This is a genomic window from Peribacillus sp. FSL K6-5616, assembly GCF_038008245.1.
In the GTDB taxonomy this organism is placed as follows: Bacteria; Bacillota; Bacilli; order Bacillales; family DSM-1321; genus Peribacillus; species Peribacillus frigoritolerans.
This window is the reverse complement of sequence record NZ_JBBOYT010000001.1, coordinates 3,563,531-3,621,201: the sequence shown is the minus strand read 5'-3', so window position 1 is coordinate 3,621,201 and position 57,671 is coordinate 3,563,531. Positions and strand designations below refer to the sequence as shown.

Here is a 57,671-nt window from a genome sequence, read left to right as displayed (position 1 = left end):
TGCATCAGCAGGTGCTTCCAGTGCTGGTTTTTTCACTTTTTCCGTTTCCTGAGATTCTTTTTCAGAAGCGGTATCCAATGTTTCCGTCAGCGAGCCAATCAGGCTGCTGACTCCAGTACTCAGTTTTTCCAAGGCTGTCGTAACCTCGGGCCCGTTTATAACTGAACGAACATCTGATGCAAAGGCACTAACCCCGGCTTTGAATCCAGACTCCTGAATATCTTTACCATAGCCATACCATAATCCAGAGAGTAGGAGTATGAGGACCACAATATTAAACAATTTACGCAAATCGTTCACTCCTGCTCTATCCAGGATATAGAATCCCGATTAATGAAAGATCATCTGCAGCACACTTAAAACAGGTGGGGCACCTAACAAAAATAGTGAACACATAATGAGTATTTGCGAGACCATTTTTGGAAGCTTTTCTTTCCCTTTTCCCGAATACCAGCCACTGAACTGAAGTTTATTTCTATACCAGACGAATAATAAAAGCAGTATCGCAATCGAGCCTAGCCAGCCATACTGAGTCACTCCTATGTTTATATATATGCCGTTTACAATGCTCGAAATGATTGTTCCGGTTATCCCGAATATTAATATGATGCGTAACAATTCTAATAAGACTTTCATATGTCACTCCTTGGTTAGACCATTATACTTCTTCGATTACAAAATAAAAAATTTAAATGATTTGGCATTACATATTATACCAAAAATAAAGAGGGGAATAAAACAGGTGACCTCTTTCGAAGGTGAAATTTTCATTATTATTTAGGCTGTTTTCACATTGCTATTTACCAGGTAGTGAGTTGTGGTTGATTTCCCCTCCAGATGCTCGCTTTCCGCGGGGCGGGCGGTGAGCCTCCTCGGCGTAAACGCCTGTGGGGTCTCACCTGTCCCGCTGCTCCCACAGGAGTCTCGCACTTCCGCTCCAATCAACCTTAAATAGTTTCGTTTTAAAAACAACAATCTTTACGAAAAGAGCCATTAGTTAAGTCTTTATAAACAAAAAAAGATTAGCCATTGCGCTAATCTTTTTCATTTGGGATTACTTTAATTGATCATTCAAGACACTTTCCTCGAGAACGGAAAACTTATCACCATACACCCTTGTTATGTGGTTTTCCCCCCATGTACATAGTGCGGAAAGAATACTTTCCAGGCTTTGTCCATACTCACTTAATTCATATTCCACTTTTGGGGGGACCTGGTTGTAAACGATCCGGTTGATGACTTCGTCCTTTTCCAACTCCCTCAACTGTTGGGTCAACATTTTTTGGGTGATGTTCGGCATAAGGCGCTTCAATTCACTAGTCCGCTTTTTCCCGTGGGTAAGATGGCAGAGGATAACGCATTTCCATTTTCCGCCCATTACTTCAAGTGTCGCTTCAACGGATATATTGTATTTCTTTTTTTGCATGATTTGCATACTCTCCTTACATTATAGGTACTAAAAGGTTCCTATATCACTTTAAAGTACGTACTGTTTTTTATTTGTATTATATCTCATAATAACATTTGCACACCGAATTCCACTGTACCATTTATAAAAAAAGTTGCTCAGGCAATTTCAATGATAGTACAAAACGACAAGAAGGAGAAGAGGATATGATTTCAAATAAAAATAGAAGTACATGGGCATTGCTGGCTTTAGCGATCAGTGCCTTTGCGATTGGAACAACTGAGTTCATCAGCGTGGGATTATTACCACTCATTTCTAAAGATTTACACATTACAGTGACGACGGCGGGACTGACGGTGTCCTTATACGCTTTGGGGGTCATGTTCGGGGCACCTATCCTGACATCACTGACATCGAATATGTCGCGAAAGACTTTATTGCTTTGGATAATGGTCGTGTTCATTATCGGAAATGCATTAGCGGCTTCTGCGACCACGGTCGGTGTATTATTGATCGCACGTGTCTTTTCAGCGCTTGCACATGGTATCTTCATGTCAATCGGCGCTACGATTGCCGCTGATTTGGTCCCTGAAAACCGCAGGGCGAGTGCCATCGCCATCATGTTTACAGGTCTGACGGTGGCAACGGTGACCGGAGTTCCTTTTGGAACCTTCATCGGTCAGCAATTCGGCTGGAGATTCGCTTTCATCATCATAGTGGCAATCGGATTGATCGCTTTCATTGGAAACGGCATCCTAGTCCCATCGGATTTAAGAAAAGCGGCACGGACCACTTTCCGTGACCAAATCAAATTGGTGACGAATGGGCGTTTGCTGCTAGTATTCATCATTACGGCGTTAGGGTATGGAGGTACATTCGTTGTCTTTACGTACCTGTCGCCTTTACTTCAGGAAGTGACAGGGTTTAAAGAAGGAACTGTAGCCTTGATTTTGTTAATATATGGAGTAGCCATAGCGATAGGAAATACCCTTGGCGGGAAATTCGCCAATCGCAATCCTATTAATGCCCTATTCTATATGTTTCTTATTCAGGCCATTGTTCTTGTGGTGTTGACTTTCACGGCACCGTTCAAGGTGGCTGGTTTAATTACGATCATTTTAATGGGATTGTTTGCATTCATGAATGTTCCGGGGCTTCAAGTGTATGTCGTCATGTTAGCGGAGCGTTTCGTGCCGAGTGCAGTGGACGTGGCGTCAGCCATCAATATTGCCGCCTTCAATGCGGGTATCGCCATTGGTGCCTACTTAGGAGGGGTGATAACGGATTCGATCGGATTGATCCATACAGCGTGGATAGGTGGGGTCATGGTGTTTGCAGCAGTGATTTTAACAGGATGGAGCCGGGCCCTGGAAAGTAAAGACCGTACCAAGGGAACGGACAAAATAGCATAGGATTAAAAAAAGTGATGCATCTTAGAAAAAGCGTGCTATGCGTATAGGGTATCAATGAAAAGTATCATTGCATCCCTTCAGTGAATGATGGAAGGTTCTCTGAAGGGATGTAATGATACTGATACTAAAAGCGCATTACAATCTATAAAAACAATCATTTGGAGGTAGAGTATTATGGTGAAAAACTTACAAGATACAACTACATTGCATAACGGCGTCAAAATGCCTTGGTTCGGATTGGGCGTATTTAAGGTGGAAGAAGGACCGGAGCTGGTAAATGCAGTTAAAGTGGCCATTAAACATGGTTATCGCAGCATCGATACGGCTGCCATTTATGAAAATGAAGAAGGGGTTGGACAAGGGATCCGTGAAGGCTTAAAAGAAGCTGGAATCTCGAGGGAAGACTTATTCGTAACATCCAAAGTCTGGAATGCCGATTTAGGCTATGAATCGACAATTGCAGCTTACGAAAAAAGCTTACAGAAACTTGGTCTGGAGTACCTGGATTTATATCTTATCCATTGGCCAGTGGAAGGAAAATATAAAGAAGCTTGGAGAGCGCTGGAAACTCTATATAAAGAAGGTAAAGTGAAAGCGATCGGTGTGAGCAATTTCCAGATTCACCACCTAAAAGATTTAATGGAAGATGCAGAAGTGAAGCCGATGGTCAATCAAGTGGAATGCCATCCGCGTTTAACTCAAAAAGAAGTTCAGGCATTCTGTAAGGAACAAGGAATACAACTTGAAGCATGGTCTCCTTTGATGCAAGGTGAACTTCTTGATAATGAGGTTTTACAAGCTATTGCAACCAAGCATGGCAAATCTGTTGCACAAGTCATTTTACGCTGGGATTTACAAAATGGGATTGTAACGATTCCGAAATCAACTAAAGAACATCGTATTGTCGAAAACTCAACTGTATTCGATTTCGAATTGACCGAAGAGGAAATGAACCAAATTGATGGATTGAATCAGAATCATCGTGTTGGTCCAGATCCTGATAATTTCGACTTTTAATTAAGTATGAAGGAGAGGGACGGGATATCCGCCTTTCTCTTTTTTTATGGATTTCGCATCGGAATTTACAATGACAGCTTCGGGAATCTGATTAGTTGACACCGTATTACTGGGATGATATAAATGCATGTGCATGCATTATTAAAAAAGGAGATGAAGAATGATGAATGATTTATTTTCACCTTATCGCATAAAAGAACTTGAACTTAAAAATAGGATCGTCATGCCGCCGATGTGCCAATACTCCGTCGAAGCGGAAGATGGTATACCAACGAACTGGCACCAGCAGCATTATGTAAGCAGGGCAGTTGGCGGCACGGGGTTAATTATAGTGGAAATGACCGATGTGGAGCCTGATGGGCGCATTTCGAATCGCGATCTTGGATTATGGTCCGACGATCATATTGGGGCTTTCTCCAACATCGTTAAGGAAGTTCATCAATACGGTGCAAAAATCGGGATACAAATTGCCCATGCAGGCCGTAAAGCGGAGGATGCGGAACCGCCGGTGGCACCCTCAGCCATTGCGTTTGATGAAACGTACAAAACACCAAGAGCTTTAGAAACGGAAGAAGTGAAGGAAATGGTCGATAAATTCCGGGCATCGGCCAGAAGGGCAGTTCAAGCAGGATTTGACGTAATCGAATTACATGGTGCACACGGGTATTTAATCCACCAATTCACATCACCGCTTACGAATAAACGTGATGACGAATATGGAAGAGACCTGACTAAATTCGGAGTGGAAGTCATTAAAGCAGTGAAAAGCGAAATGCCTGCCGACATGCCTTTAATCATGCGCATTTCTGCAAAAGAATACGTTGAAGGCGGATATGGTATTGAAGAAAGCATTGCATTTTCACAAGTCTTTAAAGAAGCAGGCGTCGATATGTTCCATGTAAGCTCTGGAGGAGAAGGCCCGATTGGAGCAGACGGAAGACCTGGTACCCATGCCAGCTATCAAACTCCGTTGGCCAGGGAAATCAAAAAGGCTTTGGATATTCCTGTGATTGCTGTAGGTCGATTAGATGATCCGATTCTTGCAAATTCAATCATTGGTAATGAAGAAGCGGATTTGGTTGCCATCGGCAGAGGAATGCTGCGAAACCCTTATTGGGCACTTGAAGCATCTAAAGCTTTGAATATAAAAACGGAGATCCCTAAACAATATCAACTGGGATTCAAGCATTGATACGGATTTTTAAAACGCCGGCGAATATTATATTCGCTGGCGTTTTTCCATTCAGTGCATGAGGGGATTTGCATACGCGAATCCATTACGTGATGTTTGACTGGAAATTTTGCTATAATGAAAAAGATAAATCAAACGATAATTCGAGGTGCTAATCATGGAAGAAATCAAAATCATTACAACGGAAGAAGTGGAAGCTAAGCTTGAGGCAGGAGAAGCGATGGAGCTTGTCGATGTTCGTGAAGACGAAGAAGTGCAAGAGGGAATGATCGAAGGCGCGAAACATATTCGCATGAATGATATCCCGGCGAACCTTGACTATTTTGATAAAGAAAAAGAATATATCTTTATCTGCCGTTCAGGACGCCGCAGTGAAAATGTATGCCATTATCTTCAGGAACATGGATATAAAGTGGCAAACATGGTTGGCGGAATGCTTGAATGGGACGGCGAAGTCATCGTTAAGTGAAGTTCTTCAAAAAGACCTGTTACTTTTGTAAGCGTAAATCCAAGAATGTGACGGCTTATTTGAATGAAGAAAGAAAAAAGATCATGGTTTGTTCACAATGCCGTGAATATGCGGAAAGACGTGCATATTTGAAGGTGTGAAAACAAAGAGTCCTTTCATCATGAAAGGACTCTTTTTTCTATATGAACCTTACTTACGGGGATTCAAACTTTATATGTTAAAATTAGGGTGCCGAAGTCAGAAAATATAGAAAAAGGAGAGTTGAAGAATGAATGTTCATAAAATAGCGGTCATTGCGGGTGACGGGATTGGCCCTGAAGTGATTAATGAAGGTGTAAAGGTCCTTAAAGAAGTGGCGGCCATTGCCGGTGATTTTTCTTTCCAGTTCACCTATTTTCCATGGGGCTGTGAATATTACCTTGAGCACGGCAAAATGCTGCCCGACGATGGACTGGAACAACTGATGAAGTTTGACGCCGTGTATCTGGGGGCTGTCGGTTATCCTGGTGTCCCGGACCATATTTCCTTACGTGAACTTCTGCTGAAGATCAGAAAGGGATTTGACCAATATGTGAATGTTCGACCCGTTAAATTGCTTCAAGGTGCACCCTGTCCATTAAAAGACGTGACTCGTGACCAAATCGATATGGTTGTCATCCGTGAAAACAGTGAAGGGGAATATTCCGGTGCCGGTGATTGGCTTTTTAAAGGCAAGCCGGAAGAAGTCGTCCTGCAGACGGGGGTCTTTTCACGAAAGGGAACCGAGAGGATCATCCGTTATGCTTATGAACTGGCGCGCAAGACGGGAAGGACGCTAACGAGCATAAGCAAGGCGAACGCATTGAATTATTCAATGGTTTTTTGGGATCAGGTATTTGAAGAGATTGGACAGGAGTATCCGGAAGTAGAAACGAATTCCTATCTGGTCGATGCGGCAAGCATGTATTTTGTCAAACAGCCCGAACGGTTTCAAATCGTTGTCACCTCCAATTTGTTCGGTGACATCATAACGGATTTAGGTGCTGCCATTGCAGGCGGGATGGGACTGGCGGCCGGTGCCAATTTAAACCCGGAACGGATTTATCCTTCGATGTTCGAACCGATTCATGGTTCAGCCCCGGATATAGCACATCAAGGCATCGCCAATCCACTTGCGGCCATATGGTCCGCCAGTCAGATTCTCGATTTCTTTGGACATGAGGTTTGGGGTGCAAAAGTGTTGGACGTGATTGAACAGGCGATGGTCGATAAAAAGATGCTGACTCCTGATATGGGCGGGGCAGCTTCTACAGAGGAAGTCGGGGATGAAGTGGTTAAAATATTATCCGCTTTACAAACAAATCAAGTATAAAAATCAAGTGAAAAGGGCATCCTGCACAATAACTATCATTATAGTAAAAGGGCGGGGAGAGCCGATGATACAAGTGAAATTATTTGATTATGAGCATGAAAAGGACCTAGAGGATGAAATGAACTTTTTCCTGGAAGACATTCGTGATAATCAAATTGTCGATATCAAATACAATGTCGCCACTACAGGTGAAGAGGAAGAGGAACAGATCTACTGTTTCAGTGCGATGATCATCTATAAAAAAAAATAAAGGCCGGCTGGCCCGATAATCAATAATAGACTACCTATTGCTTGCTGACGGGCAATCAAAGGTAGTCTTTTTTCCGTCTGACTTCCTCGGAAGGGGGCATGTTCGTTGTGGAAATTAGGACGATGTCGCTTCCCCGCCGTTGACATGAAGTGTTTGTCCTGTCACAAAACGGGAATCATCAGAGGCGAGATAGACAAAGGTGGGAGCCAGTTCAAATGGCTGGCCTTGACGCTCCATCGGATTATCGACTTGTGTCACTTCGTCTGCCGAGAAACTTGCCGGGATGAGGGGTGTCCAAAACCTTCCGGGCGCAATGGCGTTCACCCGGATGCCTTGATCGACAAGACTGTTTGCCAAGGCACGGGTAAAACCAATGTTGGCCCCTTTAGTCGCCGTATAATCTATTAATTGCTTATTCCCATTGAACGTCACGACAGAAGATGTATTAATGATGGAGGACCCAGCTTTTAAATGGGGAAGGGCAGCACGCGTCGTGTAGAAGTGGGAATAGATATTCACTTTGAAGGTATCATCGAATTGCTCATCCGTAATATCAAGCAAGCTTAATTGCTGAAATTGAATGCCTACGTGGTTACAAAGTATATCGAGCTTTCCAAATGTTTCGATGGTGTCTTCCACGATATTGATGCATTGCTGCTTATCCCTTAAGTCCCCAGGCAGCAGTAAGCAACGTTGCCCAAGCTCTTCAATTCTCGTTTTAGTCCGATTGGCATCCTCATGTTCATCCAAATAAGCGATGGAAACATCTGCCCCTTCTTTAGCAAAAGCGATGGCAGCCGCAGCGCCAATCCCGCTGTCTCCGCCAGTTATCAATGAGACTTTACCTGTTAATTTCCCGCTGCCCCTATAATTGGGATTTTCGATGATGGGCCTGGGCACCATTAATTTTTCTACACCGGGTTGGCGAAATTGGCGTTGCTCCGGAACCGTGATGGGTACGTCTTGATAACGGGTGATCTTCCCATAATTCGGATGCATGGGATAGCTACCGGATGATTTCTTTTTATTATCTTCAGCCATGAGGGGTCCTCCTAAAAAAGAATTTAGTCGGATTACTTTATGATGATCAGGCATATGCCGTGCATGAAGAACATGTATCGGGACGGGCTCGTTGCCGTGCGGCTCGAATATGCTGAAGGGTAGAAAAAAGTTTTTGGAGGCCTCTATATGCCATATTATTATAGCGAAGAAGTGAAGTGGTTATTGGTCGAACAATCTGATGAAAAAGTGGAGTTGTTATATGACTCCAACCCAAATACCTTTGAATTGCCGCTTATTGGACCAAGACCGCCATATTATTATAACCCTCGCTATGTGCCGTATTATCCCGTGATTTAAGGGTGAACATCAAAAGGGAAAATGCATGAAGTACGGAGTCTGCCGGATTGGGCTGCCTAGGTCTTTTTAAGAGTGGACTGAAAGCAGCCACAATTCGACTCAACTAAAATCCAGATCTTAACATGACATTAGGAAAAACTGATTATATTCTTCTATGAATTTTACAAACACGGAGATAATGGGTAAAGTTATACATAATACATAGAGCGGACTGGTGTATTTAAAGGAGAGATCCATTTTGAATAACAATATGAAACAACTAATAGAAAATCTACAGCAATCGGATGGTGGCCATATTTTATACTGTTTTAATGATTTGGAGTCATACATTGAAAATGAGGCAACTTTCATCATTACCGGTGTTCAACAAGGAGACCATATCCTGGTCGTCGAAAACGACCGTATCTTTCCTTTCGTGTACAAGAAATTGCAGCTTCATTTAAATGAGGAGCAATTGGAGCAAGTGCATCTTATGAATAATTTTGATTTTTATTGTTTTCATGGAGACTTCCACCCTTCGACGATGGTTCATTATTTCTTGGAAAATATCGAGATATACACTAAACGCAATCAGCACGTTCGGACTTGGGGCCATGTTGAATGGGGCCATGACGATCAAGTCAGCTTTGCGATAGGCGAATATGAAAAAGGGATCGACAAATTGATCAAGGAAAGAGGACTGATTTCTGTATGTGCATACGATGATTGCAGAGTGCCTGTCGAGCTTAAAACAAACTTGATCAAGCATCACGGGATCCTGATTACCGATGAAGAAATCACGATTTTAGCAAACGGATAGAATAAAAGGGGCGAGTTATTTGGAAAGTTTTACTGAACGCGTCATTCATATCATACAACGAATCCCCTCCGGTAAAGTGATGACATATGGTCAAATAGGACAGCTCGCCGGAAGTCCGCGCGGTGCAAGGCAGGTCGTAAGGATCCTTCATTCTAGCAGCAAAAAACATGGCCTTCCTTGGCACCGGGTGATCAATGCCAAAGGTGAAATCGGGATAAAAGCGGAGGGCGCTGCAGAACACCAGAAGGCGATGCTCGAGAGTGAAGGCATCATGTTCACGGGCCGGAATACCATTGACCTCGAAGCATATCGCCATCATCCAGAAATATTTTAAACGCATAGCCGGATAGTAGAGGCGGGCGCGGGTTCGGTCGAAAAGTACAGTGAAGGCCCAAACAAGAGTACCTACACCAGAATCAAAGCCTAACGAACACGATGTATAGGCTTACGAAATCGCAGTAAAAGAGGCTGGTCCAAGCGGATCAGCCTCTTTTACGGATTATGAACGGGCAGACATGGCAGCATTCATGCCGGCGAGTCTGCCGGTTACTAATGCAGATGTGATATTGTAACCGCCTGTGTATCCGTGTATATCCAGAATTTCACCGCAGAAATACAGTCCGTCCATTAGTTTGGATGCCATTTCCTTTGGGTGTATTTCTTTGACGGATACGCCGCCGCCTGTTACGAAGGCTTTTTCTAGCGGCTGGGTGCCGTGCACCCCGAATTGGAAGTCCTTGCATAATTCTGCAAAGCGGCGGATTTTTTCATTTGATATCGTCGCCCCTTGTTCTTGAAGGTCGATGCCGCTTCGCTCAAGCAGGAAGTGAAGGTATCGCTCAGGAACTAAACCTTTTAAGGTGTTTTTAATGGCTTTTTTCGGTTCGGCTTTTATTTCCTTCATGATGTCTTGAAAAACCTCTTCCTTGTTTCGGTCCGGCAGGGCATCAAGTTTCATGGTCACTTCCGACAGGTTCCATTTTTTCATCGCTTTCACGACAAATTGGCTGCATCTTAGAACAGCTGGACCGGAGACGCCAAAATGGGTGAAGAGCATATCCATTCTATGTGTGATCAGGGCCTTGCCCTTTGGGTTAAGGACACTCAATGAAACATCGCGAAGTGCGAGACCTTGAAGTGTTCGATCTTTAATGAATGTTTCATGGCTAAGTACGGGAACTTCAGTCGGGAACAATTCGGTAATCGTATGCCCCGCCTTTTTAGCCCATGCGTAGCCGTCTCCGGTTGAACCGGTGTGGGGAACTGATTTCCCGCCGACTGCAATCACGACTGCTTCCGTGTCAATGGTCTGGCCATCTTTTAACCGGACACCGCTGGTTTTTCCATGTTCATAGAGAACTTCCGCAACTGGAGAGTTCTTGTAGATCGTTACTTTTAAATTCGACAGGCGCGTCAGAAGGGCATCCACGACACTTTGCGCTTTATCGTTGACAGGGAACATCCGGCCATGGTCCTCTTCTTTTAGAGCCACGCCCAATTTTTCAAAGAATTGAATAATGTCCTCATTATTGAACTCTGAGAAAGCACTGTATAGAAATCGCCCGTTTCCAGGGATATGCTGAATGATTTCATCGATTGAGAGCCTGTTCGTCACGTTGCAGCGTCCGCCGCCCGAGATTGCAAGTTTCCTTCCAAGCTTCTCGCCTTTATCCACTAACAATACATGGGCACCTTTTTCCCCGGCCGCTATTGCTGCCATCAATCCGGAAGGACCGCCGCCAATTACCACTACATCATATTTCAAATTGATCACCACTTTATCATTTTCAGTCCCTTCATTATATAGCAAGAGCCCGTCAGATTGCGAATGTAGAAAAAAAGGAATTATTTGTTTGTGTATTATCTTCGAAAACGATAAACTTGAATGTAGTTTTCTATAGAAAAAATACTTTAATATGATAAGATAAAGAGCGTGTGAAACGTAACTGACAGAGGCAGGAAGGGATTAGATGTCATCTAAGTTTTTAAAAGGGGCTTTTATATTAACGCTGGGAGCGATCATTTCCAAGGTTCTTGGTTTATTTTATGTCATCCCATTTGAACATATGGTTGGGAATAAAGGGGCTACCCTCTATCAATATGGGTACGTTCCATATACCATTTTCATTAGCTTTGCAACGGCCGGCATGCCGCTTGCAGTATCTAAATTCATCTCGAAGTATAATGCGCTCGAGGAATACGCAGTCGGTGAGAAGTTATTTAAATCGAGCCTGAAATTAATGGTAATCACCGGTTTTCTCGCTTTTTTGATTCTCTATACGATGGCCCCGCTGTTTACTGGAGTCTTTGGGGTCAAGCCGGAAGATGCTGCGGATGTCACGGAGATCATTCGGGCAGTCAGCTTCGCCTTGATTTTTGTACCGTTCATGAGCATCATCCGCGGCTTCTTTCAAGGGCATGAAGCGATGGAACCAACGGCCATTTCCCAGGTTGTCGAACAAATTGTCCGCATCGTGTTCCTTCTGGCCGGTGTGTATGTTGTTTTGAATGTCCTTGACGGAGAGTTAGTGAGAGCCATCCAAATAGCTACCTTCGCGGCGACGGTCGGGGCTGTCGGCGGTTTAGTGGTGTTATTTTGGTACTGGAAAAAACAAAAACCATATTTGGACAGCTTGATGAAGAAAGACAGGGGAACGATGGAAATTTCCCTGAAGGAGATTTATAAAGAAATATTCCTTTCGTCGATTCCTTTCATATTCGTCGGAATCGCGATGCCGATGTTTCAGTTGGCTGACTTATTGTCTTTCAATAAGGCGATGTCGTCGATCGGGCTGCAGCATGTTGCTGAGGATGCACTAGGGGTGTTGAATGTGTATGCCCAGAAGCTTGTCTTGATTCCGATGACGCTTGCAACCGGGTTTTCAATGGCGCTTCTTCCTTCGGTGACGAAGGCATATGTAAGCGAAGATTCAAACGAGTTCAACCGCCAGCTGAACCAAGCCTTTCAAATTTTGTTGTTCATTACGATTCCAGCAGTCGTTGGCATGTCTGTGCTGGCCGATCCGATCTATAGTGCCTTTTACAGCCATGATCCACTTGGAATCAGTGTCCTGAAGGCATATGCGCCCGTGTCCATCTTGTTTGCACTTTTTTCCGTTTCGGCCGCTGTATTACAAGGGATCAATCAGCAAAAATATACAGTGCTCAGCCTGCTTGTGGGCTTTTTAATCAAATTGAGCTTGAATATCCCGTTGATCAAGTTGTTTGAAACGGAAGGATCCGTTTATGCTACGGCATTCGGCTACTTGGCTGCCGTGCTGCTGAATTTGTATGTCATTACCTACTTTACTGGATATCGTTACAGCCTTACCATCAGAAGATCTGTTTTGATCACAGTTTTTTCAATAATAATGGGACTGGCTGCCTGGGGCATGAACAGTTTATTATCGCTATGGCTTACAACGGAAGGGCGCTTCCAGGCGATTTTGATCGTGGCCGTTTGTGCAATTTTTGGAGCGCTCGTTTATGCGGCTCTTTCCTTGAAAAGCAAACTTGCCCATCGTTTGTTCGGTGCCCGGATCGATCGGTTAAAAGCTAAATTGGGATTGTAAGCTGGAAGTTTGATGTGTAAAAAAAAGGGTATTGAATGGTGAATCCCCGATTAAAATATATTGGTCTTGCCTGTCATTAAAGTGGGCAAGGCTTTTTACTGAAAAAGGCTTTAGGAGGAAACGATGAGAATAGATAAGATTTTATCCAATATTGGTTATGGAAGCAGGAAAGAAGTGAAAAAGCTCCTGAAATCCGGCGCCGTCAAGGTTAATGAAAGGCTGATTAAGGATCCGAAGGAACAAGTGGACCCTGATGCGGAAAACGTGACGGTTCATGGTGAACGGGTTGAATACAGGGAATTCATTTATTTAATGATGAATAAACCGCCGGGCGTATTGTCGGCAACGGAAGATAACTACCAAGAAACGGTCATCGACATCTTGGAGCCGGAAGATTCGGTATTCGAGCCATTTCCTGTAGGCCGTCTTGATAAGGACACAGAAGGTTTATTGCTGATCACGAATGACGGAAAGCTTGCCCACCAACTGCTTTCCCCAAAGAAACATGTCCCTAAAACATATTTTGCGGTCATTGAAGGCGAAGTGACGGAACGGGATATCGAGGCATTCCGCAACGGGGTGACCTTGGATGATGGATACGAAACAAAACCAGGTGAATTGAACATTCTAAAATCAGGCCTGACATCGGATATCGAGCTGACGATCATGGAAGGAAAGTTCCATCAGGTGAAGCGGATGTTTGAGGCCGTTGGCAAACGTGTCGTCTACCTAAAGCGTCTTTCCATGGGGAGTTTACAGCTTGATGAGGAACTCGAGCTTGGTGAATACCGTGAGTTGACGGCGGAGGAGCTTGAACAGTTAAAGGCGGGCCAACCGGCTGAATGATGGCTGGACACAAAAAATGAGGCGGACAATATTGTCCGCCTCAAAGTATTTTACATATCGATCTTGTTCGGGTGGTCGTTCTTTTTACGATGACATCTTCACCTTTTTACTTGTTGTCGTCCAAAGGCCTCGGCTTGGGCTTTGAACAAGGTCATTGTATGCTAAGACATTTAAATCGCGCTGCACAGTTCGAGGAGTGATGCCAAATTCTTCTACAAGCTCTTGAGTAGAAACCGTACCGTTATTGCTAATGAACATATAAACGGATTTAATACGGGTTAACATGCGATTTGTTGAAGGTTTCAAAAAATCACTCCTTATTCTTTTCATTGTTATTTTGAACAAATGAAAACAACCGATATGTCGGACAGCATTCCAGCTGTCACTATGTACTTGCTATACCCACCCTATAACTCCTCGGAAACATTAGAAAAAATAAGATGTCATTAGCTTCATTCTACCCCTTTGCAAAAGCAAATTCTAGGAAAAGATACTAATTGACTAAATATTACATTTATTATATCAAATTTTAACAAAATTATTCTCATTGCCTATACAAAATTAATAAAGAGCTGTTCCATTTGTTCATGCTCATATTTTGCCAATAAAGAATGCTTACTATGCACACAATACAATCGTTGACTTTTAAAGCATATGCATGTTATTTTACTTAAAACGGTCCTTAAATCGTAATTATTACGCTTTATGTGTTGATGGAGGAATTGCTTGATGGCTTGCCATTACGATGTCATAATGAGGTATCGGGCACTATAGACTTTTTATACATATCCAAGAGGATTTAAATATAAACCAATTCGAGGTAGAGCCATATGAACGATAGATTAATGGAGTTTTTATTGCGCGACGAAGTAACCAGACTTTCTGGCGTCAAAAAGCAAGTGTATGAATTCATCGTGAACGAAGAAGATTATCTTGCATCGAAGGCGGACACGGTCGATCAATTCATGAGATTGCTGGTAAAGCATTCCCCGCCCAGGCTTGCAGCCCGTCATTTCAATATGCCCTATGGGGAAATCATCCGTTTCATGAATGAAATAGAAGATGAACTGAATGAGAGATTAGAGGAAAGATGCAAGAAAGTGAAGTGGATGGACTACACGGAAAAGGACCAGCAGGCATTTGAGGAATATCATAGGAAGTTATATCTTTTCGTAAATTAATCAATTGGATCATGAAAATGCCCCGGAATGAAAGGGCATTTCAGACGTAGACAAACTAGATGAAAATCGAATTTGGCTACAGTATTTTTCCTTGTACAAATTTAGACGTTGATTGGAACGTAGGGCACTCGCTTTCCGCGGGCGGTCCGCCCTCGGCGCACTTGCGCCTGTGGGGTCACCCTTGGACTCGCTTTTCCCGCAGGAGTCTCGCACCTTCCGTTCCAAACACCTTTGTAATAACCTTAGATAGAACCCTTTGTATACAAACTGAAATGCCCTGGTATGAAAGGGCATTTTTTTTATTTGTCCGAAACCGTTAAACGGGTATCCAGCACAAACATTGTTTGAATGGACCATAAGAGCAAGAATAAGGACGATTTGGAGCTGGGTTGATTGTTAAAATGAGGTCAAATAAATTTTAGGAGCAACTATAATGACTAACATTAAGGAATTCAATGAATTACACTTTTCGAAGGACCTGTTGATATTGGGGAACGCCTGGGATCTATTATCGGCCTTGATTCTCGAGAAATCAGGATTCAAGGCGATTGGAACGACAAGCTGGGGAATTGCCAACTCCCTGGGTTATTCTGATGGCGAAGTGATTGATTTTGAAAGACATTTAGGTATCATTAAACTAATTGCGGATAATGTGAAAATTCCCGTCACCGCGGACATTGAAGCAGGCTATGGTGAAACCGCAGAAAAGATTGTCGATAATGTGTTAAGGACAGCAGAGGCCGGTGTAGCCGGGATCAATATTGAGGATTCCCTCAAAAAACAAAAAGGGCTAAGAGATATATATCAACACTGCAGCCTGCTATTAAAAATAAGGGAAGCGTTGGATTATAATGGGTATGAAGGTTTTTACATCAATGCCAGAACAGATACTTATTTTCAAAAAGAAAATCCTTTCCGGGAAACAGTAGAGCGGGCAAAAGCGTATGTGGAGAGTGGTGCCAGCGGAATATTCATCCCTGGATTAACGAACCATGATGAAATAAAGGAAATCACTTTGAATATAGGTGCTCCCCTTAATGTATTATCCTTACCTGGATTGACGAATGGTAAGGAGCTTGAAGAATTAGGCGTAAAACGTCTCAGTTTCGGGAATGCCCTGTTCGATAAAGCCATTGAATTGTTAGAACGAGATACAGCACGAATAGTAGAGCTAAGTGACACCTCACATTTATATGGGAAGTAAAACCTGAAAGGATGCGGAGTATAATGGCTGTTGCTATAAATCTTTCTTTTGAAGAAATGTGGGAGAAAATCATTGCTTGCGACCCTAAATATGACGGATTATTCTTTACCGCAGTAAAGACAACTAAAATATACTGCCGCCCTTCCTGCAGGTCAAGGAAGCCGAAAAAAATAAATGTGAAATTCTATCATGACATCGATGAAGTTGAAAAGGACGGTTTCCGTGCTTGCAAACGATGCCAACCGGAAGTTGATGATTCCCCTCAATTAGGACTTGTAAGAGATATCATCGCTTTCTTGGTCAATCAGTATAATCAAAAAGTTGAATTAAAGGATATTGCCAATCATGTCGGTGTAAGTTCCTATTATCTGGAGCGGCTGTTCAAAAAGGAAACATTAGAAACTCCCCGTTCCTATTTGGAAAAAATAAGAGTGGATAAAGCTTCATACCTTCTAACAAGCACAAGTCTAACGAATCTTGAGATTTGCCTTGAAGTGGGCTTCCAAAGCCCTTCAAACTTTTATAAAGTATTTCGCCGTTTGAAAAATTGTACTCCAAGTGAATATCGCAACATGAATCTTAAGAGTCGAATGTAAGCCACATACAGAAATGGAGGTCCTTATATGAGTGAATTATATAAACTAGATTATGAATCGCCGATTGGAGTTATCGAGATATCAGGAACGAATGATGCCATCAGTTCCATAATGTTCGCAGAAAGGGATATAAAGATAAATATTATGCAAGAGCAAACGCCTCAGGTTTTGGCGGAGTGCTTTAGCCAGCTTGATGAGTATTTCAAAGGTGAACGCAGGGAATTTACATTTCCCTATATACTTGAAGGGACCATCTTCCAAAAAAACGTATGGAACGCATTAACGGGAATCCTGTACGCTAACACGGGTTCCTATAAAGACATCGCCGTTTCAATCGGTAATGAAAAAGCCATTAGGGCAGTAGGGAGCGCTAATGGAAGAAATAAGTTAAGCATCGTGATTCCTTGTCATCGAATAATAGGTTCAAATGGGAAATTAACTGGTTATGCGGGTGGCTTGTGGAGAAAGGAATGGCTCCTTCAGCATGAAAGGAATTTTAATTGAGGTACTAGGCTTTATGGGAATCGCCCGGGCCCGGTCAGAGTCAACACCAGAAATTAGCCTGAGTTTCACTCTCCATTGATGGAGGACACAGTTTTATTATTTCAAGTTGCAGTTGATTTCAGAAATCAGCTCCCTTTCCGCCGACTGTCTGCCAAGCCTCCTCGTCGCAAGCGTCTGTGGTGTCTCGGCTAGCCCGTTATTCGGCAAGTGGTGTCGCAAATTCCTTCCATCCATTAAGGAGAACAGGGAAAAACATGAAGGATAAACTAGTCTTAAAGAGGGTTCGGAATAAGATAAGCCTGCATTTTTTTCATTTAAAACACGTTAGTTGATTGGAACGGAAGGTACGAGACTCCTGCGGGAAAAGCGAGTCCAGGGGAGACCCCACAGGCGCAAGGCGCCGAGGAGGCTCCCGGACCGCCCGCGGAAAGCGAGTGCCTGGAGTGAAAATCAAAATTTTACACCGCCTCAAAAAAACTGTGGACAAAAGGATTTTATCTTTTAACACAAAGTTGATTGGAACGTAAGGTATGAGACTCCCCGGGAAAAGTGAATGCCTTAAGTGGAAATCAACGTTGTGATGAAGGTGATGCTTTGGGCAAATTGGTCCCTGAACATCATGTAGACCTGCAATTATTGATTTCCCGAAGATGATCGCCCAAATTAGACTTGCTAAACGTCCTTTAACCGAATGCACTTGCATTCGCTGAACTTCAAAAACGGGAATTATACTATTGTATAGTTCCCGTTTTTTCTTGCTTTTAAGAAAGAATCAAATGTGTGCCGGTCTCTTTAAACGAAGAGATGAAATCTTTAGGCAGATGATCGTCAGTAATGATGTAATCGATTTTATCAAGTGACGATATCCCGATGGTCACGTCTTTGCCGAACTTGGAGCTGTCAGCGGCAACAAAGACTTCTTGGGATAAATCAATGATTTTTTTTCGTGTGTTCGCTTCTTCTAAATTATAGTCGGATATGCCTTTTTCAACGGTTATGCCGCTCGCACAAATGAATGCTTTTGAAATATTCAATTCACTGAAGTTGAATAAGTAGTCGAATGCAACGATGGATTGTTCATTTCTCCTGACTTTCCCGCCTATGATCAATATCTCGATATCGCTATGAATGAGTTCATTTATAACAGGAATCGAACTGGTTATCACGGTCAGTTTCTTTTTCTGTTTTATATATTTAGCGATTTGATAGGTTGTCGAACCACTATCGATATAAATGCAATCACCATCGTCGATATACTCACTGCATTTTTGGGCGATGGTTTCCTTTTCTTCTAATTGACTGAACATCCTTTCATCTATCGTCGATTCCCCAAATTTCGATTGAACCAGCTTAACGCCTCCATAGATCTTTTCAATTTTTCCTTGCCTTGTAAGAAGGTTTATATCCCTTCTGATGGTTTCGATGGAAACTTGCATTTCTTCAGTAAGCTCGGCAATCTTCATCACTTTTCTAATCGTTAATAACTCGATGATCTTTTTTTGCCTTTCAAGAGGAAGCATAAGTTACACCCGCCTATTCTTCATATCTATCTTCCTGATATTCAGTTTAAGTGTACTGTTTACCGCGAACATATTCAACATATAGATGATAAAAATATCATTAGTTGGTCAACAGTTAGTATCAATTTAGTAAAGAGATGTTCAATATTTACAGAGTATTTACAAAAATCTCAAATTCGGTTTACAAAGGGCTTTTATACTAAGGGTGTATTAAAGGAGGTGAACGGTTTGCTAAAACTACAAAATATTAGCAAGCAATTCGATGGAAAATCAGTTTTGGATCATATAAATCTTGAAATTAAAACGGGGGAGATCGTTTCACTATTAGGACCAAGTGGAAGCGGCAAAACTACTTTATTACATATAATTTTGGGCTTGACGGGTATCAATCATGGAAAAATCATTTTCAATGATACCGATTTGAGTAACGTGCCCATGAAAGACCGGGATTTAATATCGTTTTCCAGGATTACGCTCTTTTCCCGCATTTGAATGCCTATGAAAATATCGTTTATGGATTGAGGAACAGGAAGGGGTCCGTTTCCAAGGAAGAGCTTCAGGAATACATCGATTTCCTGGAATTAACGCCGCATTTGAAAAAAAGGATAAGTGAATTATCAGGGGGTCAGAAACAAAGGGTTTCGATCGCAAGGACTCTTGTAATGAAGCCGAAAATCCTCTTACTTGATGAGCCGCTGAGTGCTTTGGATGGTGTGATCAAGGAATCGATAAAGGAACGCATCAAATCCATTGCCCGCGAATTTAAGCTGACGACCATCATAGTGACTCATGACCCGGAAGAGGCTTTGACGATGTCGGATAAGATTTTGATCATTAATCAAGGTAATATTTCTCAATTTGGGTCGCCGCAAGAAATCATCAATCAGCCAGCCAATGATTTTGTTAAGGAATTCATTCTTAAACAGCTGGAGATAAAGAGAGAAAATATTTATAACTTATTCGGTGAAAAGTATGCCTGATGTAAAACCGGCAATGAGAATCATTTATATACCTATCTTACTGCTATTTGCCGCTTTTCTTTTCTTGCCGCTTGGCATGTTGTTCGTCCGTTCTTTTGAAACGGCAGATGGAATCAATCTCACGAATTATCTAACGGTCCTTTCCAATGCTGAGCTGATGAAGTCATTTGGAAACAGTGTGAAAATCTCGGGACTCACAGCCGTCATTACGACCGTTTTAGCCTTTTTCCTGGCCTATTCCATCCATTGCACCCGATTATATAGGCCATTAAAAAGTGTAATTAAAACCGGGATCCTTATTCCGATGCTGCTTCCGACAATCACATTCGGGTTTGCGATCATCTACTCTTTCGGCAATCAAGGAATCATAACGAAGATTTTTGGAAGGAATCTCTTCGATATATATGGATTTAATGGATTATTGATAGGTTATGTGATCTATACATTGCCATCAGCTTTTCTTCTCATTAATAATTCCTTCAAGTACATGGATAAAAAGTTCATCATCGTCTCAAAATTAATGGGTGACGGAACGATAAGAAGTTTCTTGAATACGATCATACGGCCATTGTCAGGAACTTTAGGTGGAGCTTTTGTACTTTCCTTCATCTTGAGCTTCACCGATTTTGGGATACCGGCTTCGGTCGGCGGGACCTACTCCGTCGTTGCGACGCAATTGTATCAAGTCATGCTGGGTTCCATCCCTGATTTCAATAATGGCGCAGTGATTGCCATTCTCATGCTCATTCCGGTAGTATTCAGTGTTTTCCTATTAAACTATCTGGAAAAACTTAATTTTCATTATGACAAGTTCAGCGATATTGAATTGACGCAGCACAAAGGGAGGGATATCTGTTTTGGCGGTATTTCGGTGCTGGTCTTAATAGGAATGTTTTCTGTATTTGCAGTCATGTTCATTGCACCATTTTTAACTAGTTTCCCTTACGATCTCACCTTCACCTTAAAGCATTTTATCGACACATTCCAATCGAGTGATTTAACGGCAGTCTATAAAAACTCCTTATTCGTTGCCTTGATGACGGCCGTACTGGGAACGTTCATCGCCTTTAGCTCGGCGGTCTTGAATGTCAGGACGCCCCTTAAAGGGAAATCATCAATGGATGTCATTTCGATGCTGACGAATACAGTACCGGGAATGGTGTTGGGCTTATCGTATTTGCTGCTGTTCAACGGCAGCAGCTGGAAGGGGACCTTTGCCATCATCATTCTATGTAACATGGTCCACTTCTTTACGACACCCTATTTAATGGCGAAGAACTCTTTATCCAAAATGAACCCTGCTTGGGAAACCACCGGGAATTTATTGGGGGATAGCTGGATCGGGACAATCTATCGTGTCATTCTGCCTAACTCGGCATCTACGGTAATCGAGATGTTCAGCTACTATTTCATCAATAGTATGGTTACGATCAGCGGAATCATCTTTTTGGTCACGGCCCAAACCACATTAGTGGCCAGTAAAATTAAAGAGCTTCAGCATTTTGCCAAATTCAATGAAATATTCATCCTGTCTCTACTTATCTTTTTTACAAATCTAGTCGTGAAGCTGCTTTGTGATCATTATCAAAAAAGACAATTCAAACATTAATGAGGGGGATATTATGTCTAAAACGATCAAGATAGCCTTACTTTCTTTAGTTGCTCTAAGTTTGGTATTTGTATTGGTGGGCCGTAACAGCGGCAAAGCGGATGAGGAAAAGGTGGTCATTTATACGAATGGCGATGAAGAAGCCACTGCCGCAATGGAGACTTCGCTGAAGGATGCCGGATACGAAGGAAAATATGTCCTTCAATCATTAGGCTCATCTGAATTAGGAGGGAAACTGCTCGCAGAAGGAGATGAAATCGAGGCTGATGTCGTGACGATGAGTTCCTATTTCATTGAAAGCGCACAGGAACAGCACTCCATGTTCAAGGACCTGTCATTCAGTACAAAAGCATTGGAAAAAAAACCAGCCTATTATACACCGATTTTGGCCAATACCGGTTCCATTTTTGTGAATACGGAAGTGCTTAAACAAAAAGGCCTGCCGATGCCTACCTCGATTAAGGATTTAACAAAGCCGGAATATAAAGGGCTCGTTTCAATTCCTAATATCCTGGACTCTTCAACAGGGTGGCTGTTAGTTCAAGCAATAATCAGTCAATACGATGACGCAGAGGGCAAAAAGGTTCTCCATGATTTAATAGCAAATAGCGGTCCGCATCTTGAGAGCTCAGGTTCAGGCCCGATCAATAAAGTTCAAGCAGGGGAAGTGGCTGCCGGTTTTGGTTTACGTTATCAAGCCGTGATGGCTAAAGAGTCGGGCTTACCGATCAAATTCGTCGATCCGGCTGAGGGGAATTTCTCCTACACGGAATCCGTGGCTGTCGTGAATAAAGGTAATGAAGCTAAAACAAATTTAGCGATGAAAATGGCAGAAACGATCAGTAAAGATGCTAGAAAAGAACTGTTGAAACATTACCCGGTCGCACTTTATGAAGGTGAAAAGGTAACGGAAAAGAATAAACCGGCCCACCCTATGAAATTCAAGCAGCCCCTAACGGTCGAATTATTGAAACAGCACCAAGAGTTCTTTAAATCAGCACTATGATGAATACAGTGAGGAGTGAAGGAAAATGAATACCTATAAACTATTGACGCCTGGACCGCTGACCACTACAAGTACGGTGAAACAGGAAATGCTTGTTGACCGCTGCACATGGGAAAATGATTATAAGGAAATCACACAAAAAATCAGATCCCAGCTTCTTGAATTGGCATATGCTGCAAACGGAGAATATACGGCTGTACTTATGCAGGGAAGCGGCTCGTTTGTTGTAGAGTCTGTGCTGACGACTGCACTTTCAAAATCCGATAAAGTGCTGATCATTACGAATGGAGCATATGGAAAACGGATTGTGAAAATGGCGGAGTGCATCGGCCTGAATCATGTTGAATATGGCGTAGAGTACAATGAATATCCAAAGGAAGCTGAAATCCGGAACATTTTACTGGATGATCGCGACATCACACATATAGCGATGGTTCATTGTGAAACGACGACAGGGATTTTAAATCCGATAGAGATGGTTTCGAAGATATCAAACGAACAAGGAAAATCCTTGATCATTGATGCGATGAGCAGCTTTGGCGGAGTGGAGATGAATGTGCCTGAACTCGGAATTGATTATTTGATCAGCAGTGCGAATAAATGCATTCAAGGAATCCCTGGTTTTGGTTTCGTCATTGCAAAGCTTGAGAAATTGTTGGCTTGTGAAGGCAATGCCCGCAGTTTGTCCCTGGATTTATATGACCAGTGGAAAGAGATGGACAAGGATGGGAAATGGCGTTTCACATCTCCAACACATGTAGTGGCCGCGTTTGCTAAAGCGCTGGAAGAATTAACGGAAGAAGGCGGCATCCCAGCCAGATTCACCCGTTATAAAAATAATAATGATAGGCTGAGGGAGCTGATGGGGAAATTGGGCATTCATGCATACATCTCACCTGATAAACAATCGCCTATCATTACAACTTTCCTTTTTCCAACTGAAACCTTTGATTTTGGGGACTTCTACAATTTCATCAAAGAGAGGGGCTACGTAATTTACCCCGGAAAGCTGACTGACATAGATACATTCCGGATCGGCAATATTGGCGAAATCCATGAAGAAGATATCGAGGAACTTGGCAGGATCGTAGATAAATATATGAAAGTGGTGACAGTATGAATAAGGTAGAAGGAATCATTTTGGATTGGGCTGGAACAGCTGTGGATTTTGGATGTTTTGCACCAGTGAATGTTTTTGTGGATATTTTTAAGAATGCTGGACTGGACGTGACGATGGAGGAAGCCAGAGCTCCGATGGGCATGTTGAAAATCGACCATATTCGTGCGATGCTGACCATGCCAAGGATATCCTCGTTATGGGAGGAGCAATACGGAAGGCCATTCAATGAGGAAGACGTTGAAAAACTATATGCTGAATTCGAACCGGCGCTGATGATGTCATTGGCGGATTATACAGATCCCATTCCAGGGGTTATCGAGACGGTGGAAGCATTAAGGAATCGCGGCCTGAAGATTGGGTCGACAACGGGATATACGGATACAATGATGGAGGTCGTCACAGCAAATGCTTTGAGAAAAGGGTATGGGCCGGATTTCCATGTAACTCCGGATGCAACCCATTCGATTGGAAGGCCATATCCTTACATGATCTATCGGAATATGGAAAAATTGAAATTAGCGGCATCATGGAAGGTAGTGAAGGTAGGCGATACCATTTCCGATATGCAAGAGGGAGTGAATGCTGGGGTATGGTCGGTCGGAGTCATTGTCGGAAGCTCTGAGATGGGATTGAGTTTGGATGAGTATACAAGTTTGCCAGAAAGAGATAAACAAGAACTCATCTCTAAAACGGCAGATATCTTTTTCAATAACGGGGCAGACTTTACCATCAAAACGATGGAGGAACTGCCTGAACTCATAGATCATATCAACCTTCTAATAGCGGAAGGGAAAAGACCTCGTTCAAGCTAACATTCATCACAAAAAAAGTGCAGCATCTTTCATCCTTGAGTAGGGATGAAGGATGACTGCACTTTTTTTTCAATCTTATACATACGCGTGCAGGATTTTTTTTTTGAAATTTAACTCGACTGCTTATTGTAAAAAGTGAGAAAAGAGTGTACGATTAACTGAGAATGATAATCAATCACATTTGATTACCGGGGAGTGGACGTTGATGGAACAGCAGGATTTATTTGATGTAACGGTTATTGGGGGAGGTCCAGCAGGCCTTTACTCCACTTTCTATAGCGGACTTAGAGAAATGAAAGTTAAACTGATTGAATACCAGCCACGGCTGGGCGGGAAAATTCATGTCTATCCAGAGAAAATGATTTGGGATGTAGGAGGGCTGACACCGACTACTGGGGAAAAATTAATTGAGCAGCTAGTGGAGCAAGGTTTAACATTCAATCCAACAGTCGTCTTGAATGAGAAAGTGGAATCAATCACACGTAATGAAGAAGGCATCTTCGTTTTACATACGGCTTCAGGTCAGGTGCACTTTTCCAAGACGATCATTGTCGCGGTTGGCGGCGGAATCCTGAATCCGCAAAAGTTGGAAATAGACGGGGCAGAAAGGTTTGAAGTCTCCAATTTAAACTATACTGTCAAGTCTTTCAATCGTTTCAAGGATAAGGCGGTGATCATTTCAGGCGGCGGGAATTCTGCCATAGACTGGGCAAATGAATTAGAGCCCATTGCCAAAAAGGTGTACCTGACATACAGGAAAGATAGTTTAGCAGGACATGAATCACAAGCAAGGCAATTGATGGAAAGCTCTGCTGTTTGTTTCTTGAATACGACGATTACAAAATTGATCGCCTGCGACGATCATGAATCAATTGAGCATGTTGAACTGACGAATCACGCAACGGGAGAGGTATCTTACTTACCGATCGATGAAGTCATCATCAATCATGGTTATGAGCGTGATACATCGCTGCTTCGAAATAGTAAAGTGGACATTGCCATTGCCGACAACTATTATATTGAAGGTACTCCTTCGAGTGAATCCTCGATGGATGGAATATACGCTGCCGGTGATATCCTTAAGCATGAAGGTAAATTGAACCTGATAGCAGGAACTTTTCAAGATGCTGCAAATGCCGTAAACAAGGCAAAGCAATATATCCAGCCTGACGCTCACGGAGTGGGGATGGTTTCTTCCCATAATGAAATCTTTAAAAAGCGCAACAGGGAATTGATCAAGGAAATGATGAAACCGGCTGGGGTACTTTAAAGGGAGCGGATTTCTAAAGCAGTTGGAACTTCATTGAGGGTTTGTATAATCCGATCGGGGATTTTCACTCCAGGCACTCGCTCCGCGGGCGGTCCGGGAGCCTTCTCGGCGCTCTTTGCGCCTGCGGGGTCTCCCTTGGACACGCTTTTCCCGCAGGAGTCTCGAACACCCATCCAATCAACTGGGATGTTTTTTTTAGAAAAATTTTAGGCAAGCTGACTATTCTTCGAATTTTTCTACAGTTTAAAAGCTCCAGGGCCTCATTGGCCCTGGAGCTTTTAGTATCTTCGAAATTATAGAGATTCTTTAATGACCTTCTTGTAATGAAATACGGATAGGATCCCGAAGATCGAATACAGTGCCGTGTATAATGCCATGACGATGACCATCGGTGTCCAAACTTCGGTCCCGAAAAAGAACCATCCTGATTGGACTGCGAAATAACTGTGAAGCAGCCCGACGACTAAAGGAATGCCGAAATTGAAAACTTGTTTTGCTTGGATTCCTCTTAGTAAGTCACCACGCGTGAATCCTAGTTTTCTTAAAATCGTATAATTGGATTTTTCACCTTCACTTTCATCCATTTGCTTGAAATAAAGGATACAGCCGGATGTGATGAGGAAGGTTAATCCCAAGAAGCCGACGATGAACATCATAAGACCCATATTCTTCTTCTGGTTGGTGAAATTTTCTAATTGGGAATCATTTACATGTTCTTCTTTAAAATTCATTTTACTGAATAGATCATTCGCTTTTTCAAGTTCAGCTTCATCCTTCACATCTATGCCGATATTAACGGATGATACTTTTTGGATTTTAGGGTCGACATCCCTTTTCAAACGGTCGAATATCGTTTGGTCTACAATCGCAACGGGCAATCCGCCACTCGTGAAGTAATAGGACAGGAAGGTATCATCATTCAAACCCAAATATGTTTGCGGAATCACTTCATTTTTGCCCTTCAGTTCAATCTTTCCGGAATCCTTCAAGGATATGACCTTCTCCATCATACTACTGTATCCGCTGAAAAGGGTCTCATCTTCAGCAAGGTTGATTCCTTTAACGGATTCATCACTGATGACGGGAACGGTCATGATGTCCGAATCGAAGTTCACTCCTTCGAGGCCCGTTTCCATTATTTCCTTTACGTTGACATCCACTTGAATGACGTCAATCACCTTTGCGTCATAATCAATTTTACTGTCTGATAAAGCTTCTTTGAATGCATCTGCATCTCCCTTATCCGTCATCGAAAAATCGTTAGGGATACTGCTTTGTGCACTCTTCTCCGCAGAGTAGTAGGAGATATAGCTTAATGATAATAACCCGATCGCCAAAGCGGAAACGGTTGTGATGATCGTCAATAATATCGCATTCGATTTCATCCGGAACATGATGGATGAAAGGGACAATACTTCATTGATGTTCAAATAGCCATTTTTCTTTTTACGGATGATATTAAAGATGAAGCTTACGGATCCTTTATAGAATAGGTAAGTACCGATGATGACGGTTGCCAGAATGACGATCATGGCCATGAAAAGCTCGGTCATATCTGAAAAAGCTCCATCGAATAATTTGGATGAAATGACATAGCCAGCAATGATCAGGGCGATCCCGAATATCCCGATGATCATTTCGAACATCGAAACCTTTTTCACTTTTCCTTCCGTCATGGAAGTCACTCTAAATAATGATAGAATGGTTTGCCTTTTAATGAAGGCATAATTCATCAACATGATCAAAAGATAGATGGCACTGAAAACGAGCAAGGTTTGCACTAGCGGCTGAAAAGAAAAGTTAAGAGTCGCGATTGCCTCGACACCCATTATTTTAAATAGGATCATGATGATCAATTTTGAAGCGGCAAACCCTACAAAGATTCCCAGAAATACGGAACAGAAATACAGGATCAGGTTTTCCACACTCAGGATACGGAATATCCTGTTCTTCGTCATGCCTATCAATTGGAATAAGCCAATTTCTTTACTGCGTCTTTTAATGAAAATGCTATTGGCATATAAAAGGAATATGGAAACAATCGCAACAAGCAGGATTGATGCAGCCTTGATGGAGGCGGCACCTTTTACCGTCCCCTCCGCTTTATCCAGCGCTGGGTCATATTGCAAGGTGACAAAGGCAAAGTACAGGGAAGCGCTGAAGATCAGGGCAAACACATACAGATAATAGTTCTTCAGATTCTTTTTCAGATTTCGCAAGATGAGTTGATTAATGCTCATTTTGAACCCCTCCCAATACACCTTGTGTTTTCATGATGTCCTTGAAGAAGGTTTGTCTGGATTCTTCACCTTTATTCAATTGGGTATAGATTTGTCCATCTTTAATGAAAATGACTCGGCTGCAATAACTGGCGGCCACGGGATCATGGGTTACCATGATGATGGTCGCTTTGTGCTTTTTATTCATTTCGCTCAGTTTGTTCAGTAAATCGGAAGCTGATTTGGAGTCAAGCGCCCCAGTCGGTTCATCCGCAAAAATGATGCTTGGATCATGGATGAAAGCCCGTGCTGCAGACGTACGCTGTTTTTGACCACCGGAAATTTCATTTGGGTATTTATCCTTCACTTCATATATGCCCAGTTCCTTCGCCACGCTATCAAACTTTTGTGCCGCTTCATTATTGGGCGTTTTTGTAATGGATAAAGGCAAAAGGATATTTTCTTTGACAGTCAATGTGTCCAATAGGTTATATTCCTGGAAAATGAAGCCCAAGTGGTTCTTACGGAATTCGGCCAAATTCTTTTCTTTCATCCCTGAAATCTCTTTACCATCGATTGTAATGGTGCCGTTGCTGATTTTATCGATCGAGGAAAGGACATTCAGCAAAGTCGTTTTTCCTGAACCGGAAGCACCCATGATACTTACGAATTCGCCTTCTTGTATGCTTATATCAAGACCCTTTAATACTTCTTGTTTATTGAATTTATTACCATAGCTTTTATGGATTTTTTTCGCTTCTAATATATTCATTTGGATACACTCCTTTTTTCTATATCCTCATTATAAAAGGCCATGTATTTCTTTTCCTTCGTTTGGACGAACAAAGAATAAAAGCATGTGACACTTTTGTCACATGCTTGTGATATTCACGAAATCATTTCTTTTTGGGAAGGTCAAGGTAACGGTCGTCCCGGTTCCAAGCACTGATTTCACATCAATGGAGATGAATAGGGACTCGGCCGCATTCTTGGTTAAATATAACCCCATGCCGGTTGCCGCATTGTCACGATGGTTTGTCGTGGATGTAAATCCTTTATCAAATATGCGGGTTAAATCCTTTGGGTCAATTCCCCGTCCGGAATCCTGCACTTCAAGAACCGTTTGTCCGGCTCGCTCATGGCTATAAATTGTGATATCTGAGTTTTCACTGTATTTAATGGAGTTGGTCAAGAGCTGCCTCATGATGAAGGCCAGCCATTTGGCATCACTAAGCACTTCGGTTACGTCCAATTGTATGTCGAAGCCGATTCCTTTTTGAATGCACCATGATCGCAGCGTTTTAATCTCATCAAAGATTATTGTTTCCAAATCGGTTTTCTCTATATACAAATCATTTTCGATGAAAGGCATGCGCCTTTGATGGAGCTGCTGATCAAGAAGAAGATGAATGCGCAGCCACTCATAAGTCAAGTGTGATTTCAGCAATTCATCATCCAAGCGGTCAATCATTAAATGCATCGCCGTCAATGGTGTCTTCACTTCATGAATCCAAGATAATAATTCATCCTTCTCCTGCTCTAAAGTCATTTGACCGATTGCAGCGGACTGCTTCAATAATTCAGTTTGGTTAATGATGCTGTTTTCTATGATTTTTTCGAAAGGGCTCTCTGGTTCGGCTATATTCGTTATATCCAGGTTGTCTTCCCTCACTTTTAAACTTTTATAAAAATACGTTTCTTTTTTATAGCGGAATATCAGAAACATACTGAATATGAGCAATGATAAAAAAACAATATACAGTATGGGCTTTAACGGAATGGCCGAATCAAGATAGGCCACAAAGATAATGAATAGATGAAGAAGGATGTAAAAGGTGATCCAGCTGAACCTTTCCACGAGATATTTTCTGATCATGCATTTGCCTCTTCTACGGCGATATAGCCCTGTCCGACTTTCGTTTCAATATAATGACCTAAACCCAGTTCATCCAACCTCTTTCGTAAACGGTTCACATTAACAGTAAGGGTGTTATCGCTTATAAAACGTTTGTCATCCCATAGGCTGTTGATCAATTCTTCGCGGCTTACGATCTTGTTTTTCTGTTCAATGAGCTTTTTCAAGATGAAAATTTCATTTTTCGTCAATTCGATTGTGCCCGTCTCGGCCGAAACCGTGTTCTTCTCGTAATCCACGGTGGCGCCGCACCAGGTTTTCAATTCGATCTTTTCCGTATTGTAATTATAGACACGGCGAAGGATGGCCTGTATCTTCGCGATGAGTACATCGAAATGAAAAGGCTTCTGGATAAAATCATCAGCTCCAAGCTGCATGGACATCACCATGTCCGTAGGATGATCACGTGATGATAAAAAGATGATGGGAACATTGGAATGGGACCGGATCATTCTGCACCAATGAAATCCATCAAACTTCGGCAACTGTATATCAATGATGACCAAATCAGGTTTTATGTCCGTGAATTCCTGAACCACCTTACTAAAATCGCCGATTCCGTAAATATCATAAGACCATTGCGCCAATCTATCTTTAATTTCATTGAATAACGTCGTATCATCTTCTATCAATAATAGTTTAAACAATGGGTTCACCGCACTTTCCAGCTTTTTCTTAAAAGTATATAGTAAAACCTTTATAGGTTCTAGAGGAGGGGAGGTAATAGACTACTGGTTGTGTGTAAACCATTATTATATTAAAATTGGCATAATGAATGGAGGAAGTGAATTTATGACTGATTTTCCTAATTGCCCTGCATGTGATTCAGAATATACATACGAAGACGGAAGTCTTTTTGTTTGCCCGGAATGCGCCCATGAGTGGACGGTGGAAGCGGAAAACGAAAATGGTGATCAAAAGAAGGTTATCAAAGATGCTAATGGAAACGCCTTGAATGATGGTGATACCGTTACGGTAATCAAGGACCTTAAAGTGAAAGGGAGCTCATCCGTTTTAAAAATGGGCACTAAAGTCAAAAGCATCCGTCTAGTTGATGGAGATCATGACATTGATTGCAAGATTGATGGTTTTGGTGCAATGAAATTAAAATCCCAATTTGTTAAAAAGGTATAATGATAAAAAACGGCCTAATCCATTGATTAGGCCGTTCTTTATTACGTTCCTTCTTAATAAACTTTGTCACCGTTAAAGATTGAATTCTTAACGACCACATAATCCACATTCCGGATGGCTTCCAACTTGGTACCGCCTGCATATGAAATGGATGACTGAAGATCTTGTTCCATTTCCTTCAACGTATCTTCCAAAGATCCTTTGTGCTCGACAAACATCTTTTTGCCTTCAACGTTTTTCTTTTCACCTTTTTGGAATTCAGAAGCTGAACCAAAGTATTCTTTAAAGGCCTTTCCATCTTTCTCGATCGTTTGACCTGGAGATTCTTCATGTCCGGCAAATAGTGAACCGATCATGACCATTGAAGCTCCAAATCTAACCGATTTGGCAATATCACCGTTCGTACGAATGCCGCCGTCGGCGATGATTGGCTTGCTTGCCGCTTTTGCACACCAGCGAAGTGCAGCTAATTGCCAGCCGCCCGTTCCAAATCCAGTCTTGATTTTAGTGATGCATACTTTTCCTGGTCCAATGCCCACCTTTGTAGCATCGGCACCGGCATGTTCCAATTCACGTACCGCTTCAGGAGTTCCCACATTTCCTGCAATGACAAAACTTTCAGGTAAATGTTTTTTAATATGCTGTATCATCTTTATCACGGCATTGGAATGTCCGTGTGCAATATCTATCGTAATGTATTCAGGTACAATGTTGTCATTCGATAATTGTTCGATGAAACCGTATTCTTCATCTTTAACGCCGACACTGATGGAAGCGATCAATTCTCTTGCATGCATGTCTTTAATGAAAGTCAGTCGTTTTTCTGGCTCAAAACGATGCATGACATAAAAGTAACCGTTTTCAGCCAAGTAAATGGCAATCTTTTCATCAATGATCGTTTGCATATTGGCAGGTACTACAGGTAACTTGAATGTATGTTTACCTAAAGTAACGGATGTATCACACTCAGAACGGCTATTTACTATACATTTTGCAGGAATTAATTGAATATCTTCATAATCAAACACGTTTTCCATGTTATGCACCTCTATATACGAATATTTTTGTCTTTTTTAATAAAAATTGTTCGCCCATTAGGTAATGTACATCATTTTTGACAGTAAGTCAAAATTTTTATTGGTTTTATTCTGATTTTATTTCAACTTGAAGGGAAATACGTAACAGGGTAGGGAACTGAAAAGGACGAATGAACATGTTACTTGGGAACGATGATTTCCACTTCAGGCACTCGCTTTCCGCGGGCGGGCGGGAGCCTCCTCGGCGCGCCTGTGGGGTCTCCCATGCCACGCTTTTCCCGCAGGAGTCTCGTGCCTTCCGTTCCAATCACCTTTGTTTTATTTAGATAGAACCTTTTTGTTCACAAACAAGATAATAATTGTTTGCCGACAGCTTTTTTGTGGGTTTGTAAAAGGGGAACGTTGATTTCCACTCCAGGCACTCGCTTTCCGCGGGCGGGCGGGAGCCTCCTCGGCGCGCCTGCGGGGTCTCCCATGCCACGCTTTTCCCGCAGGAGTCTCGTGCCTTCCGTTCCAATCACCTTTGTTTTATTTAGATAGAACCCCTTTGTCTACAAACAAGATAATAATTGTTTGCCGACAGCTTTTTTGTGGGTTTGTAAAAGGGGAACGTTGATTTCCACTTCAGGCACTCGCTTTCCGCGGGCGGGCGGGAGCCTCCTCGGCACGCCTGCGGGGTCTCCCAAGCCACGCTTTTCCCGCAGGAGTCTCGTGCCTTCCGTTCCAATCACCTTTGTGTTTTAAAAGAAAAAACTGTTGGCTCGTCTTATTCCGAACCCATTTAAGACTAGTTTATCCTTCATGTTTTTTTTCCTGTACTCCTTAATGGATGGAAAAATTTGCGACACTCTGCCGAATAACTGGCTGGCCGAGACCCCACAGACGCTTGCGTCGAGGAGGCTTGGCAGACAGTCGGCGGAAAGGGAGCGGGTTTCTGAAATCAACTGGTATTTTTTTGTCTACAGTCTGAAATACTTAAGTATTTTCACCAATCAGGACGACTTTTACACCTTTACGTTTTTTTACATCATCTTAACGTTGACCGACATGGCACTAAGTTAAAATGAAAATGGGTAACGAATAAGAATGGGGGGATTGGCATGAAGGTTGAATTACATTGTCATACGAACGTTTCAGATGGTTCCAGTTCTTTTGAAGAATTATTGGAGGTTGCAAAAAGGGAGAGCATTGGCCATTTAGCGATTACGAATCACGATACAACAATGAGATTGCAAGAGATGGTGGAACGGGGTAAGGAAATAGGAATTGAAATCATCCCTGGTATCGAAGTTTCCGGTTATGACTTTGCAAGAGGAAGGCGTGTACATATTTTGGGCTATTTTGTTGAGCCTGGTCATAAGGCCCTTGAGGATTTATGTAATCCACTGATTGAAAAGAGGAATGCAGCCTCTGAAAAAATGGTGGAACGGCTGATTCATGCAGGATATCGAATAACTTGGGATCAGGTATCTAAATTCAGGGGAGGAACCGGTGTTTATAAACAGCATATTATGCTGGCACTTCGGGAGTCGGGGTATACGGATTCTATCTATGGAGATTTGTATAGGAAAATCTTCAGCCGCGGCCTAAATGGGGAAGAGCCGGGCATTGCCTTTATTCCTATGGAGTATGTGGATGCCATACTGGCTGTGAAGGCGATTCGTGCTGCCGGAGGCGTCCCGGTCCTTGCTCATCCTGGACAATACGGGAGCTTCGAAATTATCCCTGATCTTGTAAAAGCAGGGCTTGAAGGGATTGAAGTTCTTCACCCGCATCATGGTCATGCAGAAGAGGAAAGAGCGATTTCATATGCAGATCAATATAATCTCATTAAAACAGGAGGTTCGGATTTTCATGGGGATTATGGGGAGCAGCCGATTCGGCTTGGCAGTATGAGCCCTGGAACGGAATGTGTGAATGCTTTGAAATTAAGGAAAAAAAGCATGGCCATTAATGATGTGGTATTGAAAAATATCGATCTATGAAACCAGGAATTTTGCTGTGAGAGCGGCATGCTTACATGCTGGATTAGGAATTTGAAAGAATGAACATGCAGGGGATTGTATGGAAAAAGATCGATAAAATAAGTGCTTCCTTTCGTTCTGGTAATTGACCAGGACTTTTTTTTTTACAAGAAAATCATGATAGCTTCATATTTTCTCATTACACTGACAGTAACAAGGAAATTATATGTAAAGGGGGATTTTTGTTGGCGGAAAAAAACTTTTTAGTGGATCATTTGATATCTGAAATTAAGAGTGGGACCTTTCAATTGGATAAAAAGTTACCTTCAGAGCATATACTCGCCGATCAATTTAATGTACCAAGAATGGTTGTCAGGAAAGCATATGAGCAGCTTCAAGATTTAGGCTTTATCTATTCGAAGCAAGGTAAGGGAAGTTATGTCCAGGAAACCAAGAAACAAATTCCGTTAATTCTATCCGGAGATGTCAGTTTCACCGAGAAAATGAAGGAATTCCAGTTTTCCTTTCAAACGAGTACTATTTTTTGCGAAGAAATTTCTTATGATCAGAAGATTTTTCGAAGCCTTGAGGTGGAAAGTGATGATAAGGTCTTTAAAATTGGCAGGCTTAGGTTAATGGACGATTTCCCGATTGCTCTCCATACATCTTTTGTAGCAAAATCAACATTTCCTGAAATAGAAAAGGACGGTCCGGATATAACCTCCATGTTTCAATATTATCGGCAGCGTGGCTTTGTAGAGTTCGGATCCAGCAGGAGCAAACTGAATGTGATTTTTCCCACTCTTTTCGAACGGGATATTTTGCAGTGTTCAAGTTTGATTCCACTTTTGCAAGTGGAATCATTATGCCGGGATAAGCGGAGTAATCAAGTCCTTGAGCACACGGTCATAATCTATCGGAGCGATTGTTTCACATATGTTATATAAAAACTTCCATTCCAGATATCGATCGAATTCACTAGTAAATGCCTTGAATTCACGAGTAAAAGTACGAAACTCACGAGTAAATGCCCCGAATTCACGAGTAAAGGTACGGAACTCACGAGTAAATGCTCCGAATTCACGATTAAAGCACGAAATTTGAATAGTGCAGGCCCGGCTTTAACAAATTTCATACAAAGATTTACTCTTTCTTAACGTACGTTCACTTGGCAACAAGATACATTGAAGATGTTAGCTTGAAACTAAAACATTGGAGGCCAATGGAATGAGAAGAAGGGAAAGAACCGAGATTTTGATTCAAGGCTCTGAGGACATTGCGAAGGAATTTGCCAAGGAAATAGCCATGAAATATAAAGTTACCGTCATTCAAAAGCCAGAGAGTGCCCTTGTGTTGCTAAAGACAAGGGAAACGGCAAAAAAGAGCTTGTTTTATCTAGGGGAAATGCTGGTGACAGAATGCACGGTCCAAATCCAGGATTCAATCGGGATTGGTATCGTTAAGGGACAGCGGGAAGAACTGGCACATAGTTTAGCGATCATTGATGCCGCTTATGAGGCTGATCTTGGCGAAACAAGGTCATGGTCACATGTTTTAGAAAATGAGAAGAAGATTATACAGAAAAATCTTCAAGAGTTTAATCGATCGATCTTAAGAACCAAGGTTAACTTCGAAACAATGGATGTTCAATAAGAGGGGGGAAAGCAATGAATTTGGATGTAGTTCATGATATACAAACTGTTTATAGAAAGCTTGTAACGGCGACTTCAAGACCTGGAACTTTAGTGGTTTTGGATAGGGAGGCCAGGACGTTGGATGTTCAAATGGAATGCTTATCTTCGACCATCCTGCTTGCACGAACGGTACTCGACCCTGAAGTGTCATTTAAGGTCATTTCAAAGGCGGAGGAGGCCGTGTCAAGAATGATCAATCAGCTTACTTATTCAAAGCCTGTTGATTTGCCGGAAGCGGATTTTATCTTTATTTTACATGATGCCTCCGAGGAGCAAATGAAGGAAGCCTTGAATAAAGCAAAGGTAGGAAATCTTTTGAACCCTCATGAATCGGCGATGATCATTCTAGAAGTACCGGATGTTACGAAAGGGGACTCAATGATCCTTTCAGGACCGGGAATTCAAGACGAATCATTCTTAAGTCTCCCGAATGTCTCCGCCTGGCTGGCTGCAAGGAACGAAAAAAACATGGAATTCCCGTTAGGAATCGATATGTATTTTGTTGATCAACAAGATCGTTTAATAGCTTTGCCGAGAACGACTCAAATTAGAGAAAATGGGGGTGGGATTTTATGGGATATGTTGCAGTAAAGGGCGGAACAAAGGCGATTGAGGAATCCATCAAACGCTTAAAGTATGAACGGGTCAAAAAAGGGACGGCCATAGAACTGCATAAGATAGAAGCCGGGATGAGAGGATTGATTGATCAGGTTATGTCAGAAAGCAGTTTGTATGATCAATCACTGGCTGCACTTGCCATTAAACAGGCTGAAGGCAATCCGGAAGAAGCTGTTTTCCTCTTGAGAGCCTATCGATCCACTTTGCCGCGAAAACATGTTTCACGGGTGATCAGTTCTGAAAATATGAAAGTCGAACGGCGGATTTCAGCTAGTTTTAAGGATGTGCCTGGCGGACAGATTTTAGGTGCCACGACCGATTATACACATCGGTTACTAGATTCGGAGCTGGAAAATGAATCGGATATAAGCATTCAAGATTGGTTACGGGCTTTTCAAGAGGAAGATCATTCAACAGAAAATCAAAATGATAGTGCTGATTTAAACTCCCTGCCTAAAGTTTTGGACTACTTAAGAAGAGAAGGCTTATTAGCAAGCTGTGAGAACAATGATTTGCAGCCTGGGGATGTGACAAGGAAAAGTCTGGAGTTTCCTTCAATGCGGAGTGAACGCCTGCAAATTTTAACAAGGGGCCAAACCGGCGCAGTTACATCGCTTGCTTATGCAGTCATCCGTGGATATGGTGCACTGCACCCGACAGTAGGGGAGCTGCGTGTAGGCCAGCTGCCCGTCCATCTCGATCACCCGCTGCTGGACGAAGGGCAAGAGGAAGATAGCTATTATATTGGGGACTTCACAGCAACTGAGGCAGAGATGCTCATTCCGCTTACGGTAGAAAAAGAACAAGGCAAAAAAGAAATAGAGTTTGAAGTCGGCTATGGCATGTGCATGGGACAAAATGAAACGAAAGCAATCGCTATGGGCATCTTGGATAATTGCTTGGAAAAACCCAACAAGGAGTTTCCAAGTCACAACGAGGAATTCGTTCTTTATCATATAGATTCAGTGGAATCGACGGGTTTCATCTCCCATTTGAAGATGCCTCATTACGTTACGTTCCAATCCAAGCTTGATAGCATTCGGAAGTCAAAAGATAAGACCACAGAGCAGGAGGTTGGATTGCATGAATAAGACTTATAATTTTGCATTCTTTGATGAAGGGTCGAAACGGGAAATTAGAAGGGCAACACTGAAGGCGATTGCCATTCCCGGTTATCAAGTCCCATTCGCTTCAAGGGAAATGCCGATTGGACGAGGTTGGGGCACAGGCGGCCTGCAGTTGACATTGTCATTGATCGGAAAGGATGACGTCCTTAAGGTGATCGACCAAGGCTCGGATGAATCCGTTAATGCCGTTAACATAAAAAAACTCGTGTCTGATACCACTGGGGTGAGGACAACGGATTGTACAAAAGAAGCCTCTTTAATCCAGTCAAGACACAGGGTGCCGGAAGTGCCGCTGCATCGGGACCAGATATTAATTCTTCAAGTTCCGTTACCGGAACCTTTAAGGAATTTCGAGCCGAGCGAACATGAAACGAAAAAGCTGCATGCTGAGAGAGAGTATAGCGGAGCATGGCTTATGTTATTTGAACAAATTATGAAGTACGGAATAATGGCGACGGATGCAGACCATCCGGTGATGGTTCACGACAGGTATGTCATGGCACCAAGCCCGATACCAAGATTCGATAATGCCAAACTGGACGGTAATGAAGCACTCATTTTGTTAGGTGCAGGCAGGGAGAAAAAGGTATATGCAGTACCCCCATATACAAATGTATCATCTTTGGCATTTGATGATTATGAATTTGAAATCGAGTCCTTTGCAAATCATTCTTGCATTCTCTGCGGTTCCAATGATGTGTTTTTGGATGAACTTGTTGATGAGGAATCAGGGGAAACGTATTTCCAATGCAATGATACAAGCAATTGCCTTGAAATGGTCAATCAAAAACAATCATTGGGAGTGAATTAAATGTCTGTGCTTGAGGTTCCCGTATTATCAGTTAAACAAATGAGCAAACAGTATGGTAACGGATGTTCGGCATGCAAACATATGAAATCAGGAAAAGTGACGAAAAACTATTGTCACGAATGCGGGACGGTTTATGCCTGCAGAGATCTGACATTCGATTTGTATCACGGTGAAGTTCTTGGAATTGTAGGGGAAAGCGGCAGCGGCAAATCCACTTTAATGAAAAGTTTGTATTTTGATGAAGAAGTGACCGATGGAGAACTGTATGTAGCTGGCTTTGAGGAAGGAAAAAAGAATGTTTTCATGGAGTCTGCCCAGAAGAAAAGATACGTTCGAAACCACCTGATGGGGAAGGTTTATCAAAACCCGATTCTAGGGTTGAAAATGGATTTTTCCTCGATCGGCAATATTGCCGAAAAGTTGATATCAGCCGGGAACAGACATGTTGGCAGCATGGAATCAAGAGGCGCCGAACTCCTTGAAGCCGTCAATATTCCGATTCATCGAATGACAGAAGAACCTAGGAATTTCTCAGGGGGAATGCAGCAAAGGGTCCAGATAGCCAAAGCATTGTCCAACAATCCTCCCATACTGCTTTTGGATGAAGTCACCACGGGTTTAGATTTATCAGTTCAAGCAAGTGTATTGGATTTAATTAAAGGCCTCCAAAGAGATTTGAATATTAGCATGGTATTGGTATCCCATGATTTGGGTGTAATCCGAATGCTTGCAGACCGTACTCTCGTTATGCTGGAGGGTAAAATAATCGAGCGAGGTTTAACAGATCAAATACTCGAAGATCCACAGCATCCTTATACCCAGCAATTAGTACACTCGCTGCTGTAAAAGAAACTAAACCGAAAATGGGGGAAGAGACATTGTTGCTGATTAAAAATGGAAAAATAATAACGGAAGACTCGATCCTGATGGACCATGATCTCTTAATTAAGGATGATAGAATTTGCCGGATTGCACCTGTGGGAGAAATCGAGAGAAGTCCTGGGATGGAAGTGCTGGACGCTATGGGCGGATATGTTTCACCAGGTTTCATTGATCTCCATTCAGATTATATTGAACATATGACTGCGCCGCGCCCGACTTCTTTAATGAATTTTAATTTGAGCTTAAGAGAAACGGAAAAGGAATTGATTACGCATGGGATTACGACCATGTTTCACTCTCTATCGCTCTATAAATCCACTGAATACGCATATAAGCCCATTCGGGAGCCGGAGAATGTAAGAAAGCTTATTGATTTGATCGATCAAACACATAGGATGAAGCACCTAGTGCGTCACCGGTTTCATGCACGTTATGAAATCGATAATTTGGATGATATCGATAGTCTAAGAGAATATGTTTTGGAAAAGAAAGTGCATCTGGTCTCATTCATGGACCACACTCCAGGACAAGGACAGTATCGGCATCTAGAGATTTATCGAAACACTTTAAGAGGGTATAACGATTATAGTGATGAAGCCATTGATGTCATGATCCGGACTCATCAAGTGAAAGAAAAGCTGACGATTGAAAGAATGAAGGAGATCGCACTGCTGGCAAGAGAAAACAATATTGCCGTTGCCTCACATGATGATGATTCAATAGAGAAGCTTGAATTGGTTCACAGCTTTGGAACGAGTATAAGTGAATTTCCAATCACACTTGAGATTGCCCGTAAGGCCCATGATATGGGGATGTATACTATAGCCGGTGCACCAAATGTGCTTTTGGGAGGTTCTCACAGCGGGAACTTAAGTGCCTCTGAAGCCATTCAGGATGGAAGCATAGACATATTATGCAGTGATTATTACCCTTCAGCCCTTCTCCATTCAATGTTTGAATTAGTCGAAAACCATGGGATGGATCTTGTCGATATGTTCAAGCTGGTTACGATTAATCCCGCAAAGGCAGTCAAGATGGAGGACGAAATTGGATCGATTCGCGAAGGGAAAAAGGCTGACATACTTATTATTGAAAAAATTTCTGGTGATTTCCCTGTAATAACAACTGTGATTGTAGATGGGAAATTGATTCAAAAAACGAATTACAGGATATAAATTCTAGAAAGCGGGTGGCAAAGTGGAGAACATATTGGAGATCAATGATTTATCCAAGTCTTTTATTTTACATAATCAACGCAAGAATATCCATGCGGTCAGCAATATTACGATCACAGTGAAAAAAGGCGAATTCATTGGCATTACAGGCAAGAGCGGCAGCGGAAAATCAACGATCCTAAAATCGATTTATGGTACTTATCGGGTTCAAGAAGGAGACATCTGGTATGATTCTTCACGCTTTGGTGCGATTAATCTAGCAAAAGCAACAGAAAGGGAAATGATTTACCTGCGTAAGCATGAGATAGGCTATGTATCCCAATTTTTAAATGTCATGCCAAGAACGACAGCAAGGCAGCTCGTTACTGGGGCCATCCTTGAAATGGGACAAACAAGGGAAATGGCCAATATCGAAACAGAAAAAATCCTCGGCCACTTTGAAATAGGAAAAGAGCTATGGGACAGTTACCCTGCTACTTTTTCAGGAGGAGAGAAGCTAAGGTTAAATATTGCAAGAGCAATGGTGAAAAGGCCGCGGCTCCTTCTGTTGGATGAACCGACAGCAAGTTTGGATCACGATTCTAAAGTGAAGGTGAAAACCCTGCTGGAACAGCTAATGAATGAAGGAACGACAATGCTGGGCATTTTTCATGACTTGGAGTTCATGAATCGGTTAGTAACTAGAGAATATAGCATGCAGAATGGCTGTTTTACTCAAGCTATTCAAAAAATTTAACGATGAATTCACATAAACTTTACTGAATATTCAGCCCCCTTAACGGCAGGTTAGTATTGTACCGGTATGGTTATATGTGAAGTGGCTGTAATGAGAAATGATCTTTTAATTGGAGGGGAGATTTAACGTGAAAAAATCGATGATGTCCATATTGATGTTAGTTATTTTACTGGTGTTCACAGGCTGTTCTTCTAGTAGTTCAACAGGTGCAAATGAAGATGATACATTGACCGTAGCATGGCTGCCAAATGAATCCGGGGAAGATTTAGGGGAAGCCCGCGATGAAATCGGGAAGATCTTGGAAGATGCCACAGGAAAGAAAGTCGAGCATAAGACGACTACGGATTATAACATTGCAATCGAGGCCATTGCTAATGGAAACGCAGATTTAGCATTCCTGGGTGCACAAGGATATATTGAAGCAAACAACAAAAACGATAGTGTTCAACCCCTGGTTGTTCCAAGCGGTGAATCAGGTACGTTGGATGATGCAGTCTATAATAGCTGGCTGGCTGTCCAAAATGCAGATGACTATAAAATGAACGGCGAATACAAAATAGACGGTATCCAAGGGAAAAAGTTCTCTTTCGTATCAAATAGCTCTACATCCGGCTTCAAAGTTCCTTCCACGGGAATCGTTGATTATTTTTCACAGCAAGATAAATTCAAGGAATTAAAGGCCGAGGATTTATTGGAAGGCGGGAAAGATAAATTCTTCAGTGAAGTGCTTTATGGCGGTTCACACCAAGGTTCGGCTGTAAATCTTTTGACAGGGAAAGCGGAAGTGGCAGCTTTTTGTGATACATGTGTCAATAATTATGTGGAGCTGGCTGATGGGGAAGAGAATAAAGCAGGTGCTTTGTATAAGGTAAAGAAGGATGCAGCTGAACCCTTCAACACAGTTGTGGGTAAGACATTCTCACTCATTTCAGTGACTCCAGTTTTGAATGCACCTTTCGTTGTTAACACCGAATTAGTCAGTGAGGAAACACGTGAAAAAATTCTTGAAACGTTGATGTCTGATGAAATAGCCAATAACGAAAAAGTTTTTGTACCGGAAGATTCTAAGTTATCAGGTCTATTTAAACGGGTGAGCGGAAAAGAAAGATTGGTAGAAGTCGAGGATGACTGGTTCAATCCAATTCGGGAATTATCTAAATAAAGGCAGTAATTTGTAGGAGGATCATACATGAAAACATTATTGGAAGTGAAAAATGTCTCAAAACATTTTGGAAATGGTACAAAGGCGTTATCCAATATTGACTTCACTGTGAAAGAAGGAGAGTTCGTTTCGATCATAGGGCCATCCGGAGCAGGGAAATCAACTCTCCTTCGATGCATCAACAGGATGATCGATGCTTCTAGCGGAGAAATCATTTTTGATAATGATCATGTATACAAGGTGAATAAAAGGGAGTTAAAGAAAGTACGCAGGAAAATAGGGATGGTTTTTCAACATTACAATCTTGTAAATAGATTAAGTGTGATTGAAAATACCCTGCATGGGCGATTAGGCTATAAATCTACATTGGCTGGAATCCTTGGGCTTTATAGTGAAGAGGAGAAACTTCAGGCTGCTAAATTGCTCCAAATTCTCGGTCTTGAAGATCTAATCTATAAAAGGTCCGATCAGTTGAGCGGAGGACAGAAGCAACGGGTTGGCATTGCACGGGCGCTTATCCAAAATCCTAAATTGCTATTATGCGATGAACCGATTGCCTCTCTTGATCCGAATTCTTCCAAAGTGATCATGGACCATTTAAGGGATATCTGCACTTCCATGGGAATCACGGTAGTAGTCAACCTGCATCAAGTCGATGTTGCCCTTAAGTATTCGGATCGAATCATCGGTGTGAATAGCGGCAAGGTTGTTTTCAATGGCACAACTCAAAATATAACCTCAAATGATATCCATCAGATCTATGGATCAGATGAAGGAAAGTTGATTTTTGATTTGGGAGGTTCCCATGCCGGCTGATGTTTTTGCAAAAAAGAGAAGAAATTCACTACTATTGTTTTTGCTTATTGGGGCTGCGACGGCAATTTCCATCATCATTACAGAATTCAGCATCGCAAAAGGGGTTACTTCGGTTCCTAAGGCCATACAATGGTCGTTATCGAATTTCTATCCAACAAAGGATTCCCTTGCCAAACTCCCAGACATTTTGGTAAAGCTGAAAGAAACACTTTTGATATCCGTTGCTGCAACCACATTAGCGGGAATATTGGCCTTTGTATTTGCGATATTGGGTTCCAATACGACAAGGGTGAATGCATTTTTCGGAGGTTTTAGCCGTGGGATAGCCGTTTTATTTAGAAATATTGATGTCTCAATATGGGCATTGGTTCTGCTATTCTCATTTGGACAAAGTTCCTTGACTGGTTATTTTGCCTTGTTTTTCGGATCTTTCGGTTTTTTAACAAGAGCTTTTATTGAAACGATTGATGAAGTGAGTTCAAGCTCTGTAGAAGCTTTGCAGACAACCGGCGCAAGTTATCTAACCGTCATTTCGCAGTCTGTTATTCCTTCGACCATTCCGCAAATGATCAGCTGGGTACTTTTTATGATTGAAACGAATATCAGGAATGCAACATTGGTCGGGCTGCTTACAGGATCGGGCATTGGTTTTACGTTTAATCTGTACTATAAAAACTTGAGTTATGACATTGCCAGCCTTGTCGTCATTACGATCATCATTTCGATATTATCTATTGAATTGATCTCAAATTATGTGAGGAGGGTGATTTTATAATGCAGGCAGAAGGTCCAATCAAACCATTTCCTGCTCCTACTGGCCAGGATTTAGATAAAATGCTACTTGAACGATTATCGAAAAAGCCCTTCTCGAAATCTTCAATCGCGATTAGGTTGAGTATGCTGGTACTGGCAGTTTTGACCATATACGCTTTTGCCAGTTTTGATTATAAGGATGTTAAACTGTGGGACGCGCTGTCATTGACCGCCGACAATTTGAAGACCATGTTTTTTGAACCGCATCTGAAGCACTTTACCTTTTCACAAGCGCTTTATCAGGTGTCGATTACATTAGGTTTAGCCTTCTTGACAACAATATTTGGTGCGATCATTGCCCTGATGTTGGGGCTTTTAGCGGCTGGAAATATCTCGTCCAAGCCATTATCGATTATCATAAAGGGATCGGTTGCCCTGATTAGAGCCGTTCCTACCGTGTTATGGGTCCTCATTTTTGCAGTCGCAGCAGGGCTGGGCAGTGTAGCGGCCGTTATAGGGATGACGTTTCACTCCATAAGTTACCTTGTGAAGGCCTACTCGGAATCCTTCGAGGAAATTGATAAAGGAGCTATAGAGGCCCTGCAAGCAAGCGGAGCGAATTGGTGGCAGATCGTGTTCCAAGTCATCATACCATCTTCGATCACTTATATCATTTCGTGGACCTTCATGCGCTTTGAAATCAATTTTGCAGTGGCGGTCGCAATGGGCGCAGCGGCAGGAGCAGGAGGAATCGGCTTCGATATGTTCATGGCAAGTGGATTTTACTTTGACTTGAGTGAAATTGGAGCAATCACTTATTTTATCCTGATCATCGCAATCTGTCTTGAAATCTTCGCAACACAAATCAAAAGGAAACTAAAAGTATCATCTTGATACTAGAATGCTGGTTAGGGAAATAGGGGCTCTGCCAATCTATCAACTTGGTGCAGCCCCCGACAGTCACGATCGTTTCATAGCATGCATGAAAAAAGACCACAAAATGACGTGGTCTCTTTGTTTTGTTTGAAAAGTCTCCGGCTGATTATCTAATTTGTCATGAAAGGCTTATATAAGGGCGGTCTTTATTTCTTGAATCTGTTTGATATGCCTTTGTTCATGTAAGGATAATAACTCAATCCATTGATCCAATGAGAGGTCCCCGAACAGGGGATGTTTGGCTTTCTTTCTATTTAACAGGATATCTGAATCCATATCATAAAGAACCTGTAATAATCGATCCCTTGATTCTGCCAGCAAATCCATGAGGCTCGATAATTGAAATGGGGCTGAAGAGGGTGAAATGGCCTCAGGGGATGAGAATTTCCTTGTTCTATCAGTAACGAAGTAAATGTTTTTTTGAATGATATTATTAAAATCCCTTTCCCGAATGCCATTTGCTATAACTTCGGTAAAAACCTGCTCCGTAAGATATAAATGATGGCAAATTTGGGCGATGTTCCATACTTCAGGCACAGGCTTATGGTGGAGCGTTTTTTCATCCAACCCCGTAATTTCCTCAATTAACTGTTTTCTTGATTCAAATAGCAAATCATACTCGATATAATTCATGAGAACTCCCCTTTTGTGACACTTCATATGAAAGCATCACTGAATTTTTTGATCTAGGAAAAAACAAAGGGATATCTGATTGCATAAAGAATGCATAAAAACTACGGAAAATACACCTGATTTAAAGTGGATTCATGATGATTGAAGGAGTGTGACACTATGTTTTTTAAGCATGGTTTCTATTTAATGAAGAGTGTAAAAAGATATCTCTTATAGTACAACGATAAGAGATGTTTCATTGGTATTCGTAATTTTGAGGAAGAAATGCAGAGCTGAAGTCAGTTCTGTATTTCCAGGGACTACATTTTTTCTGGAGCTTTGATACCCTATCATGCCTATGCAAAAAAGTTGAGTTTATGCCTACTTAGAATGTTGCGCCTAGGACCTCCGCTAATGAACCGAAAAATGAAGCTGGCATTCAAAGGGAAAAGAATCTAAAGAAGCTGGACATGGGAATTTATTATATCTGAATTATAGCACAGTTAATATTTTCCTAGAAATGATTATATGAAAAGAGACGGAAGTTTTCCACATCGACTTTTTATACTATCTAGAGAAAAGTTGCTAACGCAATGGGAAGCTTATAAACTGAAGGTAGAAAAAATCAACTAGGTGGTGAATGCAATGGCTAAAACAATAGTTGAAAAACTGAATTTACATAAATATGAACGGGTGGCAGTCCTGAATCAGCCAGCCGGGGCGGATTATTTAGCAGAGCTGCCGGATTACGATACAAAGCTTAATGAAAGTGCTTATGATCTTATATTTGCCTTTGTATTGGATATGGATTCTTTAAAGAGAATCGTGGATAAGGTGATTGAGAAAAATCATTTAAGTAAAAACGGCTATATTTTTTTGGCGTACCCCAAGAAGGGGAATAAAGAATATGCTACATATATTCATCGTGATGATCTGATGCAGGGCCTTGGTGCGGATGATGAAGGCTATGTTGGCTCGAGTGACCTGAAGTTTGCGCGTATGGTTGGGTTGGATGATGTCTTTACGGTAGTCGGACTGAAAGAAGACTCAAAAAATAGAAACCGTCCATCTACCAAAGCAAGCCAATCAGTAGATGATTATATCGGCATGATTTCTGAAATTGAGAAAGATTTGCAGGACTCCCCTGATTTGCTTGCGTTCTATCAATCACTTACGCCAGGGTATCGCAAGGATTGGGCCCGTTACGTGTATAGTGCAAAACAAGAGGCGACACAAGTGAAACGGCGCCAGGAAATGAAAACGATTTTAGGAGAAGGTTACAAGAGCAGGGATCTATATCGAAGGAATAAATGAGGGTGGGGAATGTCTTCCATTCTCTTTTTTTTCTGTTCTGTTCACCCTATCAAAAGCATATACTAGACCGAATCCAAACTTAAATCGTAATAATTATGATTTGTGAGGTGGTTAAATATGCTTTTGAAACGCTACACGGGAAATTTGCTGTTATTGATTCTGCTGTTTTTGCTGCTGGCATTCTTTTTTCTAGGCGATGTGTTCATTCCCAAAGCGATTGATTTCTCCGACTACCCGATGCTTCACTCTGTGTTCGTCGTGTTTTTGGGATTGTTTTTAGAATCGATTCCTTTCCTGTTCCTCGGGGCCATTGCTTCATCATTCATCCAGTTGTTCATCAGTGAAGAAATCATTCAGCGGATGATACCCAAAAGACCCCTGACGGCCATTTTTGCCGCGATAGCGGCTGCGCTGATCATTCCGGTTTGCGAATGTGCAATCATCCCGGTCGTCCGGAGATTGATTCAAAAGGGTGTCCCGGTCCATGCAGGTGTGGTCTTGCTCGTAACAGCCCCAATATTGAATGTCATCGTGTTTGGCTCAACTTATTATGCGTTCCAAAATAATCCGTCCATTCTATATGGAAGAATCATCCTTTGTGTCCTGACGGCCATAATCGCAGGTTTATTCATTCATATATTCAGCACAAAAGATGTGGTGAAAGAGGACAAGGTGGAACTGGTACAAGGGCATGAACATGATATTCAGTCCAGTAAATGGACAAGCTTCATTGATCATACTTCGCAGGAGTTTTTTATGGTCGGCAGATACTTTATCATCGGGGCCTTGTTTGCCAGTCTATTTCAGGTGTTCATGGATCGGTCCGTAATGGCCGATATTGGTCAGGCGCCAATAAAAGGCACGGCGTTGATGATGGGAATTGCGTTTGTGCTTTCACTCTGTTCATCAGCTGATGCATTCGTAGCGGCCTCCTTTTCCCATAGTTTTCTGCCAGGCTCCATACTGGGATTCCTTGTATTTGGTCCCATGCTGGATCTGAAAAATGTTTTGATCATGATGTCCTGTTTTAAACGGAGCTTCGTCGTCACGTATGTCCTGCTTATTTTCGCAGTCGTCTTCAGCCTATGCCTGATTGCAGGCGGATTGATCAGTAAGGGGGGCTTCTGATGAAACGTTTTTTTATCCAAAGACTTGAAGGGTTGCTGCTGCTGGGATTGGGCCTCATGATCTTTAAATTGTATGTTTCAGGATATTTAACGAAATTGATTGCACCAAAGATGGTCCCATATGCATTGGCGGCACTTTTTGCTTTTTTAGTGATCAGCCTTCTCCGAATGAAAAAACAAAAACAGGGTGAACAACATTGTGATTGCGGATCGAATGGGGAGTCTTCCTCCTCCGCACTGGTCCTGAAATATAGTTTGTTCTTCCTTCCGATTCTGCTGGGCTTCATCCTGACCGACTTTACATTAAGCGGGGAAGTGCTGGCGAAAAGGGGGATGGCGAAGCAGCAGGCACAGATGGTAAGTTCATATGATTCAGGGAAACATGCGAATGGGGAGAAAATCTCCGTAAACGATGATAATTATTTTGAAGTACTGGATGATTTACTGAACAACCTCGATACGATCGAGGGGAAGGAAATAGAGATTTCGGGATTCATATACCGTGAGGATACATTTACGAAAAAACAAATGGCCATCTCCCGCCTCTCCATGTCCTGCTGTGTGGTCGATGCGACGTTATACGGATATATGGTCAACGGGAATGTGGAAGGAATGAAGACGAATGATTGGTATACGATTACAGGGACATTAAAAAAAGGAAGCTATAAAGGGGAACCCGTACCGGTGATCGATTTAAAAGAGTCGAAGAAAATAAAGGCACCGGAAGAAGCTTATTTATATGAAAATGTACAAATCATTCAGTAGGATTGGAAAACCCGGCAAAAGGATGTTTTGCCGGGTTTTGGTGCCGAAAGGGGGATATTATTTTGCGGAACCCGGAAACGGACGTAAAATCGTGCGCTGCAGTCGAAAAAATCGGGAAACGGCGCCATTTGTTCGGGAGCACGTAACATAGTATAATGGCCTTACCATGGATAAGAGTGTAAGGGGGGATAATCTTGTCTTCAAGTAATCGAAACAATCAAATTGGACCGCCGCGGTTTGCCATTGCCGTTCACTCTTTGGTTTGGCTCGCACAAAGCGAAAAGCTCCTGACAAGTTCGGCAATCGCCTTAAAGGTGAAGTCACATGCCACTTTTTTAAGAAGGGTGATGGCACAGCTTGCAGCTGCGGGGATCGTCGAAACAAAGGAAGGACGGGAAGGCGGTTATAGTCTGAAGGTGCCTGCCTCTCAGCTTACTTTGGCGGATGTGTATCAAGCGGTACGGCCGGAATGTCTTGTTTGTATGGAAACGAGCGAATGCGGAGAGGTTGGGAAACAGCTGGATACGGCTTTGGAGGAAATCATGAACGAAGCCGAAAAGGAAACATTGCGCCTGCTAAAGGGCTATACATTGGAGGAATTCATGAAAAAAGTCGACTTCACCAATTTTGAAAATGAGTGTCTGGGCTAATATCCTTGCAAGAGGATACCCAGGATTATATAATGTGCTTAATGCAATTGCATTTAAAATGAGGAGGTATTTACATGAAGGTGGAAATTTGGTCGGATTATCAATGTCCGTTCTGTTATATAGGTAAGCGTCGATTCGAAGATGCTTTAAAGCAGTTTGAAAATAAAGATCAGGTAGAGGTCTCATTTCGCAGTTTTGAGTTGAACCCAGAGGCTGAGCGGGATATCAATATGACTCAAAATGAAATGCTGGCCAAGAAATACGGCATGTCTCAAGCGCAGGTGGAAGCGAACAGCCAAAACCTGACTCAACAGGCTAAAGAATTGGGACTCGATTATCATTTGGACAAAGTGGTCTTAACGAATTCGTTCGATGCCCACCGCTTGATGCACTTTGCTGAATCAAAAGGTAAAGAGAAAGAAATGAATGAACGACTATTTAAAGCTTACTTTACGGAAGGCAAACATATTGGCGATCATGCTACATTGGCAAGTTTGGCTGAAGAGGTTGGCCTTGAAAAGTCCGAGACGGAGTCCATGTTGGCAGGAACGGCATTCACGGCAGAGGTTAGGGGAAATGAGCAAGAAGGAAGCCTGCTTGGAATTACAGGTGTCCCATTCTTCGTCATTAATCGCAAATATGGAATCTCCGGCGCCCAGCCAACGGAAGCATTCCTCGATACGCTAAAAAAAGTATGGGCTGAGGAAAATCCGCTTACGATCGTGAATGATCCAGCAACAGGCGACGCTTGTACGGACGGTTCTTGTAACGTAAAGGAAAAATAGAAGATATGAAGAAGGAGACCTGAAACTGGGGTCTCCTTCTTTTTACTTAAAAAGGAAATGTCATGTATGGCAATGAATATAGTGTACAGGATGGCTTTTCCAAAAAAAGTTCGAAATGAAAGGGAGTTAAAAGATGTATATAATGATTGGAATACTAGTCTTCGTGATTGCATGTGCAGTAATTGCCAAACTAATTTCCTATAAATATTGAACATGTCATACAGCATTCGCGAATGAAAATTATTATAAGGCGGTTGCGAAACTGGAAAGGGAAGGGATACCATTCAAAACGAAAACTCCTATGAATTTAGGCACTGAAAACTTTCAGAATCGCCATGAAACCACTCAATATGATGTTTTTGTAAAAAAAGAACAGGAGCATATTGCCCAAAGGGCGATAAATAAGAATTAACAAAAGGTTAAATCGTGAAAATCGCTGTCCTGATGGCAGCTTTTTTGTATTGACTGAAAAGATAAGATAGGGAATTGAAGCAGGCCATGTTTTGCTTTTTTGGAAACTTACGAGTATTTACTCGAAACTCACGAGTAAAAGCCCGAAACTCACGAGTATTTGTTCCAAACTCATGAGTAAAAGCCCAAAACTCACGAGTATTTGCTCCAAACTCATGAGGGCGGGACTTATGAAAAGCAAAATGCTGCTAATTCATCTTTCCACTGAATTTATATAAGATAAAAGAAAGAAAAAGCGTTGTTTTTGATATGGAATCCGTTTTTTATAGTTTCAAAGACTGAAAATTTGTATAATGGGTGAGATGGATTTAATTGAATGTACATATAGGAGGGGCATGGATGAGTAAGCTTGATGGCAGGACCGTTGCTTTATTGGGGGCGCGGAAGACGGAAGAACTTAGTAAAATCGTTCAAAATCTTGGGGGAGTCCCGCTTGTTCGCCCGGCACAGGGGACCGTTTTCCTTGATGATTCCCATTTGGAAGAGGATATCACCCGGTTGATGGCAGGGGAGTTCGATTGGATCATTCTCACGACGGGAGTGGGGACGGAATTATTATATAAAACGGCAGTGAAGATGGAAGCGGGAGATCGTTTCATAGAGGCTTTGCAGTCTATGAAAATTGCAGCTAGGGGCTATAAAACGGTTAATATGCTGAAAAAGCTTGGCCTGCAGCCATTAATCCGTGATGATGATGGCAGTACGGCAGGGCTTGTTCGCAATCTGGAAGGCCATCTGCCTGGAGGTGTAAAGGTCGCTTTGCAGCTTCACGGCGATCCGGCGCCTCTTTTGATGAATTGGCTGGATGAACAAAAAGTGGAACATAAAGAAATCCTGCCATATGAACATATAGCGCCTGAAAAAGAAACGATGCAGCAGCTGATCCAAGAAATCCTTGAAGGCAAAATCGATTCGGTTGTGTTCACGAGTGCACCCCAGCCGCGAAATTTAATGAGATTTGTCCGTGAACAAGGCGTGGAGGATAAGATAGTCGGCCTGTTTGCATCAGATGTAATTGCTCTTGCGGTCGGAAAGGTAACGGCGCAGGTGGTGATCGATGAAGGGATTGAGCGGGTTATATATCCTGAAGATCAACGGATGGGCAGTGCGATGGTGGAGCTGGTGAAATATTATCAGGGAATGGCAAGCAGATAGGGGTGAGTGCGGCATGACCAAGGGCAAGGTTTATTTTGTTGGTGCAGGTCCGGGTGATGAAGGCCTGATTACCGTAAAAGGCCAAAAAGCGATTGAAAAAGCGGATGTCATTTTATATGATAGGTTGCTAAATCCCAAACTGTTGGAGGCTGCTGCCTTCGATTGTGAATTGATATATTGTGGCAAGACACCTTATGCTACTGGCATCAGCCAAGGGGAAATCAATGAGCTGCTTGTTTCCAAAGCACTGGAAGGGCATCGGGTCGTCCGTTTGAAAGGCGGTGATCCTGCCGTTTTTGGAAGAGTCGGGGAGGAAGCGGAATCGTTGAAAGATGAGGGAATCCCATTCGAAGTCATTCCGGGGGTTACGTCCAGCATTGCTGCATCCATGTACGCAGGAGTCCCCGTCACACACCGGGATTACGGACGTTCCTTTGCGATGGTGACGGGCCATGACCAAACGAAGAAGGATATAGATTGGAATGGGCTTGTGAGTATAGATACGGTTGCCTTTTATATGGGTGTGGCCAACCTTCCGTCTATCCGCGAAAATTTGATCAATCATGGAAAGCCGGGGAATACACCGGCACTCGTCATTCAATGGGGCACTTATGGAAGACAGGAAAGTGTCGAGGGGACCTTGGATGATATCGTCGAACGGGTAAGTGGAAGGTCGCTTGGCAATCCTGCAATCACCTTGGTCGGGGATATCATTTCACTAAGGGGAAAACTGCAATGGTTCGAAAGGAAGCCGCTTTATGGACAACGGTTTTTAGTGGCCCGGACGGGGACGGCAAAGAGTGCCTTGGCGGAAGCCCTGTATGAACTTGGCGGCGAAGTCATCGAGTTTCCTAAATGGAATGCGGCAAAAGTGAAAATAGAAGAAAGTCAGCTGCTCGCTTTTCTTTCGTATGATCGAATTCTCTTCACCTCGCCTGAAAGTGTCCATGGATTCTTGGATTCACTCACTGAACATGCTATTGATTTCCGTCGGATTTCTTCAAAACTATATGTGTTATCAAGGAAATCGAAAAAGGCTTTACAGCAACGGGGTCTGACGGCCGAGCTCAAATCCGGGATGCCGGATACCGGAACATTGTTAGTTGTTGGGGATCGAAATAGAGATCTTAGAGATCCGGCACATGGGGACGGAGACTATATTCAATCAATCGCTAAATTTGTCGATGAAAGATTCCTTGAAATCTTTCCGAGAATGCTGGATGGGAAAGCTGTAGGAACGGTACTATTTTCGAATCGGCATTCAGTCGATATGCTGATGCAATATGGGAACAAGGCAGACGTGGATGTTGAAGCGCTGCTAAAACAAGCCTCCATCGGGGTGATCGGGGAAAGTACCGGCAATAGACTTCAAGACTATGGATTTACATCTGATATGATGCCGAAAGAACCGTCTGTCGAACAATTGGTGGATTTGATTGTGAATAGGAATGTTTGTTAGGCTCTGCTAAAAACAGAGTCTATTTCCTTTGGAGGGCGTCGTTATTCACCTTCTATTAATATTGTTGGCGTTCAGTGTTGGGGCCAATCGTGTTATCATTTAATTACGGGACATCACGGAGTACGAAAAGCCCTCACTTACTGCTTTTATTGGCCGGAATTCATTCAAGGACAGGAGGTGACTTCATGTTTAATATTGGTGATATTTTATGGCAATTATTCTACCTTGCCCTACTTGTTCTGTTATTCTTTATGGTTGTGAAGGCGGTCCGTTTCTTTATAAAGCATATGACAAAAATGAATAACCTGGAAAATAAAAGAGATGAATTACATGAACGATTGAAAAAGAAGGATGAATGAAGGCGAGGCAGGGGAGCGTTAAACGTATTTGGACGAATTCACCAAATGGACACTCAACTTTGAGGAGTAAGGAATAAAAGTCTTTTATTCCTTCACAGATTGGGTATTATATATACGTGACTTTTCCAGGGAGGCGAAGTAAATGAAACGGACATGGGAATACGTATTAAGTATCATAGGTGTGAGTATCGCCGCGATTTTTTTAATCGTGACGATCATATCGGCCGTCTATCTCAACAGTATCGATTTGAAAGAAATGGTGGACAACTCATTAATGACAGATTCTCAGGAGTTTTCCTCATCTGAGATAGATATGTCAGTCAAATTTTTCATGGGCTTATTATGGGCTGGGATCATATCGCTGTTCATTGCCTTGGCAGGCGGTTTGATCGCTATCTTTCTATTAAAGGGCGGCAAGGCGAAGGGAGCCGGAATCTTATTGATCATTACGGGCATTCTGACGATTTTTCATGTTTGGCCGCTTATCTTCTTCATCATACCGGGTATCATGTGCCTTGTAAGGAAGCCGAAGGAAACGGTGGAAGTGATCGAATGATCCGGCATCATACATAGTTTTGTGATTTGAAAACAAAGGAGCTTTCCCGATAATGCGGGTAAGCTCCTTTTATGCTGTAAGGATATTTAAGGGGGAAATACCTTATTATACCTGCAATCACCAGTCTATCATGTTACTATTATTATAGATTTAAATATAAATAGACTGGAGTTCGATCGATGAAGATACCTTTAATGAAGATTGGGGCACTGACCTGTTTAACACTCGGTTTGTACAATGGACAGGCTTTTGCGGAGTCTGGAATAACCAATGCGTGTTCATCATTCGGTGAGATTCAACCCAATGAAAATCCTTCCCATAAGCAGATTAACTGCTTACTGACGAATGCGGCAATAGAGGCTGAAATCCCCCCTGAAGTGGTAAAAGCGGTGGCTACGCAGGAAAACGGGGATTGGAGGCAATTTAATGAGGATGGTAAACCGATTATATCCGACGATGGCGGCATCGGTCTAATGCAGCTTACCAATAAAAGTGGGTATGACCAGAAAAAGCTGGGAAATGATATAGTCTACAATATCGGGGCAGGCGTCGAGGTCCTGAGTGGCATGTATTCAAGAAGGGATTTGCCCAAGATCAAAGGTGCAGGACGCAGGGTCATCGAAAATTGGTATTTCCCTGTAATGGCATACAATGGGACAAAACCGGTGAACAGTCCACTTTACCAGGAAAACGGACAAAGAAATGCAAATGCCTACCAAGAGGAAGTTTTTGCTGAGATAGAAGGACAAAGTTATTTAACTGTTACAAAACTGGCAAAATATCCATTCAAAACATCGGACTTTCAATATGATCGGAATAGCACTGAAAATATCATCTTTAAAAATCTTGAATACACACTGACAGATCAAACGCATGATTCAGTTTATTGGTTCAGGGCAGGAGACAAAGTGGTGACATCTTCAAGCGCGAATATCAGGAAAGAAATAAACAATACCGAAGGTGCAGTACGTGTGCCGCCAAATACAAGCTTGATCATCACTGGGAATTTTGACTATCACGAATCTAAGGGAAATAAATTTGTCTTTTACCCCGTACAAACGGCAGACAAAAGTATTAAGGGGTATGTTTCATCAGCTTACATCTCCAATCGGCCATCGATTGTCAAGGATACGAATAAGCCTGTGATTTCAGGGACTGCCGGTAAATCGATTCCATTCAACTCAACTTTCAATCCTAAAACCGGCGTAAAGGCGAAGGATGATAAAGATGGTGACCTAACGAATGTCATCCGAGTTGAAGGTAAGGTCGATACCAAGAAAGTGGGCACCTATAATTTGACTTATACGGTAGCTGACAAAGCTGGGAATGTTTCCGAGGTCACAAGGAAAATAACCGTTTATGATCAAGTCAAGCCTGTGATATCAGGTGCCGGGAACAAAACCATCAAACTTAATTCTTCATTCAATCCAAAAACAAACGTGAGTGCGAAGGATAATGCCGATGGAAATTTGACTAGTAAAATCAAAGTGACGGGTACAGTCAATACGAAGAAAAAGGGGACCTATACATTGAAGTATACGGTCACAGATTCATCGAAAAATGCGGCGACGGTCACAAGAAAGATCACGATAGATGGCACCAAGCCAGTCATCTCGGGAACCAATAGTAAAACCGTTGGCTATTATTCGACATTCAGCCCTAAATCGGGCGTATCTGCGAAAGATAACCTGGATGGCAACATGACAAGTAAAATAAAGGTGACAGGTACGGTGAATACAAAGAAAAAAGGTACGTATACATTAAAGTATACAATCACTGATTCATCGAAAAATACGGCGACAGTCACAAGAAAGATCACGGTAGACAGCACAAAGCCGGTCATTTCCGGTGCCAAGAGCAAAACCATTGCCTATAACTCGACATTCAATCCTAAATCAGGTGTATCCGCAAAAGATAATCTTGATGGAAGCTTAACAAGTAAGATCAAAATAACAGGGACTGTGAATACGAAGAAAAAAGGCACCTATACACTGACTTACACAGTTACGGATAAATCGAAGAACAAGGCGGAAGTAAAAAGGAAAATCACCGTTAAATAGAAGGCCAAAAAGGATTCCCTGAATAGGGGAACCCCTTTTGAAATTCCTTTGAATTTTCACCTAAAGTTAAGAGATTGGGACTCTACGAGCCCACTATGTTAGGCCATTTTTGGACCTTCCATGTCCAATTGGCAATCTTCTTTAAATTAATGGTAGCCTCCATTTACCAAATGGTTCGGTGGCACCAATTGATCTAAAGTAATCATTTCAAGTGATCTCCCTGAATAGAAACATGTTTAGAAAGCATCCTCATCACCACAAGTTTGAATACTTCTATTTTAAAACAAAAATGGCTCTAGGCAAAAGTGTTCTATCTAAAATTAAAACAAAGTTGATTGGAACGGAAGGTACGAGACTCCTGCGGGAAAAGCGAGTCGAGGTAGACCCCGCAGGCGAAAGCCGAGGGCGGACCGCCCGCGGAAAGCGAGTGCCCTACGTTCCAATCAACGGCCAAATTGTACAAGCCATAAAAAAATGTAGACAAAATCGATTTTCATCGAGTTTGTCTACAGTCTGCAAGGATTCCCTGAATAGGGGAATCCTTTTTTGATGTCTGAATGTGTTTGGCTGCAAGATAGGCATATATAATAGTAGAAAGTGTCCTCAAGGGTGGAGCAGGTATTGATAAAAATGTTATAATTGTAAAAACATGTAATGACAAGTGATCTGAAGGGGGATTGTTTATGGGCAAAGAACACGGGCATGTGAACTGGATGGATCAAATTTTTAAGGAATATGAAAGAGAAGGCGGGCTGAAGAATAATCCTGGCTTTGGTAAACCGCTTCCGGAGTCGGCGCTGTCGGGAAATATATATGACAACTTCTTGACGAAGGCCAAGGATGCCGGCTTCCTTCCGCTTTGGATAAAATGGCAAAAAGAAATTCGGGAAGAGCTAGCCGAATTGGTTCGATTGAAAAAAATGAATGGAACTGAATCTGAATTAATGAAACGAATGGATGAAATTAATGAGAAAGTCCGTACATATAATGCGATTTGTCCAACCCAAATGCAGCGTAGGGAAATAGAGTTGGAAAGCATCGAAATACAGTATGAAAAATGGAAGTAAATTGCAATGTGTAAAATGTGGGTATTTGTATGACGTGATCATGAAAGGATTATGTTATAATGGCATGAATAAAAAACAGAGAGAGGGACTTCGAGTGGAAAAAAGAAAAGAAGTTTTTTCATGGATAAAAGCGATATTGATTGCAGTCATTCTAGCTTTTTTAATTCGAACGTATATTTTTGCACCGATTGTCGTGGACGGTGAGTCAATGATGCCGACTCTGCAAGACCACGAAAGAATTGTTCTTACCAAGTTTGGAACGAATATCGATAATATAGACCGGTTTGATATTGTCGTTTTTCATGCAACGGTAGATAAAGATTATATAAAAAGGGTTATCGGTCTGCCTGGTGACCATATTGAATATAAAGACGATACGCTTTATATTAATGGGAAAGCTTATGAAGAACCATACTTGGACAAATATAAGAATCAGATGGCATCAGGAGTGCCGCTGACTGAATCCTTCAAGCTCGAAGATATTACAGGCAGCATGACAGTGCCGGAAGACCAGTTGTTCCTTATGGGGGACAATCGCCAAAATAGTTTGGATAGCCGTGAAATTGGCACGATATCCGTCGATGAAATCGTGGGCAAGGCGAATCTAGTGTATTGGCCGATCAATGAAATAAAGATTGTGAAATAAGAAGAAGCGGACTCGGGTATCGAGTCCGCTTTTATTGTTGCCGAGTTTCATCCGTAAAGAGGAAACTGTCATACAGGTATTTCAACAAAAAACGTGTCCATTCTTCTTTTTTTTCTATTTTTTTTATGAAAATCAACTCATTTGGGTTAAATTAGGTTATCCTATTAAAAAGAAGTAATCACGTTACCC

The 57,671-nt window shown here is 42.2% G+C and carries 60 protein-coding genes and 1 pseudogene (1 of these 61 cut by a window edge); 47 read left to right on the top strand and 14 right to left on the bottom strand.

Going from position 1 to position 57,671, the window contains the following annotated elements:
* From MHB45_RS17370 to MHB45_RS17360, 3 genes are all read right to left on the bottom strand, one after another.
* Positions 1-300 carry the beginning of a CAP domain-containing protein gene (locus tag MHB45_RS17370; RefSeq protein WP_309247775.1) on the bottom strand. Its footprint begins 852 nt before the window's first position, so only the first 300 of its 1,152 coding nucleotides appear in the window; it begins with the start codon at positions 298-300; its stop codon lies beyond the left edge, outside the window.
* A gap of 30 nt (positions 301-330) precedes the next feature.
* On the bottom strand, positions 331-636 hold the full coding sequence (locus MHB45_RS17365; RefSeq protein WP_048681484.1) for a hypothetical protein: 306 nt from the start codon (positions 634-636) through the stop codon (positions 331-333).
* Between the two features lie 418 nt (positions 637-1,054).
* Positions 1,055-1,426, bottom strand: a complete 372-nt coding sequence (locus MHB45_RS17360; protein ID WP_034309370.1) for a winged helix-turn-helix transcriptional regulator — start codon at positions 1,424-1,426, stop codon at positions 1,055-1,057.
* Between the two features lie 188 nt (positions 1,427-1,614).
* On the opposite strand from MHB45_RS17360, the gene MHB45_RS17355 reads away from it, so the two are divergent.
* The 6 genes from MHB45_RS17355 (at position 1,615) to MHB45_RS17330 (ending at position 7,099) form a co-directional block, all read left to right on the top strand.
* Positions 1,615-2,820 (top strand): MFS transporter, encoded by a 1,206-nt coding sequence (locus MHB45_RS17355; protein ID WP_253349797.1) that lies wholly within the window; start codon positions 1,615-1,617, stop codon positions 2,818-2,820.
* 174 nt (positions 2,821-2,994) lie between these two features.
* Complete coding sequence (locus tag MHB45_RS17350) at positions 2,995-3,837, top strand: aldo/keto reductase (protein ID WP_048681988.1); 843 nt, start codon at positions 2,995-2,997, stop codon at positions 3,835-3,837.
* A 163-nt stretch (positions 3,838-4,000) separates the two neighbouring features.
* Positions 4,001-5,029, top strand: coding sequence for an NADH:flavin oxidoreductase/NADH oxidase (locus MHB45_RS17345; protein WP_253350221.1), 1,029 nt, complete (start codon positions 4,001-4,003; stop codon positions 5,027-5,029).
* 157 nt (positions 5,030-5,186) lie between these two features.
* On the top strand, positions 5,187-5,498 hold the full coding sequence (locus tag MHB45_RS17340; protein WP_048681991.1) for a rhodanese-like domain-containing protein: 312 nt from the start codon (positions 5,187-5,189) through the stop codon (positions 5,496-5,498).
* Positions 5,499-5,766: 268 nt separating this feature from the next.
* Positions 5,767-6,849, top strand: coding sequence for a tartrate dehydrogenase (locus MHB45_RS17335; protein ID WP_048681994.1), 1,083 nt, complete (start codon positions 5,767-5,769; stop codon positions 6,847-6,849).
* Positions 6,850-6,913: 64 nt separating this feature from the next.
* Complete coding sequence (locus tag MHB45_RS17330) at positions 6,914-7,099, top strand: sporulation protein Cse60 (protein WP_048682016.1); 186 nt, start codon at positions 6,914-6,916, stop codon at positions 7,097-7,099.
* A gap of 114 nt (positions 7,100-7,213) precedes the next feature.
* Here MHB45_RS17330 and MHB45_RS17325 read toward each other — a convergent pair whose 3' ends face one another.
* Positions 7,214-8,140, bottom strand: coding sequence for an SDR family oxidoreductase (locus MHB45_RS17325; protein ID WP_253349795.1), 927 nt, complete (start codon positions 8,138-8,140; stop codon positions 7,214-7,216).
* A gap of 147 nt (positions 8,141-8,287) precedes the next feature.
* Between MHB45_RS17325 and MHB45_RS17320 the strand changes: the two genes are divergently transcribed.
* The 3 genes from MHB45_RS17320 to MHB45_RS17310 all read left to right on the top strand — a co-directional run bounded on the left by MHB45_RS17320 (position 8,288) and on the right by MHB45_RS17310 (position 9,591).
* Positions 8,288-8,458, top strand: coding sequence for a hypothetical protein (locus tag MHB45_RS17320; protein WP_164855101.1), 171 nt, complete (start codon positions 8,288-8,290; stop codon positions 8,456-8,458).
* Positions 8,459-8,696: 238 nt separating this feature from the next.
* Entirely contained in the window at positions 8,697-9,257 is a 561-nt protein-coding gene (locus tag MHB45_RS17315) for an MEDS domain-containing protein (protein ID WP_048682000.1), read from the top strand.
* Positions 9,258-9,276: 19 nt separating this feature from the next.
* Positions 9,277-9,591, top strand: a complete 315-nt coding sequence (locus MHB45_RS17310) for an MGMT family protein (protein WP_072273408.1) — start codon at positions 9,277-9,279, stop codon at positions 9,589-9,591.
* Between the two features lie 165 nt (positions 9,592-9,756).
* On the opposite strand, the gene MHB45_RS17305 is transcribed toward MHB45_RS17310, so the two are convergent.
* Positions 9,757-11,022: a BaiN/RdsA family NAD(P)/FAD-dependent oxidoreductase gene (locus MHB45_RS17305; RefSeq protein WP_048682005.1), complete on the bottom strand. Its 1,266-nt coding sequence runs from the start codon at positions 11,020-11,022 to the stop codon at positions 9,757-9,759.
* A 205-nt stretch (positions 11,023-11,227) separates the two neighbouring features.
* Here MHB45_RS17305 and MHB45_RS17300 point away from each other — a divergent pair, with 205 nt between their 5' ends.
* Together MHB45_RS17300 and MHB45_RS17295 are read left to right on the top strand one after the other, a co-directional pair.
* Positions 11,228-12,829, top strand: coding sequence for a putative polysaccharide biosynthesis protein (locus MHB45_RS17300; RefSeq protein ID WP_048682008.1), 1,602 nt, complete (start codon positions 11,228-11,230; stop codon positions 12,827-12,829).
* A gap of 123 nt (positions 12,830-12,952) precedes the next feature.
* Entirely contained in the window at positions 12,953-13,675 is a 723-nt protein-coding gene (locus MHB45_RS17295; protein ID WP_048682011.1) for a pseudouridine synthase, read from the top strand.
* Between the two features lie 84 nt (positions 13,676-13,759).
* On the opposite strand, the gene MHB45_RS17290 is transcribed toward MHB45_RS17295, so the two are convergent.
* Positions 13,760-13,981 (bottom strand): DeoR family transcriptional regulator, encoded by a 222-nt coding sequence (locus MHB45_RS17290; RefSeq protein WP_034309346.1) that lies wholly within the window; start codon positions 13,979-13,981, stop codon positions 13,760-13,762.
* Positions 13,982-14,505: 524 nt separating this feature from the next.
* On the opposite strand from MHB45_RS17290, the gene MHB45_RS17285 reads away from it, so the two are divergent.
* The 4 genes from MHB45_RS17285 to MHB45_RS17270 all read left to right on the top strand — a co-directional run bounded on the left by MHB45_RS17285 (position 14,506) and on the right by MHB45_RS17270 (position 17,160).
* Entirely contained in the window at positions 14,506-14,856 is a 351-nt protein-coding gene (locus tag MHB45_RS17285) for a hypothetical protein (RefSeq protein ID WP_034309343.1), read from the top strand.
* 433 nt (positions 14,857-15,289) lie between these two features.
* The gene (locus MHB45_RS17280) at positions 15,290-16,060 is read left to right on the top strand and encodes an isocitrate lyase/PEP mutase family protein (protein WP_048678446.1); all 771 of its coding nucleotides are present in this window, start codon (positions 15,290-15,292) and stop codon (positions 16,058-16,060) included.
* 23 nt (positions 16,061-16,083) lie between these two features.
* A complete protein-coding gene (locus MHB45_RS17275) occupies positions 16,084-16,656 on the top strand; it encodes a bifunctional transcriptional activator/DNA repair enzyme AdaA (RefSeq protein ID WP_253349793.1) in 573 nt (190 codons plus the stop codon).
* Positions 16,657-16,683: 27 nt separating this feature from the next.
* Positions 16,684-17,160 (top strand): methylated-DNA--[protein]-cysteine S-methyltransferase, encoded by a 477-nt coding sequence (locus tag MHB45_RS17270; protein WP_048678450.1) that lies wholly within the window; start codon positions 16,684-16,686, stop codon positions 17,158-17,160.
* 761 nt (positions 17,161-17,921) lie between these two features.
* Here the strand turns inward: MHB45_RS17270 and MHB45_RS17265 are convergent.
* Complete coding sequence (locus MHB45_RS17265) at positions 17,922-18,680, bottom strand: DeoR/GlpR family DNA-binding transcription regulator (protein WP_048689394.1); 759 nt, start codon at positions 18,678-18,680, stop codon at positions 17,922-17,924.
* A 228-nt stretch (positions 18,681-18,908) separates the two neighbouring features.
* Here MHB45_RS17265 and MHB45_RS17260 point away from each other — a divergent pair.
* From MHB45_RS17260 to MHB45_RS17235, 6 genes and pseudogenes are all read left to right on the top strand, one after another.
* A pseudogene (locus MHB45_RS17260) lies at positions 18,909-19,660 on the top strand (ABC transporter ATP-binding protein).
* The gene (locus MHB45_RS17255; RefSeq protein ID WP_048689388.1) at positions 19,653-21,269 is read left to right on the top strand and encodes an ABC transporter permease subunit; all 1,617 of its coding nucleotides are present in this window, start codon (positions 19,653-19,655) and stop codon (positions 21,267-21,269) included. The pseudogene MHB45_RS17260 and the gene MHB45_RS17255 overlap by 8 nt, the downstream one beginning before the upstream one ends.
* A gap of 13 nt (positions 21,270-21,282) precedes the next feature.
* Positions 21,283-22,275: an extracellular solute-binding protein gene (locus tag MHB45_RS17250; RefSeq protein ID WP_048689385.1), complete on the top strand. Its 993-nt coding sequence runs from the start codon at positions 21,283-21,285 to the stop codon at positions 22,273-22,275.
* 25 nt (positions 22,276-22,300) lie between these two features.
* Positions 22,301-23,395 carry a 2-aminoethylphosphonate--pyruvate transaminase gene (gene phnW, locus MHB45_RS17245; protein WP_048689382.1) on the top strand — a complete coding sequence of 365 codons (1,095 nt, stop codon included), beginning with the start codon at positions 22,301-22,303 and terminating at the stop codon, positions 23,393-23,395.
* The gene (phnX, locus tag MHB45_RS17240) at positions 23,392-24,207 is read left to right on the top strand and encodes a phosphonoacetaldehyde hydrolase (RefSeq protein WP_048689381.1); all 816 of its coding nucleotides are present in this window, start codon (positions 23,392-23,394) and stop codon (positions 24,205-24,207) included. Before phnW ends, phnX begins: the two co-directional genes overlap by 4 nt.
* 205 nt (positions 24,208-24,412) lie before the next feature.
* Entirely contained in the window at positions 24,413-25,477 is a 1,065-nt protein-coding gene (locus tag MHB45_RS17235; protein WP_048689379.1) for an NAD(P)/FAD-dependent oxidoreductase, read from the top strand.
* 293 nt (positions 25,478-25,770) lie between these two features.
* Here the strand turns inward: MHB45_RS17235 and MHB45_RS17230 are convergent, their stop codons facing one another.
* The 4 genes from MHB45_RS17230 to MHB45_RS17215 form a co-directional block, all read right to left on the bottom strand.
* Positions 25,771-27,717 carry an FtsX-like permease family protein gene (locus MHB45_RS17230; RefSeq protein ID WP_253349789.1) on the bottom strand — a complete coding sequence of 649 codons (1,947 nt, stop codon included), beginning with the start codon at positions 27,715-27,717 and terminating at the stop codon, positions 25,771-25,773.
* Positions 27,707-28,468, bottom strand: a complete 762-nt coding sequence (locus tag MHB45_RS17225; RefSeq protein ID WP_048689374.1) for an ABC transporter ATP-binding protein — start codon at positions 28,466-28,468, stop codon at positions 27,707-27,709. Before MHB45_RS17225 ends, MHB45_RS17230 begins: the two co-directional genes overlap by 11 nt.
* 99 nt (positions 28,469-28,567) lie before the next feature.
* On the bottom strand, positions 28,568-29,572 hold the full coding sequence (locus MHB45_RS17220) for a sensor histidine kinase (RefSeq protein WP_048689371.1): 1,005 nt from the start codon (positions 29,570-29,572) through the stop codon (positions 28,568-28,570).
* Positions 29,569-30,258: a response regulator transcription factor gene (locus MHB45_RS17215; protein WP_048689368.1), complete on the bottom strand. Its 690-nt coding sequence runs from the start codon at positions 30,256-30,258 to the stop codon at positions 29,569-29,571. Before MHB45_RS17215 ends, MHB45_RS17220 begins: the two co-directional genes overlap by 4 nt.
* Before the next feature lie 145 nt (positions 30,259-30,403).
* Between MHB45_RS17215 and MHB45_RS17210 the strand changes: the two genes are divergently transcribed.
* On the top strand, positions 30,404-30,745 hold the full coding sequence (locus MHB45_RS17210; RefSeq protein WP_048689365.1) for a zinc ribbon domain-containing protein YjdM: 342 nt from the start codon (positions 30,404-30,406) through the stop codon (positions 30,743-30,745).
* 53 nt (positions 30,746-30,798) lie between these two features.
* Here MHB45_RS17210 and guaC read toward each other — a convergent pair whose 3' ends face one another.
* Positions 30,799-31,782, bottom strand: coding sequence for a GMP reductase (gene guaC, locus MHB45_RS17205; protein ID WP_072273404.1), 984 nt, complete (start codon positions 31,780-31,782; stop codon positions 30,799-30,801).
* A gap of 1,100 nt (positions 31,783-32,882) precedes the next feature.
* On the opposite strand from guaC, the gene MHB45_RS17200 reads away from it, so the two are divergent.
* On the top strand, positions 32,883-33,767 hold the full coding sequence (locus MHB45_RS17200; protein WP_161922266.1) for a PHP domain-containing protein: 885 nt from the start codon (positions 32,883-32,885) through the stop codon (positions 33,765-33,767).
* A gap of 224 nt (positions 33,768-33,991) precedes the next feature.
* Positions 33,992-34,693 carry a GntR family transcriptional regulator gene (locus MHB45_RS17195; RefSeq protein WP_072273403.1) on the top strand — a complete coding sequence of 234 codons (702 nt, stop codon included), beginning with the start codon at positions 33,992-33,994 and terminating at the stop codon, positions 34,691-34,693.
* Here the strand turns inward: MHB45_RS17195 and MHB45_RS17190 are convergent.
* Positions 34,660-34,881: a hypothetical protein gene (locus MHB45_RS17190; protein ID WP_142398450.1), complete on the bottom strand. Its 222-nt coding sequence runs from the start codon at positions 34,879-34,881 to the stop codon at positions 34,660-34,662. The genes MHB45_RS17195 and MHB45_RS17190 overlap by 34 nt on opposite strands.
* A gap of 92 nt (positions 34,882-34,973) precedes the next feature.
* Here MHB45_RS17190 and phnG point away from each other — a divergent pair, with 92 nt between their 5' ends.
* The 11 genes from phnG to MHB45_RS17135 all read left to right on the top strand — a co-directional run bounded on the left by phnG (position 34,974) and on the right by MHB45_RS17135 (position 44,414).
* A complete protein-coding gene (gene phnG / locus MHB45_RS17185) occupies positions 34,974-35,399 on the top strand; it encodes a phosphonate C-P lyase system protein PhnG (RefSeq protein ID WP_048685602.1) in 426 nt (141 codons plus the stop codon).
* Positions 35,400-35,413: 14 nt separating this feature from the next.
* Positions 35,414-36,031 carry a phosphonate C-P lyase system protein PhnH gene (gene phnH, locus MHB45_RS17180; protein WP_048685600.1) on the top strand — a complete coding sequence of 206 codons (618 nt, stop codon included), beginning with the start codon at positions 35,414-35,416 and terminating at the stop codon, positions 36,029-36,031.
* A complete protein-coding gene (locus tag MHB45_RS17175; protein WP_048685599.1) occupies positions 36,013-37,149 on the top strand; it encodes a carbon-phosphorus lyase complex subunit PhnI in 1,137 nt (378 codons plus the stop codon). The genes phnH and MHB45_RS17175 overlap by 19 nt, the downstream gene beginning before the upstream one ends.
* Complete coding sequence (locus MHB45_RS17170) at positions 37,142-37,996, top strand: alpha-D-ribose 1-methylphosphonate 5-phosphate C-P-lyase PhnJ (protein ID WP_048685597.1); 855 nt, start codon at positions 37,142-37,144, stop codon at positions 37,994-37,996. Before MHB45_RS17175 ends, MHB45_RS17170 begins: the two co-directional genes overlap by 8 nt.
* Positions 37,997-38,842, top strand: coding sequence for an ATP-binding cassette domain-containing protein (locus MHB45_RS17165; RefSeq protein ID WP_048685596.1), 846 nt, complete (start codon positions 37,997-37,999; stop codon positions 38,840-38,842).
* 32 nt (positions 38,843-38,874) lie between these two features.
* A complete protein-coding gene (gene phnM / locus MHB45_RS17160; protein ID WP_253349785.1) occupies positions 38,875-40,053 on the top strand; it encodes a phosphonate metabolism protein PhnM in 1,179 nt (392 codons plus the stop codon).
* A gap of 22 nt (positions 40,054-40,075) precedes the next feature.
* Positions 40,076-40,789 (top strand): phosphonate C-P lyase system protein PhnL, encoded by a 714-nt coding sequence (locus tag MHB45_RS17155; RefSeq protein ID WP_134783612.1) that lies wholly within the window; start codon positions 40,076-40,078, stop codon positions 40,787-40,789.
* A 127-nt stretch (positions 40,790-40,916) separates the two neighbouring features.
* On the top strand, positions 40,917-41,951 hold the full coding sequence (phnD, locus tag MHB45_RS17150; RefSeq protein WP_253349783.1) for a phosphate/phosphite/phosphonate ABC transporter substrate-binding protein: 1,035 nt from the start codon (positions 40,917-40,919) through the stop codon (positions 41,949-41,951).
* Between the two features lie 27 nt (positions 41,952-41,978).
* A complete protein-coding gene (phnC, locus tag MHB45_RS17145) occupies positions 41,979-42,767 on the top strand; it encodes a phosphonate ABC transporter ATP-binding protein (RefSeq protein WP_048685586.1) in 789 nt (262 codons plus the stop codon).
* Positions 42,757-43,542, top strand: a complete 786-nt coding sequence (locus MHB45_RS17140; protein ID WP_048685583.1) for a PhnE/PtxC family ABC transporter permease — start codon at positions 42,757-42,759, stop codon at positions 43,540-43,542. The genes phnC and MHB45_RS17140 overlap by 11 nt, the downstream gene beginning before the upstream one ends.
* A 59-nt stretch (positions 43,543-43,601) precedes the next feature.
* Complete coding sequence (locus MHB45_RS17135; protein WP_095393523.1) at positions 43,602-44,414, top strand: PhnE/PtxC family ABC transporter permease; 813 nt, start codon at positions 43,602-43,604, stop codon at positions 44,412-44,414.
* 171 nt (positions 44,415-44,585) lie between these two features.
* On the opposite strand, the gene MHB45_RS17130 is transcribed toward MHB45_RS17135, so the two are convergent.
* On the bottom strand, positions 44,586-45,089 hold the full coding sequence (locus tag MHB45_RS17130) for a DinB family protein (protein WP_048685577.1): 504 nt from the start codon (positions 45,087-45,089) through the stop codon (positions 44,586-44,588).
* Positions 45,090-45,713: 624 nt separating this feature from the next.
* Between MHB45_RS17130 and MHB45_RS17125 the strand changes: the two genes are divergently transcribed.
* From MHB45_RS17125 to lepB, 12 genes are all read left to right on the top strand, one after another.
* Positions 45,714-46,382 carry a YdeI/OmpD-associated family protein gene (locus MHB45_RS17125; RefSeq protein ID WP_054400644.1) on the top strand — a complete coding sequence of 223 codons (669 nt, stop codon included), beginning with the start codon at positions 45,714-45,716 and terminating at the stop codon, positions 46,380-46,382.
* A gap of 117 nt (positions 46,383-46,499) precedes the next feature.
* Positions 46,500-47,510 (top strand): permease, encoded by a 1,011-nt coding sequence (locus tag MHB45_RS17120; RefSeq protein WP_048685573.1) that lies wholly within the window; start codon positions 46,500-46,502, stop codon positions 47,508-47,510.
* Positions 47,510-48,274 carry a TIGR03943 family putative permease subunit gene (locus MHB45_RS17115; RefSeq protein ID WP_161922268.1) on the top strand — a complete coding sequence of 255 codons (765 nt, stop codon included), beginning with the start codon at positions 47,510-47,512 and terminating at the stop codon, positions 48,272-48,274. Before MHB45_RS17120 ends, MHB45_RS17115 begins: the two co-directional genes overlap by 1 nt.
* A 194-nt stretch (positions 48,275-48,468) precedes the next feature.
* Positions 48,469-48,924, top strand: coding sequence for an RrF2 family transcriptional regulator (locus tag MHB45_RS17110; protein WP_048685569.1), 456 nt, complete (start codon positions 48,469-48,471; stop codon positions 48,922-48,924).
* 74 nt (positions 48,925-48,998) lie between these two features.
* Positions 48,999-49,709 (top strand): DsbA family protein, encoded by a 711-nt coding sequence (locus MHB45_RS17105; RefSeq protein WP_161922270.1) that lies wholly within the window; start codon positions 48,999-49,001, stop codon positions 49,707-49,709.
* An 810-nt stretch (positions 49,710-50,519) separates the two neighbouring features.
* Positions 50,520-51,335 (top strand): uroporphyrinogen-III synthase, encoded by an 816-nt coding sequence (locus MHB45_RS17100; protein WP_072273396.1) that lies wholly within the window; start codon positions 50,520-50,522, stop codon positions 51,333-51,335.
* A gap of 13 nt (positions 51,336-51,348) precedes the next feature.
* Entirely contained in the window at positions 51,349-52,794 is a 1,446-nt protein-coding gene (cobA, locus tag MHB45_RS17095) for a uroporphyrinogen-III C-methyltransferase (RefSeq protein ID WP_340908019.1), read from the top strand.
* A 185-nt stretch (positions 52,795-52,979) separates the two neighbouring features.
* Positions 52,980-53,153 (top strand): hypothetical protein, encoded by a 174-nt coding sequence (locus tag MHB45_RS17090; protein WP_153246136.1) that lies wholly within the window; start codon positions 52,980-52,982, stop codon positions 53,151-53,153.
* Between the two features lie 142 nt (positions 53,154-53,295).
* Positions 53,296-53,709 (top strand): DUF4064 domain-containing protein, encoded by a 414-nt coding sequence (locus MHB45_RS17085; RefSeq protein WP_048685557.1) that lies wholly within the window; start codon positions 53,296-53,298, stop codon positions 53,707-53,709.
* 179 nt (positions 53,710-53,888) lie between these two features.
* Positions 53,889-55,769 (top strand): immunoglobulin-like domain-containing protein, encoded by a 1,881-nt coding sequence (locus MHB45_RS17080; RefSeq protein WP_253349781.1) that lies wholly within the window; start codon positions 53,889-53,891, stop codon positions 55,767-55,769.
* A 683-nt stretch (positions 55,770-56,452) separates the two neighbouring features.
* The gene (locus MHB45_RS17075; RefSeq protein ID WP_081088687.1) at positions 56,453-56,836 is read left to right on the top strand and encodes a DnaJ family domain-containing protein; all 384 of its coding nucleotides are present in this window, start codon (positions 56,453-56,455) and stop codon (positions 56,834-56,836) included.
* A 94-nt stretch (positions 56,837-56,930) separates the two neighbouring features.
* Positions 56,931-57,482, top strand: a complete 552-nt coding sequence (gene lepB, locus MHB45_RS17070; RefSeq protein WP_176474440.1) for a signal peptidase I — start codon at positions 56,931-56,933, stop codon at positions 57,480-57,482.
* The last annotated feature ends 189 nt before the right edge of the window (positions 57,483-57,671 follow it).

Bases quoted from the DNA above. Each gene is read 5' to 3' on its own strand.
- MHB45_RS17365 (WP_048681484.1), bottom strand. From the start codon at position 636: ATGAAAGTCTTATTAGAATTGTTACGCATCATATTAATATTCGGGATA.
- MHB45_RS17360 (WP_034309370.1), bottom strand. From the start codon at position 1,426: ATGCAAAAAAAGAAATACAATATATCCGTTGAAGCGACACTTGAAGTA.
- MHB45_RS17355 (WP_253349797.1), top strand. From the start codon at position 1,615: ATGATTTCAAATAAAAATAGAAGTACATGGGCATTGCTGGCTTTAGCG.
- MHB45_RS17350 (WP_048681988.1), top strand. From the start codon at position 2,995: ATGGTGAAAAACTTACAAGATACAACTACATTGCATAACGGCGTCAAA.
- MHB45_RS17345 (WP_253350221.1), top strand. From the start codon at position 4,001: ATGAATGATTTATTTTCACCTTATCGCATAAAAGAACTTGAACTTAAA.
- MHB45_RS17340 (WP_048681991.1), top strand. From the start codon at position 5,187: ATGGAAGAAATCAAAATCATTACAACGGAAGAAGTGGAAGCTAAGCTT.
- MHB45_RS17335 (WP_048681994.1), top strand. From the start codon at position 5,767: ATGAATGTTCATAAAATAGCGGTCATTGCGGGTGACGGGATTGGCCCT.
- MHB45_RS17330 (WP_048682016.1), top strand. From the start codon at position 6,914: ATGATACAAGTGAAATTATTTGATTATGAGCATGAAAAGGACCTAGAG.
- MHB45_RS17325 (WP_253349795.1), bottom strand. From the start codon at position 8,140: ATGGCTGAAGATAATAAAAAGAAATCATCCGGTAGCTATCCCATGCAT.
- MHB45_RS17320 (WP_164855101.1), top strand. From the start codon at position 8,288: ATGCCATATTATTATAGCGAAGAAGTGAAGTGGTTATTGGTCGAACAA.
- MHB45_RS17300 (WP_048682008.1), top strand. From the start codon at position 11,228: ATGTCATCTAAGTTTTTAAAAGGGGCTTTTATATTAACGCTGGGAGCG.
- MHB45_RS17295 (WP_048682011.1), top strand. From the start codon at position 12,953: ATGAGAATAGATAAGATTTTATCCAATATTGGTTATGGAAGCAGGAAA.
- MHB45_RS17285 (WP_034309343.1), top strand. From the start codon at position 14,506: ATGAACGATAGATTAATGGAGTTTTTATTGCGCGACGAAGTAACCAGA.
- MHB45_RS17280 (WP_048678446.1), top strand. From the start codon at position 15,290: ATGACTAACATTAAGGAATTCAATGAATTACACTTTTCGAAGGACCTG.
- MHB45_RS17275 (WP_253349793.1), top strand. From the start codon at position 16,084: ATGGCTGTTGCTATAAATCTTTCTTTTGAAGAAATGTGGGAGAAAATC.
- MHB45_RS17270 (WP_048678450.1), top strand. From the start codon at position 16,684: ATGAGTGAATTATATAAACTAGATTATGAATCGCCGATTGGAGTTATC.
- MHB45_RS17265 (WP_048689394.1), bottom strand. From the start codon at position 18,680: ATGCTTCCTCTTGAAAGGCAAAAAAAGATCATCGAGTTATTAACGATT.
- MHB45_RS17255 (WP_048689388.1), top strand. From the start codon at position 19,653: ATGCCTGATGTAAAACCGGCAATGAGAATCATTTATATACCTATCTTA.
- MHB45_RS17250 (WP_048689385.1), top strand. From the start codon at position 21,283: ATGTCTAAAACGATCAAGATAGCCTTACTTTCTTTAGTTGCTCTAAGT.
- phnW (WP_048689382.1), top strand. From the start codon at position 22,301: ATGAATACCTATAAACTATTGACGCCTGGACCGCTGACCACTACAAGT.
- phnX (WP_048689381.1), top strand. From the start codon at position 23,392: ATGAATAAGGTAGAAGGAATCATTTTGGATTGGGCTGGAACAGCTGTG.
- MHB45_RS17235 (WP_048689379.1), top strand. From the start codon at position 24,413: ATGGAACAGCAGGATTTATTTGATGTAACGGTTATTGGGGGAGGTCCA.
- MHB45_RS17230 (WP_253349789.1), bottom strand. From the start codon at position 27,717: ATGAGCATTAATCAACTCATCTTGCGAAATCTGAAAAAGAATCTGAAG.
- MHB45_RS17225 (WP_048689374.1), bottom strand. From the start codon at position 28,468: ATGAATATATTAGAAGCGAAAAAAATCCATAAAAGCTATGGTAATAAA.
- MHB45_RS17220 (WP_048689371.1), bottom strand. From the start codon at position 29,572: ATGATCAGAAAATATCTCGTGGAAAGGTTCAGCTGGATCACCTTTTAC.
- MHB45_RS17210 (WP_048689365.1), top strand. From the start codon at position 30,404: ATGACTGATTTTCCTAATTGCCCTGCATGTGATTCAGAATATACATAC.
- guaC (WP_072273404.1), bottom strand. From the start codon at position 31,782: ATGGAAAACGTGTTTGATTATGAAGATATTCAATTAATTCCTGCAAAA.
- MHB45_RS17200 (WP_161922266.1), top strand. From the start codon at position 32,883: ATGAAGGTTGAATTACATTGTCATACGAACGTTTCAGATGGTTCCAGT.
- MHB45_RS17190 (WP_142398450.1), bottom strand. From the start codon at position 34,881: ATGAAATTTGTTAAAGCCGGGCCTGCACTATTCAAATTTCGTGCTTTA.
- phnG (WP_048685602.1), top strand. From the start codon at position 34,974: ATGAGAAGAAGGGAAAGAACCGAGATTTTGATTCAAGGCTCTGAGGAC.
- phnH (WP_048685600.1), top strand. From the start codon at position 35,414: ATGAATTTGGATGTAGTTCATGATATACAAACTGTTTATAGAAAGCTT.
- MHB45_RS17175 (WP_048685599.1), top strand. From the start codon at position 36,013: ATGGGATATGTTGCAGTAAAGGGCGGAACAAAGGCGATTGAGGAATCC.
- MHB45_RS17170 (WP_048685597.1), top strand. From the start codon at position 37,142: ATGAATAAGACTTATAATTTTGCATTCTTTGATGAAGGGTCGAAACGG.
- MHB45_RS17165 (WP_048685596.1), top strand. From the start codon at position 37,997: ATGTCTGTGCTTGAGGTTCCCGTATTATCAGTTAAACAAATGAGCAAA.
- phnC (WP_048685586.1), top strand. From the start codon at position 41,979: ATGAAAACATTATTGGAAGTGAAAAATGTCTCAAAACATTTTGGAAAT.
- MHB45_RS17140 (WP_048685583.1), top strand. From the start codon at position 42,757: ATGCCGGCTGATGTTTTTGCAAAAAAGAGAAGAAATTCACTACTATTG.
- MHB45_RS17135 (WP_095393523.1), top strand. From the start codon at position 43,602: ATGCTACTTGAACGATTATCGAAAAAGCCCTTCTCGAAATCTTCAATC.
- MHB45_RS17130 (WP_048685577.1), bottom strand. From the start codon at position 45,089: ATGAATTATATCGAGTATGATTTGCTATTTGAATCAAGAAAACAGTTA.
- MHB45_RS17125 (WP_054400644.1), top strand. From the start codon at position 45,714: ATGGCTAAAACAATAGTTGAAAAACTGAATTTACATAAATATGAACGG.
- MHB45_RS17120 (WP_048685573.1), top strand. From the start codon at position 46,500: ATGCTTTTGAAACGCTACACGGGAAATTTGCTGTTATTGATTCTGCTG.
- MHB45_RS17115 (WP_161922268.1), top strand. From the start codon at position 47,510: ATGAAACGTTTTTTTATCCAAAGACTTGAAGGGTTGCTGCTGCTGGGA.
- MHB45_RS17105 (WP_161922270.1), top strand. From the start codon at position 48,999: ATGAAGGTGGAAATTTGGTCGGATTATCAATGTCCGTTCTGTTATATA.
- MHB45_RS17100 (WP_072273396.1), top strand. From the start codon at position 50,520: ATGAGTAAGCTTGATGGCAGGACCGTTGCTTTATTGGGGGCGCGGAAG.
- cobA (WP_340908019.1), top strand. From the start codon at position 51,349: ATGACCAAGGGCAAGGTTTATTTTGTTGGTGCAGGTCCGGGTGATGAA.
- MHB45_RS17090 (WP_153246136.1), top strand. From the start codon at position 52,980: ATGTTTAATATTGGTGATATTTTATGGCAATTATTCTACCTTGCCCTA.
- MHB45_RS17085 (WP_048685557.1), top strand. From the start codon at position 53,296: ATGAAACGGACATGGGAATACGTATTAAGTATCATAGGTGTGAGTATC.
- MHB45_RS17080 (WP_253349781.1), top strand. From the start codon at position 53,889: ATGAAGATACCTTTAATGAAGATTGGGGCACTGACCTGTTTAACACTC.
- MHB45_RS17075 (WP_081088687.1), top strand. From the start codon at position 56,453: ATGGGCAAAGAACACGGGCATGTGAACTGGATGGATCAAATTTTTAAG.